The 57,671-nt window shown below is 34.5% G+C and carries 30 protein-coding genes (2 of these 30 only partly in view); 15 read left to right on the top strand and 15 right to left on the bottom strand.

Annotated features, from left to right (window positions below):
• The 4 genes from IJL02_RS07845 to IJL02_RS07860 all read left to right on the top strand — a co-directional run.
• Window positions 1–417, top strand: the 3' portion of a protein-coding gene (locus IJL02_RS07845) for a DUF308 domain-containing protein (protein WP_292814477.1). Its footprint begins 36 nt before the window's first position; 417 of the gene's 453 nt are visible here — the last part of the coding sequence; its start codon lies off the left edge, out of view; it ends in the stop codon at window positions 415–417.
• 123 nt (window positions 418–540) lie between these two features.
• Window positions 541–687, top strand: a complete 147-nt coding sequence (locus IJL02_RS07850; RefSeq protein ID WP_292814480.1) for a hypothetical protein — start codon at window positions 541–543, stop codon at window positions 685–687.
• Between the two features lie 63 nt (window positions 688–750).
• Complete coding sequence (locus IJL02_RS07855; RefSeq protein WP_292814483.1) at window positions 751–2,148, top strand: carbon starvation protein A; 1,398 nt, start codon at window positions 751–753, stop codon at window positions 2,146–2,148.
• A gap of 57 nt (window positions 2,149–2,205) precedes the next feature.
• Window positions 2,206–3,147, top strand: a complete 942-nt coding sequence (locus IJL02_RS07860; RefSeq protein ID WP_292814485.1) for a bile acid:sodium symporter family protein — start codon at window positions 2,206–2,208, stop codon at window positions 3,145–3,147.
• A 219-nt stretch (window positions 3,148–3,366) separates the two neighbouring features.
• Here IJL02_RS07860 and budA read toward each other — a convergent pair whose 3' ends face one another.
• The gene (budA, locus tag IJL02_RS07865) at window positions 3,367–4,170 is read right to left on the bottom strand and encodes an acetolactate decarboxylase (protein ID WP_292814488.1); all 804 of its coding nucleotides are present in this window, start codon (window positions 4,168–4,170) and stop codon (window positions 3,367–3,369) included.
• Window positions 4,171–4,357: 187 nt separating this feature from the next.
• On the opposite strand from budA, the gene IJL02_RS07870 reads away from it, so the two are divergent.
• The 5 genes from IJL02_RS07870 to IJL02_RS07890 all read left to right on the top strand — a co-directional run bounded on the left by IJL02_RS07870 (window position 4,358) and on the right by IJL02_RS07890 (window position 24,419).
• Window positions 4,358–4,738: a hypothetical protein gene (locus IJL02_RS07870; protein WP_292814491.1), complete on the top strand. Its 381-nt coding sequence runs from the start codon at window positions 4,358–4,360 to the stop codon at window positions 4,736–4,738.
• A 93-nt stretch (window positions 4,739–4,831) separates the two neighbouring features.
• Complete coding sequence (locus IJL02_RS07875) at window positions 4,832–6,334, top strand: ABC transporter transmembrane domain-containing protein (RefSeq protein WP_292814494.1); 1,503 nt, start codon at window positions 4,832–4,834, stop codon at window positions 6,332–6,334.
• A 339-nt stretch (window positions 6,335–6,673) separates the two neighbouring features.
• The gene (locus tag IJL02_RS07880; protein WP_292814497.1) at window positions 6,674–22,852 is read left to right on the top strand and encodes an Ig-like domain repeat protein; all 16,179 of its coding nucleotides are present in this window, start codon (window positions 6,674–6,676) and stop codon (window positions 22,850–22,852) included.
• Between the two features lie 467 nt (window positions 22,853–23,319).
• Entirely contained in the window at window positions 23,320–23,754 is a 435-nt protein-coding gene (locus IJL02_RS07885; RefSeq protein ID WP_292813359.1) for a hypothetical protein, read from the top strand.
• 290 nt (window positions 23,755–24,044) lie between these two features.
• On the top strand, window positions 24,045–24,419 hold the full coding sequence (locus IJL02_RS07890) for a hypothetical protein (RefSeq protein ID WP_292814501.1): 375 nt from the start codon (window positions 24,045–24,047) through the stop codon (window positions 24,417–24,419).
• Window positions 24,420–24,660: 241 nt separating this feature from the next.
• Here the strand turns inward: IJL02_RS07890 and dusB are convergent, their stop codons facing one another.
• Entirely contained in the window at window positions 24,661–25,641 is a 981-nt protein-coding gene (gene dusB / locus IJL02_RS07895; protein ID WP_292814505.1) for a tRNA dihydrouridine synthase DusB, read from the bottom strand.
• Window positions 25,642–25,731: 90 nt separating this feature from the next.
• Window positions 25,732–26,580: a DUF1002 domain-containing protein gene (locus IJL02_RS07900; RefSeq protein ID WP_292814508.1), complete on the bottom strand. Its 849-nt coding sequence runs from the start codon at window positions 26,578–26,580 to the stop codon at window positions 25,732–25,734.
• Window positions 26,581–26,882: 302 nt separating this feature from the next.
• On the opposite strand from IJL02_RS07900, the gene IJL02_RS07905 reads away from it, so the two are divergent.
• The 3 genes from IJL02_RS07905 (at window position 26,883) to IJL02_RS07915 (ending at window position 40,931) form a co-directional block, all read left to right on the top strand.
• A complete protein-coding gene (locus tag IJL02_RS07905) occupies window positions 26,883–31,646 on the top strand; it encodes a cobaltochelatase subunit CobN (RefSeq protein ID WP_394357495.1) in 4,764 nt (1,587 codons plus the stop codon).
• A 175-nt stretch (window positions 31,647–31,821) separates the two neighbouring features.
• Window positions 31,822–36,450, top strand: coding sequence for a right-handed parallel beta-helix repeat-containing protein (locus IJL02_RS07910; protein WP_292814517.1), 4,629 nt, complete (start codon window positions 31,822–31,824; stop codon window positions 36,448–36,450).
• A 161-nt stretch (window positions 36,451–36,611) separates the two neighbouring features.
• Window positions 36,612–40,931, top strand: coding sequence for a carboxypeptidase regulatory-like domain-containing protein (locus tag IJL02_RS07915; protein ID WP_292814520.1), 4,320 nt, complete (start codon window positions 36,612–36,614; stop codon window positions 40,929–40,931).
• A gap of 259 nt (window positions 40,932–41,190) precedes the next feature.
• Here the strand turns inward: IJL02_RS07915 and dnaJ are convergent, their stop codons facing one another.
• The 3 genes from dnaJ to IJL02_RS07930 all read right to left on the bottom strand — a co-directional run bounded on the left by dnaJ (window position 41,191) and on the right by IJL02_RS07930 (window position 44,946).
• Window positions 41,191–42,333 (bottom strand): molecular chaperone DnaJ, encoded by a 1,143-nt coding sequence (gene dnaJ / locus IJL02_RS07920; protein ID WP_292814524.1) that lies wholly within the window; start codon window positions 42,331–42,333, stop codon window positions 41,191–41,193.
• Between the two features lie 135 nt (window positions 42,334–42,468).
• A complete protein-coding gene (gene dnaK, locus IJL02_RS07925) occupies window positions 42,469–44,346 on the bottom strand; it encodes a molecular chaperone DnaK (protein ID WP_292814529.1) in 1,878 nt (625 codons plus the stop codon).
• A 45-nt stretch (window positions 44,347–44,391) separates the two neighbouring features.
• Entirely contained in the window at window positions 44,392–44,946 is a 555-nt protein-coding gene (locus IJL02_RS07930) for a nucleotide exchange factor GrpE (protein ID WP_292814532.1), read from the bottom strand.
• Between the two features lie 468 nt (window positions 44,947–45,414).
• Here IJL02_RS07930 and IJL02_RS07935 point away from each other — a divergent pair, with 468 nt between their 5' ends.
• On the top strand, window positions 45,415–45,981 hold the full coding sequence (locus tag IJL02_RS07935) for an ArsR family transcriptional regulator (RefSeq protein WP_292814535.1): 567 nt from the start codon (window positions 45,415–45,417) through the stop codon (window positions 45,979–45,981).
• A 49-nt stretch (window positions 45,982–46,030) separates the two neighbouring features.
• Here IJL02_RS07935 and hypF read toward each other — a convergent pair whose 3' ends face one another.
• On the bottom strand, window positions 46,031–48,271 hold the full coding sequence (gene hypF, locus IJL02_RS07940) for a carbamoyltransferase HypF (RefSeq protein WP_292814537.1): 2,241 nt from the start codon (window positions 48,269–48,271) through the stop codon (window positions 46,031–46,033).
• 53 nt (window positions 48,272–48,324) lie between these two features.
• Here hypF and larB point away from each other — a divergent pair, with 53 nt between their 5' ends.
• Together larB and IJL02_RS07950 are read left to right on the top strand one after the other, a co-directional pair.
• Window positions 48,325–49,086, top strand: coding sequence for a nickel pincer cofactor biosynthesis protein LarB (gene larB / locus IJL02_RS07945; RefSeq protein ID WP_292814541.1), 762 nt, complete (start codon window positions 48,325–48,327; stop codon window positions 49,084–49,086).
• Entirely contained in the window at window positions 49,079–49,648 is a 570-nt protein-coding gene (locus IJL02_RS07950; RefSeq protein WP_292814544.1) for an N-acetyltransferase, read from the top strand. Before larB ends, IJL02_RS07950 begins: the two co-directional genes overlap by 8 nt.
• Here the strand turns inward: IJL02_RS07950 and IJL02_RS07955 are convergent.
• From IJL02_RS07955 to IJL02_RS07990, 8 genes are all read right to left on the bottom strand, one after another.
• A complete protein-coding gene (locus IJL02_RS07955) occupies window positions 49,638–52,217 on the bottom strand; it encodes a CDP-glycerol glycerophosphotransferase family protein (RefSeq protein ID WP_292814548.1) in 2,580 nt (859 codons plus the stop codon). The two genes, IJL02_RS07950 and IJL02_RS07955, sit on opposite strands and share 11 nt — an antisense overlap.
• 1 nt (window position 52,218) lies before the next feature.
• Window positions 52,219–52,731: a hypothetical protein gene (locus IJL02_RS07960; protein WP_292814553.1), complete on the bottom strand. Its 513-nt coding sequence runs from the start codon at window positions 52,729–52,731 to the stop codon at window positions 52,219–52,221.
• A gap of 8 nt (window positions 52,732–52,739) precedes the next feature.
• Window positions 52,740–54,215, bottom strand: coding sequence for an ABC transporter ATP-binding protein (locus IJL02_RS07965; protein ID WP_292814556.1), 1,476 nt, complete (start codon window positions 54,213–54,215; stop codon window positions 52,740–52,742).
• Window positions 54,216–54,228: 13 nt separating this feature from the next.
• Window positions 54,229–54,996: an ABC transporter permease gene (locus IJL02_RS07970; RefSeq protein WP_292814559.1), complete on the bottom strand. Its 768-nt coding sequence runs from the start codon at window positions 54,994–54,996 to the stop codon at window positions 54,229–54,231.
• Between the two features lie 21 nt (window positions 54,997–55,017).
• Entirely contained in the window at window positions 55,018–55,308 is a 291-nt protein-coding gene (hisE, locus tag IJL02_RS07975; protein WP_292814563.1) for a phosphoribosyl-ATP diphosphatase, read from the bottom strand.
• On the bottom strand, window positions 55,309–56,115 hold the full coding sequence (locus IJL02_RS07980; RefSeq protein WP_292814570.1) for a CBS domain-containing protein: 807 nt from the start codon (window positions 56,113–56,115) through the stop codon (window positions 55,309–55,311).
• Between the two features lie 10 nt (window positions 56,116–56,125).
• Window positions 56,126–57,484 (bottom strand): Asp-tRNA(Asn)/Glu-tRNA(Gln) amidotransferase subunit GatB, encoded by a 1,359-nt coding sequence (gene gatB / locus IJL02_RS07985; protein ID WP_292814573.1) that lies wholly within the window; start codon window positions 57,482–57,484, stop codon window positions 56,126–56,128.
• 125 nt (window positions 57,485–57,609) lie between these two features.
• Window positions 57,610–57,671: the final stretch of a radical SAM protein gene (locus tag IJL02_RS07990; RefSeq protein WP_292814576.1), read on the bottom strand. It continues 919 nt past the right edge of the window; only the last 62 of its 981 coding nucleotides appear in the window; the start codon falls outside the window, past its right edge — the gene reads right to left on this strand; the stop codon is at window positions 57,610–57,612.

The raw sequence follows: 57,671 nt of genomic DNA on the forward strand, positions 1-57,671 counted from the left end.
CTTTTAGGATTAATTTTTATAATTTGTCCTATTTTCAGTACTGCATTTCTGTCCATTCTTATTGGATTGAGTTTAATATTTTTGGGTATAGCTGTAATTCTATCCGGATTTTCAGCATTAAATATTGTTATTGGAATTTTAGCAGTCCTGGTGGGGCTGGTATTCGTATTTAACATTGCTGCATTGTCATTCATTTTCGGATTACAATTCTATGTCATTGGTATTATACTGATTTTAGCAGGTATTGTTGGTCTTATTTCAGATTCACAAATATCAAAAATCGCTTCTATATTCATTATAATTTTAGGTATAATATCCTTTGCTCTTGGAGGACTTTCAATCGGTCAACCACTTTTCGCTGCAATCCTTATCGGTGTAGCTTTAATAGTCCAAGGTGTAAGATTATATCTCGAATAAAAGCTTAATAAGCAATCTTTCGATTGCTTATTTTTATTTTTTTTTTTTTTTTTAAAAGTTTTGATTTAATCATTTATAAAAGACGAAATTTTCGAATAGAACAATTGTCGGAGGTTATAAAACATGATGGACATGATGATAATGAATGTAATTAGGATATTAATAATAGTTCTAATAATATATGCTGTTTTAAAAGGATTGAAAACATTATTAAAAATAGGAATAATTATATTTGTTATTTCTATAATATTGGGATTATTAGGATTTTAAAGTCAAAAATAGGGATAGCAATAGTATCTGGAAAAGATAAAATCAAAAATCAAAGGTATTATTATGTATAGCTTTATTATTTGTGTTTTGGCATTGGTTGGTTCGTACTTTGTTTATGGAAAATTCATTGAAAGAATTTCAGGCGTTGATGAAACTCAACAAACTCCTGCATTCAGACTGCAGGATGGTGTTGATTATATGCCAATGTCTAGAATAAAGAATTTTTTAGTTCATTTTTTAAATATTGCCGGTTTGGGACCTATTTTTGGAGCAATACAAGGAGCATTATTCGGTCCGGCAGCATTCGTATGGATTGTAGCGGGTACAATTTTCATTGGTGGAGTTCATGACTTCTTTTCTGGATTCATGTCCGTGCGAAATGAAGGATTTACTATGCCCAGCATCATTTCAAAATATTTGGGAGGTAAAGTCCAAAAGTTCATGGCGGTTCTTATTATCATTACAGGCATTTTTGTTTCAGCCACCTTTGCAAAAGGAGCTGCAGGTTTGCTCACGAACCTAACCAATATCGATATACTTATCTGGACAACACTAATATTCATTTACTTTTTGATTGCAACAGTATTTCCGGTTGATAAAATCATTGGAAAAATATATCCTGTTTTCGGAGCATTACTGCTAATCATGGCAGTGCTTATGATTGGAGCGTTGATCTTAAATCCGTCATACTCCATTCCGGAATTCACAACACAAGGTCTGTATTTAACTGACAAAAGCATTTTCCCATATCTCTTTATTACAATTGCCTGCGGTGCCGTTTCAGGTTTCCATGCATCCCAATCCCCGATTGTAGCAAGATGCATTGAAAATGAGAATGATGCAAGACCTGTATTTTATGGAGCTATGGTTTTGGAGGGTTTGGTTGCTCTTGTTTGGGCTGCAGTTGCAATGGCATTTTTCCACGGACAGCCTCAACTTGCAGTAATCTATGGTGCAACACCATCAGTAGGAGTCTATGAAATGGCAAAAACATTAGTGGGGCCTGTCGGTTTGGTTTTAACCATTATTGGAGTTGTCATCTGTCCGATTACATCCGGTGATACTGCACTTAGAAGTTCAAGAATAACAATTGCCGATGAACTTCATCTAAACCATGAAAAGTGGATTTCAAGACTGAAAATTGCTGTGCCGTTGTTTTTAGTGGCATTCGGATTAACTTTTGTTGATTTTAGTCTGATTTGGAGATATTTTGCCGTGTCCCAATTAATTGTTGCTACAGTTGTATTATATGTTGCAAGCGCTTATCTTAACAATAATGACAAACCCTATATTGTCGCATTGATTCCGGCAATCCTGTGCACATTAATCACATTCGGATATATCTTGCAGGCTCCGGAATGTTTGGGATTGCCTTCAATGGCTGCCAATGCGATTTCGGTTATTGCAACAGTTATTGTTTCAATAATATTTCTTAAAAAGTCAAAGAAGTCAATTCAATAATTTTCTCCTTTGATTTTTTCAACATGTTTTTAAGGTCCAAAATCAAAAAATTAGAATATGAAAGGGATTTTTGAATTCATCGAAAAATATTTTTTCATAGTGATATTGTTGGGGGTAGCTATTTCTCTAGTCTATCCAAATTCATTTAAATGGGTTTTAAGCGAATATAACGGCATCAACATTATCAATCTGCTTTTAAGCATAGTTCTTTTTACAATGGGAACCACACTGAAAGCGGATGACTTCATTAATGTAATCAGAAATCCTAAGGCAATTGGAGTTGGAATTTCAGCACAATATATCATAATGCCCCTTATGGCATTTGCTCTTGCAAGAGCGTTTTGCCTCGATACTGCTTTGACCGCCGGACTCATTCTTGTTGGAACCGTGCCTGGAGGAACGGCATCTGACGTCATTACTTTCATTGCAAAGGGAGATGTGGCACTGTCGGTTTCTTTAACTGCAGTTTCCACTGTGATTTCACCCTTGCTGACTCCAATTATCACGTTATTGTTAATCGGCAATCAGATTCATTTCAATCCGATTGACATGTTCATTTCAATTGTTCAGATAGTCATTGTTCCAATCATGTTGGGGTTGATTCTGAATTACAAATTCCCTAATTTTTGTGAAAAATTAAAAGATTACCTGCCTACTGTATCCTCCATTGTGATTTGTTTAATCGTTGCAGGAGTAATCGGCGCCAACAAACAGGCTATTTTAACTTCATCTACTGTAATACTCATTGTCATTGTCCTGCAGTATTTCCTTTCAATGTTAATTGGATTTGGAATCGGACGCCTTGCGGGATTGGATAAAAAACAGATAATTACAGTGGCTATTGAAATTGCATTTCAAAATTCAGGCTTGTCAACCAGCCTTGCAAAAACCCATTTTCCAAACTTGTCCCAGGCAACAGTTCCCGGAGCGATTTATTCTGTCTGGCAGAATTTTGCAGGCTCAATTCTTGCCTATGCATTCAGGAAATATCAATCCTGACTATATTTTTTAAATTTCATGATTTAGACAATAATATATGTTGGAACAGGCATTGTTTTTGAAAAATACAATTAAATAATTAAATTGATAAAAAAACACAAATATTAGCATATTCTTATTGAAAATAACTTTGGATTACTGCATGATTCAAAAAAAGGATATGGATAGTTTAGTTCAAGTTATTTTTAATAAATAAAAAAAGGGAATAACTCAAAAGAGTTATTCTACACTGCTGATTTTATTTGTCATGTCTTCGGTGAAATTCATTTTTACAAATGTGTCATCTGTTGGAAGTATCATGTTGAATTCGTGGATTTCATCAATCTGGCCTGATCCGCTGAAATTATTGAATCCCAGGACGTGGCCTCCTGTTGCCTTATCATCAGACAGGAAATGAAGATGCCATCCGTGCATGTTCAACTCATTCATGTACTCTGGGAAATATACTGCAACAAGTGTTCCGGTCTGGTCAGTATGGTTGAATACCTTTTGGTCTACTTTTGCAACTTCAGTGAATTCCTTATATGGTTTTTCCTGTTTTTCAACGCTTCTAACGGTAATGTTTGAAAAATCACCTTTGATTTTGATTACATACATGTTGTTTACGCCATATTTTTCAATTTCCTTGTCCAATTGACCTGTTAAGTCATCGAAATTCTTGGCAGTTAAATTGGTTATTTTTCCATCTTCATCAAATTTGGTGATTGTGGCGAATGGTATGGTTTCATTATCCGGCATGACATTAATGCTTCCGTCAGCGGCTGCCTGATAGACTACACCGTCCAAAACTATCATCTCACCGTTTACTCCTTCAAATGTTCCAAGACCGATGTCTCCATGTGATTTAAAATCTCCTACTGTGATTACTCCATTATATTCTCCATGCATGAAAGCCTGCATTAAAGAGACCTGATACATGGAATCATCATCATTATTGTTTAGAAGCAATGAATTCTGAGCGCTGACTGCTGAAACAGCAAGCAGACCCACTACAATTAATGCAAACACGATTTTTTTATTCATTTGATTCCCTCCTTATTGATTATTAAATTTAAATTTAATGGTTATTAAATGATGTAGAGAACGAATGTTCTGTTTGTGAAAATCAATATGAAGAACAAATGTTCGATTATATTTTGAAAATAGTAACTACATTTCATTTCATGATTTAGGGAATAATATATATTATTTTAAAAACTAAATTATATTCATGAGAAAGTTTTTGAAGGTTTCACTGAAATTCCAATGGAAAACAATATTGGTTATTTTCGCTTTGATAGTCATTCAGACATTCTTTCAAATGGAAATAATTGACTTGTTCAGTGCGGCTTTGACCGGAGTTAAAGAACAGAAAATCGATTTGCTTATCAAATCAGGATCATACATGCTGATGTATACGGTCATTTCAGTGATTGCCATTTATGTCATTTCCTATCTCTCAACAAGAGTGGCTTCAAATGCTGCATATACTGTCCGTGAGAAAATATTTCATATACTGATGAACTTGCCTGGTGAGGAACTCAAGCAATTTAAAATTTCAGGGCTGGTTACACGGTCAACCAGGGGGATGTCCTCAGAACAGGGTTTATAGTGATAATACTCACACAATTAATGCTCGTTCCAGTTACACTCGTAGCAATTATTTGAAATAGCACTGATTGATACGACTTATGCTATATTCTTCTTGGCATTTGTTGGAGTTCTTGGCCTGCTTCTGATTTGGAGAATGAAACAAATTGTGAAAATATTTTTCAGGGCCAAAAAGACATACGGAAAACTGAACCTGATGTTTTTATCCAAAATCAGTGATATTGCTGGCAGGATTCCATTCAATAAACAGGAATATGAAGCCGAATTTGAAGAGGCATGTGAGAATTCCTATGATAAGAATGTCACCTATATTTTAAGCCAATATTATCTCGGGCCAGTATTGTTATGGGGTTTATATGCCATTGTTCTAATTACATTTGCAATGGTTAATTCCGGATACACCATTGGTTTTGAAACCGACAGTGTAGTTGATTCATTCGTTATTCTTATATATGTTGCCTACTTCGTCAGCACATTAACTTTTCTTCCGGCATTAATTGACAGGTGGCCACGTGCATATGCTACTTCCGTGCGTTTGGAGGAAGTCCTGAACCTGGAAGATAAAGTCATAAAATCCAAAAGCACTGATAATCCAAAAAGAATAGAAATTGTAGAGGAAGATGTATCCTGGCAGGATAAGGGCATTTGGGCTGAAAGAAGGGAAATATCTCAAAAATTCACTCTAATATTAAAGGATGACAGGATCAAAGTAATAATGTCAATGATTTTGCTCACGATATCCACATTGTGCATGGTTTATGCCCCTGAAGTTGCAGGGAATACGGTTAATTTATTGAGTTCCAATGTGAATTCATTCAACGATGCTGGCGTCTACTTTAACCTTGCCTTGCTTTTGGCATTATATTCTGCAGGGTATCTGTTAAAATTAACTCCAAAGAGAATCATGGGGATTACTGGTGAAAAAGTGGCCTATAATTTAAGAATGAAATTATTTGACGGGATTGATGTTGTCGAGTCAGGTTTCATTCAGGAAAACTCAAAGGGCCTCATCATGTCCAGATTAAACAACGACGTGATGAACATCAGGGAGTTTGTCTCCTCCCGATTTTCTGAAATTTATGCGCAAATCCTATCGATAGTCCTTGTAATAGTGTTGATGATGATGACAGACTTTAGATTGAGCTTAATTTATCTGGTGATATTGCCAATTTATGTCACTTCCTTTTCTTTATGCGATTATAAATCTAAAGACTATTATGATGGTCATCAAAAGCATTTGGGCCGATTGATGAGCTATTTTGAAAGAGGTCTTGCAAATCGTGATTCATTCCATGAAAAAGGGTTTAAAAAAATCAACCAAACTGTAATTGACTATTATGCCAAATCCAGAAACATTACTAATATTATGGAGCCTGTTACAACCCTTTTGACAAATGTAAGTAATATAACTGTCTATATGGCGGGAATTTACTTTTTGTCAGTTGGTGAAATACAGCTGGGAACCCTATTGGCGGTTATCATGTATGGACAGTTACTGACTAAGCCTATTAAAAAACTAAGTACATCTATGGCTTCTATTGAAACTGCATTTTCAAGTATCAAAAGGATATTTGCGATTATTGACTATCGCAAATAGGAATGGCGGATTTTCAGTCATGTTAATGCATAAAGGTAACTTTTAAACCTTTATTTATTTTTTTTTTAATTCAGATAACTTTAAAACTTCAATAAGAAAAAATTGTATACTTTTTTTGCAAATTCCATTTTTGCTCTTGTTTTTTTTTTGCTTTAACCATTGTTTTATGAATTCATTCAAATCATCAATTAAAAAATAATGCATTATATTTATTAATAATCAAAAATAAAACAATATATTAAGTATTGTACTTATTGACAATATTTATATATGTATTATTGTACAGAACGAATGTTCTGTTTGATTACTTGATTTTTAGACAATATGAGGTAATTAAAAATGACGAAAAAAAGGATGGTAATATTACTGATGCTACTCCTTGTAATGATTATGAGTATCGGTGCAATTTCAGCGGCTGATGCTAATGAAACCTTGCAAGGAGAAGTTAGTGATACAAATATCGCTTTGACAGATGAAGTTGGTGATACAAATATCGCAACAACTTCTTCTGATTTGAAACAAGAGGTCAATGACACTTCACCTGCGGTTGAAAGTGTCAATGATGTTGATGAAATTAATGTAGATGATAGTCGAAATGAAAATCATAAGGTGGGAGTTGCATCCTCTGCTTCAGATGATGTGCTTTCCGCTACAAATGATGATTTGCTTAAACACAGTAGTAAAAATTTTTACTATGATGGTACTGGTGAATGGTATTATGATTTGGAAGATGCCTGGTCTGCAGCTGAAGGTAATAATGGAGGAACAATAAAGGTTTGGGCAGGTTATTATAAATACTCTGATGATGATGATGATTTTGAGTATAAAGTTAATACAGCAGTAACTATAACACTCCAGCCATACGGCAACGGCCCAGTAACTTTTGATGGAAGTGAAAGTGGTTGGTTCCTTCGTGTAACTAATAATAATGTAAAGGTCACAATCAATGACATTACCTTTAAAAATTTGAAGGGAAGAGATGGTGGTGCTATTGAAGTTGAAGATTCAGCACAATTGACCCTGAACGGATGTATATTTGAGTCAAATCATGCTTCTTCCGATGGAGTTAGTTATGGATTGGGTGGTGCCATAGTTGTGGATGAAGGTACACTTGTAGCCAACAACTGCAGGTTCATAAACAATAAGGCTGACAGATACGGTGGAGCCATCTGTATTGAAGATGGAGGTTCAGTTACACTTAACAGCTGTTATTTCGAAGGAAATAAAAAAGGCTCTGATGCAAACGACTTTGATGATTATGATATAGATAGTGATAAAAGTGCAGATTGGAGTTTTGAAAATTGTCTATTTATAGGACAGGGTTCCCTTGAAATTGAAGTAGACGCTCCTGCTAAATCAGTGGAAATAACTCCTGACGTTGAAGATGAGGGTGTAAATTTAGTGGTTTTATATAAAGACGGTTCCTATTATACTGAAAAACCTTGGGCTAGTTTCCATTCTGTAGAATTCACTGATCTTGAAAAAGGAACATATACTGTTTACATGATGAAAGATCATGAAAAAAGATACATATATTCTGGAACTGAATTTACTATTATAGAACCTTATTTTGTTTTAGACGATAAGGACGTATTTGAAACTTTAAGTGCTGCGGTTAATGCTATTCCTAATGGTGGAAGTGGAGTAATTACTGTTGAAGCCGGAACTTACACCGATTCTTCTAATTTTAACGTACAGATTAGAAATAAAGTAGTAACAATTATGCCTAAAATTATTTCTGAATATGATGATACTGTCATTTTTGAAGGTAATTCTCAAAATTATCTGTTGGACGTAGGTGCTAATGCCCAACTTATCCTAGAAGATATAACTATAACCGGTAAATTTTCAAATGCAGCATTAATATTCACTAGCAATTTGGAGTCTTCAATTACAGATTGTGAATTTAATAATATTAAAAATTCTCAAAACCAACCTGGAACTCCAATTGATGCCCAAAATTCAAAACTGGCACTAAATGATACAACTTTTGATTTAAACGGCCACATTATCTTAAAAAACACTATTGCAACTATAGAGGAATGTACTTTCACCAACAATACTGGTGAACAGGGAGGAGCAATTAATGCAAATCCTTCTTCCGATTTAACTATTACAAGCTCCGAATTTACCCGTAATGATGCAACAACTGAAGGTGGTGCAATATATGCAACTAATCTTAAAATTGAGGACAGTACATTCATGCTAAACACAGCTGAAACTGGAGGAGCTATCTATATAACTGACAGCAGCGACAGCCTCGTTAATATTACCTCCTGTGTTTTTGATTCCAATATTGCAACTGATTACAGAAACATATATTCCAAATCATCTACAAGGAAATTTAATTTAGATTTTAATGAATATGATTTGAATTTATCAATGAAGAAAAAAGATGCTTCCTATGGTAGTGAGTATATTCTTAATGGTGCTTTTGACTGGGGTTCAAATTTAAATAATACTTTTACTCTTTTATCAGGAACCATAGATGATGAGAATGTTTTCGGAGATTTGCTTACTGTTGAAGATAACAAATTTAATATAAATCTTGGAGTGCTGAGTGGTGGAACACATGAATTAGCCATGGAAGGAATGTATACTCAGGGAGACAGTAATGACCATTTCTATACTCACGTATATTATTCTGATTTAAATGGAAACGAATTCTATCTAACAAACCCTGCATATCTAAAAGTAGTTATTTCAAAAGCTAAAATATTATTGAATCTTGAAGTAAAAGACGTATTAATTCCTGAAATACCTGTTTTAAATCTTTATGCTAATTGGGATAATAATTACACAATTTTCATCGGAAATAAATATTATAAGCTTGAAGTTGTAAACGGTAAAGGCAGTATGCAGCTGACCGGTCTTGATTTAGGTAATTATTCAGTTGTTGCTATGCGTGATGCTGATGAAAACTTTGATCTTGCCATGAATTTTACTACTTTTTCAGTAAGTAAAACCTACAGCAACTTCCTCGTTGTAAGTACAAATGTGGAATATGATACTTTAGCACAGGCTGTAGCCAATTCCGGCAATGAAGATACAATATATGTTAAAAACGGCACATATAAAGACACAAAAGTAGTAATATCCAATAAGACTTTAGATATTATTGCACTGGAAACTGTGGTCTTTGATGCTCAGGGCAGCGATGCGAATTTCATAATCGTAAACAAAAATGCTGAAGTCTATATTTATGGTATAGCATTCAGAGGAATTCACAACAGAAATACAAATTATGGAGCTATAGTCAATCACGGATATCTTTCCCTGGATTCCTGTAATTTTACAGACAATAAGATTACAAAAACATCATTTGCTGGAAATGGTGGAGCAGCTATATTCAGTGACGGAGAATCACTGGAAATTGACAACTGTAATTTCATAAACAATGTCGCTCCTTTAAAAGTAAGTACTGCAGCAGTCACATCATTGGGTTATGAGGATATTTCAATCACAGATTCCAAATTCATAAACAACACTGCACGTGAAGGAGGAGCAGTTCACTTTAAAAACATAGCTCAATTTGAATCAGCAATCTATTCATGTGATTTTGAACAGAATACTGCTGTTAAAGGATCTGCAATATATGTCGGAAACAATTCAAGATATGCATCTGTAAGTCTATCTAATTTCGTTAAAAACAACATCAAAAATAGTTTAGGAGAAAAAGCCCAACTTGAAGGTGGAGTAATATATGTCAATGCAAACACTACCGAGGTAACAATTGACATAGGATTATCCAACTTTGAAAACAACGCCAACAAGGATGTCGACGGAGGAGTCTTATGTCTTGACGGAAGTTCAAATGCATTCATTGAAGGCTGTGCCTTCAATAACAATAGCGGTAAGTTGGGTTCTGCAATTTTAATCAAAAACCCTAATAATGAAAAACTCACATTACTTATAGATAGCAGTTCATTTACAGATAACCATGCAACAACTGGAGCTGTTGCAACCTCTCCTAAAGTTATAGCACTCATTGAAGAGTGTATTTTTATAAATAACACAGGAGAAAACAGGCATGTTTACAGCAACGGATTTACCGTGGCTCATGATACTGTTTTTGAAGTTAGCGATGCTAACTTAAAAGCGTCAACTGTTTCATATGGTAATAACTCAATAATCAAAGGTACAGCAAATCCTGGTGTCAATATCTACACATTAGCAAACTTAACCATTGATGGTGAAAATGTCACTGCAGAAATTAAAAACAATGCATTTACCTATAATGCAGGTGTATTGAATCATGGAAAACATACCGCTGTTTTAAACAATATTGTAGATATGAACAATAATACCTACTTGATGGACAGCATAAGCATAACTTTCAAAGTTAACCGTATAGGCATTGAATTAAATGTTTCTGTTGACAATATTACCTATGGTGAAACCCTGAAAGTCGTTGAAACATTGCCTTCCACTGCTTCAGGTAGAATAAGTTATCAATTGAATGGAAAAGAATACACAAAAGATGAACTCGAATCATTGAAATTAGATGCAGGAAAATATACCCTAGTAGCTACCTACAATAATGAAGATTACGCACCTTCATCTTCCACTGTCAATTTTGAAGTATATAAAGCTAATCCGACCATATCTGTAGAGGATGTGGAAGTAGAAGATAATGGTACCGTTATTGTAAACATAAAAACAAATGTTCCATCAATCTATACAATAGAAATTGGAGATTACAAAACTGATAAATATGTTAACGGTAGCAGAGCTGTTGAAATAGATGAAATATTTGAACCTGGAACCTACACAATCAAAGTCACTTCACAGGAACGTGTAAACTACAAATCAAATTCCACTGAGGCTACTTTGAAAGTCACTAAAAATATTCCGGTAGTCACATTAAATGCATCCAATAAAGTCACATCTCCAAATGAGGCTATTGTCGGTGTTTCAGCTCCGGAAAATGCAGTAGGAAATATCACCTACACAATAACAGATTCAAATAAAAACATTGTTAAAACCCTAACCCAATCCTGCAGAGACGATTTAATCGTTTCCGATTTGGATGACGGAGACTATGAAATCAATGCAGTATTTGAAGGTGATGATTTATACTATTCAACCAGCAATATCAAAATGGCTCCATTATCCATTATGAGGTCCGCAAGTAATGTAAATATTCTCAGCGAGGATGAAGATGACTATGATGATGAATATAACTATCCATTCATATACCAGGAAGATGAAGATTCAGATTATGAATATTATGAAACCCTGGAAGAAGCAATAGATGCGGCTTCATTAATGGGAGGAATCATTACAGTTAGAGGAGGAACCTATTGTTACGAAGATGGAAACGCCGGTATTGATATTGAAGGAGAAGCAGAAATAACAATCAGAGCTTTTGCAGGCGAAGAGGTTATTTTTGACTGTCAACATGAAAGTGACTTCCTGTATTTAACATATGATACTGAAGTAGAGATAATTGAGGCAGCTCCACCTATTCCTATTATATATACCACAGAAGGACCTACCATTACACTTGAAAACATTACCGTAATCAACGGATATGCCAACAGTGATGGTGGAGTTATCGAAATGGATGCAGGTACTTTAACATTGCTGAACTGTAATTTCTACAATAACGAAGCTGAATATGGTGGAGTAATATATATCGGTTCAGTTACTTCAGATCAGGATGCAGATGTCATTGCATATAACACTACATTTATAAACAATATTGCAAGATCTGAAGGTGGAGCAATCTATATTTCAGAAGGTCTTGAACAGTTCGTATCAGCTTCATTTTACGCATGTACATTTTTAGACAACTACCAAGGTGAAGATGATGAGAGAACTATGAATTACTTTGCTGGTGATGCTGCTGATGAAATAGTTAAGAAAGCTTGTATATTTAACGCTAAGGATACAGTAAATTGGTCAATGGATAAAATCAACCAGACAATAACTGTTATCGGTACATCTACTGATGTCTTCGATTCAATCGTTTTACTGTACTTCGATTATATACCATTATACTCAATTTACAATAACGGTTCCCAGACATTTAATGTCACTTTCGAGGATGTGATGGGCGGAAACTACACCATAGGTGTAATGAATGACCATGACCTCAATACATATATCTTTAAAGATGCATCATTTGAAATGATAGTGCCAAACTTCATCATATCCGCAGATGAGGTATATGAAAACTTAACTGACGCTATTGGCAATGTTACAGATAATGGTATTATTTATGCAAATGCAAATTATCATATTGATGAGAATATGGAAATTGACATTAGCAAATCTTTCACACTTACCAATTTCAGAGACCGCGTGGTTGTTTTCGATGGAAACAGCACAAACTGGTTCTTTACAGTGGCTGAAGGATGTAATGTTGTAATTGAAAACATTGAGTTTGTTGATGGAGGCATAAAAGATCATGCATCAATTGAAAATTACGGCAGTTTAACACTTAAAAACTGTTCTTTCACAGGTTTTGAAACCGAGACAATCATATACAATTCAGGTTCCTTAAATATAACAGACGGTGTATTTTCACTTAATTCCATTAATAATGCTATTGTTTTAAATAATGGAAAATTATTCATCGACGGAGCTGAATTCTCAAGCAATGTCATAAATACAAATTCTGTTGTGTACAACAATGGAAATGCAGAAATTGTTGCTTCCAATTTCACAGAAAACATCAATAACGGAAATGGTGGTGCAATATATAACAAAAATTCATTAACCATTAAAGACACAGTTTTCAATGAAAATGAAGGTATAAATGGCGGAGCTGTTTATAATGAAGGAACATTAGAAGTCTTAAACTCTACTTTTGAAGATAACACTGCAAACGGATATGGTGGTGCAATTTTCAATGACGGTGAAGCAAACATAGCTAATTCATCATTTAGCGGAAGTTTCAGTGCAAAGGACGGAGGTGCCATTTACAATAATAATATGCTGATTGTGAATAATTCCACATTAGTTGCAAATACCGCAACAGGCAATGGTGGGGCAATCTACAACAACAAAACATTGAAACTTACAGAATCCTTCTTTGGAATTAACTTCGCTTATGAGTTTGCAAACATTTACAATGCAGGCGATGTTCAAGAATTTAGTAATAACACATTCGATTTCTATGATGTGATATTATACGTACCGGATGGAGAATACGGCATTCCTACAACAATTACAGGTACACTTGACCCTCAATTCAACATGGACCTTCAATTAACATTACCTGGATTTGTTAACTATAAAGACGCTGATGTCACAATTACAGACGGCATATTTGAATATAATACCGGTGTTTTACCAAAAGGCGCTTATGACGTTATATTAAATGAAGTCATTTATGATAAAAACGGCAACGTTTATTATGGTGAATCAATAAGGGACAGGCTTATCGTAAATAAAGCGAATGTCTACATAAATCTGACCGTAGAGGACATTATCCTTAAGAATGCAGATAAAGGTACACCTGTTTTAAAAATCAACGCAAGTAAAAACGGAACATTCCAACTTCTCTTCAATAATAAGCTTACAAGTTTCACTATTGCTGACACTACAGCTGAAATAACATTGGACAGTGTTGGAGAAGGAAACTACAGCGTAATGGTTGTCCGTGAAGGTGATGAAAACTATAACGATGCAGCAAACGGAACCACATTCACAGTCAGTGAATATATGGGCAATTTCATTGTCAACAGTACTGGTGGAAAATTCGATACATTGGTTGAAGCTATCCGTAATTCTGCAGCTGAAGACATTATTTATGTAATGGAAGGAAGTTACAGTAATCTAGGTAATCTCGGAGTGAGTATTTTAGGTAAAAAATTAAGCATAATTTCACTTGGAGAGGTTATTTTTGATGCAAATTCAACAATATTAATGTTTATAGCAGTTAATGAAGGCTCTGATGTTACCATATGTGATGCAATATTCACTGGATTTGATAATAGGTATAAAGAGACAGTCTTTTTGAATAGAGGTAATTTGACTTTTGACGGATGTACCTTTGTCAAAAATAATTTAGTTAACGACACTCATGCAGGGACTAATTCAGAACCATTTAAAGGATTAATATACAGTGAAGGAAATTTAAGTATTGTTAACTCTGAATTTTATGACAATAAAATATACCACACTTACCTCGTCAATAGTAAATCTGACATTATTATTAATGAATCAACATTTGAAAACAATACAATCGACAGTTGGGGCCGCCTCATTAATATAACTAATGCGAATTCAGCAAAAGTCATATCAACTGAATTTGTTGAAAACACATTAGGATCAGGTGAAGTCATTTCTGTTGAGAGATGTAATGATGTTCTCATCAATGCTGAATTTTACGATAATACTAAAGGATGGGGTATCTTTGCAAGGAATAATTCTAACCTGAATATTGAAAATTCAATATTTACAGGAAATTCATTTAGTCGTATAATCGAAACAAGGAACAATGTTCAAAATAGTATTTCAGGATGTACATTCAGTAACAATACTGTTAATTATATTGTTTTAAGTGAAGACAAAAATCTGTCCGTTTCAGAATCCTCATTTTTAGCCAACACACTTTCAGACAACCCACGTTCAGGCGAAAGTGCATTATTCATTGGATCAAATGTGAATGCTAGTGTCAACGAATGTGTGTTTGCAGACAATAAGGGAGGCGATTGCAGAAACATCTATAGTGAGAACCCTAATGTGAACATTACCAATACAACCTTTGATACTGCAAACGTTGATTATGCTGTTAGTGATATTGACTACGGACAAACTGAAATAATTAATGGTACTATTGACATAGGTACAAACTTCGGCTTCACTGTCAATTTAAACATTAACAACAAAGTCTATCCGGTCAAAGTAACTAACAATAACTTCACCTACACTTTAAGCAATCTAACAGGTGGAGACTATGATGTGGTATTAAATGCACAAAACAGAGATTCAAACACATTTGTATTTAATCAAATAACCAAAACATTCACTGTCAATCGTATAGATCCTGGATTAAAAGTTACAATATCAAATATTACTCAGGGTGAAAAATTAGAAGTTAATGCAACACTCATCAATAATGCTACCGATAAGATTCTCTATCAATTGGATGGAAAATGGTATAACAAGACTCAGCTTGAAAATCTCACATTGACCCATGGTAACTATTTAGTTGCAGCATCATATGGTGGAAATAAAAACTACTATCCAGTCGGTATACCAGTTTATGTGGAAGTTTACAAAACCACTCCAAACATAACTGTAAGTGATGCTGAAGCTAACTATGGTGAAGATATTGAAATTAATGTAAAAGTCGACGTTGCTGATTATTATACCGTGTTTATAAACGACAGCTACGATGATGCAGTTTCTTTGTATATTGACGGCAGCGGAACATTTACAGTTCCAAGTAAAAACTTCAAACCTGGTAAATATGAAATCAAAGTTTATAAAATTGAAACTGATGACTATAATGAAGCATACGGCTATGCTAATTTAACAGTTAATGAAAATATCGGAATTTTCAACATATCTAACGATACTATTTATTATGGTGAAAATGCAACTGTTAGTGTGAAAGTTCCAGAAAATGCATATGGAAACATTACCTACACTGTATATGATTCCAATATGAATCCTGTTTACACTATCACACAGTCCTGTCTCGAAGAACTTGTTGTTCCTAATTTGTATGTCGTAGACAATGTTGGAAAATATCTGGTCACAGGTACTTATGAAGGTGATTCCTACTACACCAATAAATCCATAGTCTATTCCGGCATAATACTCGTCATGCCTAAAGCTGTTGAATTAAACATTACTGTATCCAATATAACCTACGGTGAAAAAGCAGTAGTTACTGTTGGTGCAGATGCTGACGGCGAATATCTCGTTTATGTAGGTAATGAAACTTATAAAGTTACTGTTGTAAACGGTAGCGGAAACATTTCCGTTTCTGATTTAATCGTCGGAAGTTATACTGTTAATGCAACTGCAATTGACGGAAATTATTCCGCATTTGAAGAAGCAGTATTTGAAGTAACAAGTAAACAGATTTCCGTTGTTGTTTCTGTTGAGGATATTACTTATGGTGATAATGCTACTGTTGTTGTTCAGTCTGATGTTGACGGTGAATACATTGTAAGTATTAGAGGTGAAAACTATACTGTATCTGTTAATGATGGAGAAGGAGTTAAATATATTCCTGATTTAAATGTTGGTAAGAATATTTTTGTTTCTGTAACTGTTGTTGACGGTAACTACAGCGCATATAATACCACAACATTCAATGTAAATAAACAGGACACTCCAATTGAATTGGATATCGTAACCGGAGAAAACAATGTGACAATGACTGTTACTGTTGATGAAGCAGCAACCGGTCTTGTCAAATTCCAAGTAACTGGTGAAGAGGAATACACTCTCTATGTCGATGTAATTGATGGTCAAGCAGTTCTTGAAGATATTCTTGATACCGGCGATTACAGAGTTATCGTAACCTATATGGGTGATAACAGATTTAATACCAACATTACTTCTGAAGAGTTCACTCTCAAAGGTCACATTAAGAAAGATACTCCTATTACTGCTGATTCTAAAGTGAATGGATACAGAGTTACATTAACTGTTAAAGTTGATGAAAACGCTACAGGATTTGTAAGATTGACCGTTGGAGGTACTGTTGCTAATATTGAAGTAGTTGACGGTGTTGCAACATTAACAACTAGCCTGATGCCAAACAGTTACACTGTTGATGTAACTTACCTTGGTGATGACAACTACAATACCAACAGCACTATAGAGACATTTACTGTTACAGAAATTTCCAAGGAAAATACCACAATTGATCTTAACATTGATGTTTATGAAGACACTGCTCTGGTTATGGTTGATATAAATGAAGCTGCAACCGGACTGGTAAAATTCTATATGGTAGGTAAAGAAAGCGGTGAAGAATATACTATGTACATGGACGTTATAGACGGTCATGTAGAAACCTTTACCAACAGCATCGAACCTGGAAACTACACCGTAGTTGCAACATACATGGGTGATTCAGTATTCAACACCAACACTACATCCCAAGACGTTGAAATCCTCGGACATGTAATGAAGGACACTCCAATTGATGTAACTGTTGAAACCAATGCAAATAGAGTTACATTAACTGTTAAAGTTGATGAAAACGCTACAGGATTTGTTGAAGTCAAATCTGGTCTCAGCGTATCCAATATTGCATTAGAAAATGGTGAATCTACATTAACAACTGTATTGCCTTACGGAAGCTACACCTTAGATGTAACTTACCTTGGTGATTACAACTACAATAAAAACTCCACCAAAGCAGAATTCACACTTGTTGAGCCTAAAAAAGAAAACACACCTATCGCTTTGGATATCGTGACTGATGAGTACTATGTCGGAATGACAGCTACTGTTAGTGATAAGGCAACTGGTCTTGTCAAATTCCAAGTATCAGGTGCGGAAGAATATGTGGTATACTCTGATGTAATTAATGGAGTAGCTATTCTTGAAGACACTCTTATAATTGGTGATTACTCAGTAGTTGCAACCTATATGGGAGACAGCAGGTTTAACACCAACATTACTTATGGTGATTTCACTATCAAAGGCCACATTAAGAAGGACACTCCTATTAGTGCTAGTGCTGATGTGCTTGGAAACAGGGTCACTTTAACTGTTAAAGTTGATGATAACGCTACCGGATTTGTAAAACTGACTGTTGGAGGTACTGTGACTAATATTGAAGTGGTAGATGGTGTTGCAACATTAACAACTGTACTGGTTCCAAACAGTTACTTTGTTGATGTAACTTACCTTGGTGATGATGACTACAATATGAACAGCACCAAAGTGACATTTACCGTAACAGAGGCTTCCAAGAAAAATACTAATATCAATCTTGACATTATAACTGGTGAAGACAATGCTCTGATTATGGTTGATTTGAATAAAGCCACAACTGGATTGGTTAAACTCTATATGCTTTGGAAAGAAACCGGTGAAGAGTATACTATGTATATGGATGTTATTGATGGTCATGTGGAAACATTCACTAACAGCATTGAACCTGGAAACTACACTATAGTTGCAACATACATGGGCGATTCAGCATTCAACACCAACACTACATCTCAGGATGTTGAAATCTTTGGACATGTGCTGAAAGATACTCCAATCACAGCAAGTGTTGTTTCAAGTGGAACCAGAGTTGCATTGACTGTTAAAGTTGATGATGAAGCTACTGGATTTGTTGAACTTAAATTTGGTGATAATGTATTTAACATTGCATTAGAAGATGGTATCGGAACACTTACAACTTCATTGCCTTACGGAAGCTACAGTCTGGATATAACTTATCTTGGTGATGAGAATTACAATATGAACTCCACTACATGTGATTTCACAATTGTAGAGCCTGCTAAGGAAAGCACTCCAATCTCCTTGGATATTGTGACTGATGAGTACTATGTTGGAATGACAGCTACTGTTAGTGATGTTGCAACCGGTCTTATCAAATTCCAAGTAATTGGTAGCACAGGAGAATACACGCTCTATGCGGACGTAATTGATGGTAAAGCTATTCTTGAAGATACTCTTCCAATTGGCGATTACAGAGTAATTGCAACCTATATGGGAGACAACAGGTTTAATACCAACATTACTTCTGGTGAGTTCACTATTAGTGGTCATATTAAGAAGGATACTCCTATTAGTGCTCGTGCTGTTGTGAATGGAAACAGAGTTACTTTAACTGTTAAAGTTGATGATGACGCTACAGGATTTGTAAAACTGGCTATTGGTGGTACTGTTACAAATATTGAAATAGTTGATGGTGTCGCAACACTGACAACTGTATTGGTTCCAAACAGTTACTTAGTTGATGTTACTTATCTTGGTGATGACGACTTCAATATGAACAATACTAGAGTGACATTTACTGTAACTGATGTTGCTAAAAAAGATACTCCTATTGATCTTAACGTTACAGCTGGTGAAGACACTATCTGGATTACAGTTGATTTGGATAAAGATGCAACTGGATTAGTTAAACTCTATATGGTTTGGAAAGAAACAGGCGAAAACATTACTGCATACATGGATGTTATAGATGGTCATGTAGAAACATTAACTAACAGCCTTTTACCTGGAAACTATTCTGTTGTTGCAACATACATGGGTGATTCACTATTCAATACCAACACTACATTCAAGGACGTTGAAATAATTGGACATGTGATGAAAGATACTCCAATCACAGCAGATGTTGTTGCAAATGGAAACAGAGTTACTTTAACTGTTAAAGTTGATGAAAACGCTACTGGATTTGTTGAACTTCTATTTGGTGATAATGTATTTAACATTGCATTAAAAGATGGAATTGGAAAACTTACAACTTCATTGCCTTATGGAAGCTACAGTCTGGATATAACTTATCTTGGTGATGAGAACTACAATATGAACTCCACTACATGTGACTTCACAATTGTAGAGCCTGCTAAGGAAAACACTCCAATCTCCATGGATATTGTGACTTATGAAGATGAGGTGTGGATGACTGTTAGTGTTGATGATGCTGCAACCGGTCTTGTTAAATTCCAAGTAACTGGTCCAGAAGAATTTACACTATATGTGGATGTAATTGATGGTAAAGCACTTGTTGATGAGGTTCTTTTACTCGGTGATTACAATGTAATTGTAACATATATGGGAGACGCTAGGTTTAATACCAATATTACTTATGGTGAGTTCACTATCAAAGGTCACATTAAGAAGGACACTCCAATCTCAGCACATGCTGATGTGCTTGGAAACAGGGTTACTTTAACTGTGAATGTTGATGACGAAGCTACTGGTTTTGTAAAATTGGCCATTAGTGGCACTGTTACTAATATTGAAGTGGTGGACGGTGTCGCAAAACTGACAACTACATTACCTGCAAACAGTTACTATGTTGATGTAACTTACCTTGGTGATAATGACTTCAATATGAACAATACCAGAGTGACATTTACTGTAACTGATGTTGCTAAAAAAGATACTCCTATTGATCTCAACATTGTAACTTATGAAGACGCTGCCTGGATTACAGTTGATTTGGATAAAGCTGCAACAGGATTGGTTAAATTCTACATGGTTTGGGAAGAAACCGGTGAGGAGTCTACTGTGTACATGGATGTTGTAGATGGTCATGTGGAAACCTTTACAAACAGTATTGCACCTGGAAACTATACTGTAGTTGCAACATATATGGGTGATTCAGTATTCAATACCAACACTACTTCTGGGGATGTTGAAATCCTTGGACATGTGCTGATGGATACACCAATTACAGCAAATGTTGTTTCAAACGGAAACAGAGTCACATTGACTGCTAAAGTTGATGAAGATGCTACTGGATTTGTCGAACTCAAATTTGGTGATAATGTATTTAACATTGCAGTAAATGATGGAATTGCAACATTGACCACTTCATTGCCTTACGGAAGCTACAGCTTAGATATTACTTATCTTGGTGATGAGAACTTCAATAAGAACTCCACTAAACTCGAATTCACACTTGTAGAGCCTGCTAAGGAAAACACTCCAATTTCCATGGATATTGTGACTTATGAAGATGAGGTGTGGATGACTGTTAGTGTTGATGATGCTGCTACTGGTCTTGTTAAATTCCAAGTAACTGGTCCAGAAGAATTTGCACTCTATGTGGATGTAATTGATGGTAAAGCGATTGTTGATGAGGTTCTTTTAACTGGTGATTACTCAGTAGTTGCAACATTTATGGGAGACGCTAGGTTTAATACCAATGTTACTTCCGGTGAGTTCACTATTAGTGGTCATATTAAGAAGGATACTCCTATTAGTGCTCGTGCTGACGTGATTGGAAGCAGGGTTACTTTAACTGTGAATGTTGATGAAGATGCTACTGGTTTCGTAAAATTAACCATTAGTGGTACTGTTGTTAATGTTGAAGTTGTGGATGGTGTTGCAAAACTGACAACTACATTGCCTGCAAACAGTTACTTTGCTGATGTAACTTATCTTGGTGATGAAGACTACAATATGAACAGCACTCAAGTGACATTTACCATAACAGAAGTTTCCAAACAAAATACTACTATCGATCTTGACATTGCAGTTTATGAGGACACTGCTCTAGTTATGGTTGATGTTAATAAAGCTGCAACCGGATTGGTTAAACTCTATATGGTCTGGGAAGAAACCGGTGAGACCTATACTATGTATATGGATGTTATAGATGGTCATGTAGAAACATTAACTAACCTCATTGAACCTGGAAACTACACTATAGTTGCAACATACATGGGTGATTCAGTATTCAACACTAACGCTACATCTAAAGATGTTGAAATCATTGGTCATATCAAGAAGGATACTCCAATTGATGCTAATGTTGAAACCAGTGGAAATAATCTTACATTAACTGTTAAAGTTGATGAAAATGCTACTGGATTTGTTGAAGTCAAATATAATGATACTGTATTCAACATTGCATTAAATAATGGAACTGGTGTATTAAATATTGCATTGCCTACCGGAAGTTACAACCTGGATATAACTTATCTCGGTGATGAAAACTTCAATCAGGCTAATACATCACAATCATTCAACATAGGTAAAAAATCTAGTGAATTTAAAGACATTACCGTAAGCGATAATGGAACTGTTGTTGTCGTTTTGGTTGATGGTGATGGAAAAGGCATTGCAAATGTAAATGTTTCATACACAATCAATGGTGAATTGAAAACAACAACCACCAATGATAAAGGTGAAATTGTAATTAATGCAACTTCAAACAGTATTGTTGTAATTGATTATGCAGGTGACGATCAAACCTTGCCGGCAAATGTGGTTATTTCATTAAAAGATTTAACTCCGGTAAGACGTGCAACTTCAATCATAGCAGATGATTATACTACATATGCTATTGATTATTATGTTGGTGAAAGAGGAGGATACTATAAAGTTAAATTGGTTGATGATTCCGGTAACTTATTGGCTAACAAAGCAGTAAAAATCGGATTCAACGGTAGGGTATACAATACTACTACTGACAGTGAAGGTATTGCTAAACTGCAAATCAACTTAATTAAAGCTGGAACCTACACATTCGCTGTAGCATTCTTGGGAGATGAAAACTTCAACGCTTCATTTAGAGTAAATTCAATTACTGTAAATCTTAAGAAAACTTCCATAAGTGCTGCTGCTAAATCCTTCAAAGCATCTGCAAAAACAAAATCCTACACAGTAACCTTAAAAACAGACAAAGGATCATCCATTGATGGTAAAACATACATGGCATCCGGTAAAACTGTTAAACTTACTGTAAACGGAAAAACATATACTGCAAAAACCAATGCTAAAGGTCAGGCTACCTTCAAACTTAACATCAACAAGAAGGGTGTCTACAATGCTTCTGTAAACTTCGCAGGTGACAGTACCTACAAGTCTTGCAAAGCAACCACAAAAATAACAATTAACTAGAAGGGATTAAATTCTCTTCTACCTTTTTCTTTTTTTAGTAATTTATTCTTCAAAATCGTTTAATTAAACTGCTATTTTATAAGTTAAACAGTATTTTTATTAATTGGATATTATAGTAAACATATCCGATGATTGAGTTTATTCGTTTTAACTCGGACAGTATATATTAATTAGTTCTTATTTTGTTAATATCCGTTTTTTAATTTTAAATGTTGTGCTGTTGATTTGTTTATAATCTTTTAAATTCCATTTTTCTTTTTTAAATTTCTTATTTTTTTATTATTCATTATATTATTCTTTTTTTGATTATTTTAAGATGCAAGTGAGCACTTACATTCGAAAATCTTTATATATGGGCTTGTTTATATATTTACTTGTGCAGAGGGGTGTTAATTTATAAAACTAACTTCTCGCATTTTAAATTTATTGACTTCATAAAAAAATTCGATTATTAATGGGTGATACAAATGGAATTCAAAAGTAAATTATTTGCAATACTAGCAATTTTCTGTGTAATATGTTCTGTATGCGCAGTCAGTGCAACTGACGATACTTCAAATCAGGCAAACGACTATTATTTGGATGCAAGCCATGACGGCCACGACGGTTTAATTATTCCTCCGGATAACACTCACGATGAAGAAATTCACGCTGCTGGTGGAGATCCTTACTTAGATGCAAGCCAAGACGGACACAACGGTACTATTGTGCCTCCTGATACAAACCACAGCGAACAAACAATGACCACATCCGGAAACTTCACCGCTCACGCAGCAAGTGAAAATGTTAATGCAACCAACGCAACAACAACACACACAATGCCGGCTACAGGCAATCCAATATTAGCATTATTCTGCGTATGCGCTATTCTTGGTGGTTATGCTGTAATCAAAAGGAAATAACCACCAATTTTTCCTCCATTTTTTTTATTTATGTATTTAAAAGCATGTGTTTTCATGCTTTTTTTCTCCTCATTTTTCTATAGATTCATATTAGTAATATATAAATGCCTTCGATACCAAAGTTATTTTAATATTATGTGGAGGCAATTTCATGTATAAAAGAAACTTTTTAATTGTGTTGGCAGTTATTTTAGTGATATTTGCAGCTGCTACAACAGTATTTGCACAATCTGATATCAACACATGAATATAATTATGCAAACAAAGCCTTTTTCAATATCAGTGATGATTTGACTGATGAAAAGGAATTTATGCCCTCTCTATTTAACAGTTTTGAAGGCGGAACACATTATACATATTCTAATGAAAGTGTATTCTGTTCACTTTCCATTGAAGGAGAAGATGAACCTGGAGATTTCGAATCTCATCAAAATGACACATCCTATGAAAAGATGGGCAGCAATACAACTTCCCAGGGATATAAAGCATACATTTTTAAAGATGCCACTGAATATGATGTGTTCATTGATTTGAATAATCTGACTGTTGGTTTTAAAGAGGGTTTTGATGCGCAGTATAACTATTTCAAAGCAACATTTAAAACATTGGATGAAGCCCAAATCTTCGTTGACACATTTAAAATTAATGAAACATCAATAATATAATCAGTTGTCTTTGTGCTGATGATATTGTATGAAATATACTGGATCAGGTATTTCAAAAGCTCCAGGACAATGGCCGATATGTATTCAAGCTTTCTGAAAATTCCCGTTGCAGGTGCTACACTGCCTGTTTTGGCATTTTTGGCTTTGGGAGTCTAGGAAAAAATATATTCTTGATAATTGCAACAGTAATTCTGGCGATTGGCCATATCGCAATTCATTTAAGCCATGAAAAAGAAGTCAATTAACGTGCTATTGATTTTCTATACTCTTCAAGCAGTTCATACAATTCTTTTTTGGTATGGATTTTAAATAGCTTCGGCTTTATTTCTCCGCTTCTATATGAATTTTTAAGATAATAGGCGGCATGTGTCCTCATTTTATGCACAGCTACTTTTTCAGGAATTCTGGTTGAAAGCAAATCAACATGCTTTTTAATCATAGTTATCTTTTCATCAAGAGTTACCTTTTGAGGTTCAATTCCATAATCCAGATAGTCAATGCACTGTTTAATTAACCAGGGATTTCCACGAACTGCTCTTCCAAGCATAATTGCATCACAGCCTGTTTCATCAATCATTTTTGATGCATCATGACATGTCCAGATGTCTCCATTTCCAATTACTGGTATTGACACTGCGTCCTTAACATCTTTGATTAGTGACCAGTCTGCCGGAATGTCGTAGCGATCTTCTCGAGTACGTGGATGAACGGTAATCGCTGATGCGCCGGCATCTTCAATAATTCCTGCAACTTCAATTGCATTGATGTTTTTTCTATCCCATCCGCTTCTTATTTTAACTGTAACTGGCACATCAACACTATCAACAACTGTTTTCACGATGTCTTCAATTTTTTCAGGGCTTTTTAAAAGTGCACTTCCCGAATTGCTTTTAACAGCCACTTTGGTAACCGGACAACCCATGTTGATGTCAATAATGTCCGGGTTCATGGTTTTTGCGATATATTCGGATGCAATTTTAAATGATTCTGCTTCAGCACCGAATATCTGCTGTGAAATTGGCCTTTCCTCTTCGGTCATGTATAGCATTTCCTTGGTTTTCCAGTTGTCATACATCAGTGATTTTGCCGAAACCATTTCAGTTTCAATAAGTCCGCAACCCATTGATTTGGCTATTCTTCTAAAAGCAGAGTCGCATATTCCTGCCATCGGTGCTAAAACGACCTGGTTGTCTATTTCGACATTGCCGATTTTCCATTTCATATTATCGGATATTATTTTTTTAAAAATAGGTTAAATAATTTTTTGCAGTTAAAAATAAGATTGGTTTAAAAAATAAAATATGTGGACTATTTAGTTAAATAGCCCATCAAACAATCCTTTTGCTGAATCAGTGGTATTAGTGCCATTTAAGACATCAGACATCTGTGATTCGTAATTGTTGATATCACCTTGCACGTTTTGTATTTGTTCAATAGTTGTTGCAAGATTTTCAATGTCACTGTTTGTAATGTTAATATTATTGATGACAGTGTAATTTTGGATTATATTTACAATAGTTTGGTGGTCTGTAACGTTTTCCTCTTTAACTGTCTCTTTTACATCATCAACCATATCGGATAATTTTTCACTACTTACATTTGAATTTTTAACAATTTCTGCTTGTGTATAAATTTCGTTATTGGCTGCTTCTTTTACAGTGTCTGGAATTTCAACGTTTGTTGCAACTTCATATGAATTCATAATTCCAGCTAAAGCAGATTCACCGGTTGCAGTCACTGGACTTGTAACGTAAACGTGTCCTTTAGTGATTCCCGCTGATTTTAAAGCTGATAAATACATGTCTCCGGTAATGGTGGTGATTTTTGATTTGTCCACACTTACTTCAAGGTTATCATTATCATTCAAATCAACAAGCGCTGATGAAAATATCTGATTGGATCCGTAAGTTTTACCAGTTATTGTACTTGCAATTTTATTTACTTCACTTGCAGTGATTACTTTTGAGTTAGCATTTCCCAAATCGGCATGTGCTTGGTTTTTGAAAAATGTGTCAACAGTATTCTTATAAGCTGAATTTGCATATGTGGTCTCGCCGTAGGTAACTACGACAGGATCAACTTGGCCTGAAAATCCGATAGGGATAATCATTCCAACTACAATTATAGATAAAATTACTATACCTATTGTACTTTTGCGCATATTATCACCTCTAATATAATAGCACACTTTATTTATTTAATGTAGTATTTAAATCTATCCTTTGTGCTTAATTTAATTTTAATATTAAAAAACTATAATTTGTTTAGTAAGTTTTATATGTTTTCAAATTAAATTTACAAATGTAGTAAAGATTATTGCTATATTTATAAAAAAGTGTAAAGGGAGGTGAAAATACGGTAAAATTAACTAATAAAGTGATATTTGCATTAATTATTTCTATATTGCTTCTATTTTCTGTAAGCTGCGTTTTTGCAGGAGATAACGAAACAGTATCTGAGGTTATGAGTGTTTCCAATAACTTGGCGACGAGTAATGACGTTGCTAATGTTAATGAAATGCTTAACTCTCCATCAGATGAAGGGGTATTAACAGCAAGCAATGTAATTAATGTTCATGTTACGGATTCTTATAATGAAACTAGCAACAAATGGGACGAAGACGGATTTAACCTGGCTGGAGCCACAGTTAAAGTCTATAATTCAAAAAACAAACTGATTTCAACATTGACTACGGATAAGTCAGGTAATGTTGTAATTAAGAATTTAGGTTCTGACAAATACAGATTAGAGATTAGCTATTCTACATACGAGCCTATAACCCTTAAAGACATAGACTTCACTAAACAGAGCGGTTCAGTCAAAATTGACGATGTCATGTTTGTTCCGGATATATTATTATTGGTGGATTACAACTCCCACAATGAAAAAGTCGATGTGCTTATGAATATGTCGAAAAGAGTGGCTTATATCAGTACAACTGATTTTGATAAATCCAGAGCATGGTTAGTCGAATATGCAAATTTTATGCATATTGATATGTTTTCAGAGTCAGCATACAGCGTTTTAACAGGTCAGTATTTAAAGGAACTTCTTTCAAAATCTCCGGCTAATGCCAACTATAATGTAGCGTATACGTTCAGTGTTTTCTCACAGCAAATCCTGAATAACACCGGTTTGCACGTTGTCGGAGCTTCAGCAAAGAACAATACTTATGACACTATTGAAAACACTTATATTGGTTCTTATTTCCAGGCTCGTGACATAGAGGAATCCGATATTCTGCAAAGCAACATGAAAAACTATCTTGCTTATGTCAAATATTTAATCAATCCTTTAAAATATGATGATCCTACTCTTGATGAGAATAACGCTCCGTTAATGTCTCCGGAATGCGGATTTTACCATCCGGATTTAGGCATGTATACATTGGTGCCTGAAGGAAAATTAATCAATAGCTGGATTCGTGAAAATCCGGGTTACACCCATAGCTCAGACGGTAGTCTAAATTGGATGACCGAGAATTATGTCGTTTGGTTAATGGATGTTTTAGATCCTACAGAACTTTTTAAGAAGTTTGAAAAGGATTATATTGATAAATTCCATCCTGATAAACCATTTATAGCTATCGCTTCATATTATGGTGGTGAAGAAGTTTCAGATGCATTAATCAGAGGTTATGAAGCTAATGGCAGACCTGCTTTCAACGTGTTTAAAACAGGAACTCAGCCTCCTATGTCTTCAATCTTGAATAAGATTAACAATATTTCAACTGTAGGAATTTCTGCTGTAAACTCATTATGCAGCTGGTCTTTGGACTATGCAAATGGTACTGCAGAGCCTGATTTGACTGATATTGATTTGCATGTATTGAAAGGAATCGTTGAGATTTCAGAATACAGTTACAACAGTGAATTGGGTCCTCAAGTCGAATGGACATATATGGTTACTTATCCTAGTTTTGAAGGTGTATTCGGTCAAGTCGCTTTATCATGGGTTGACCGCTTAGGAAAATCCCATGTGATTCAGGACGGTGTGGATAAGATGGTTCAGCTGAACTGTAAATGGGCTGATTTGCATGATTTAGAAAACTCTGATAAGAAAGTTGCAGTAATGCTTTATAACTATCCGCCGGGTAAGGCCGAAATCGGCGCTTCATATTTGGACGTGTTTACAAGCGCTTATGAACTGCTGCTTCAGCTATATGTTCAGGGATATGATATCGGCGGTTCTATAGAGTATTCCAATTATTATAATAATACGTATGAATGGTTAATCAAATCAAATGAAGGTCATAAAATCAACAAAACCCTTACAAAGCTTATTTCAGTATATAATTTAACTCAAATAATCTTTGATATGAACAATAAAGGTTCATGGGCTTCAGGATTGCTTGAAAAATACGTTGAAGAGAATTGGGATGAACTGATGGCTCATCATCAATTGATTTCACTTGAAGAGTTTGAGCATTTGACCTCAGATATCAGGGATGAATTATACGATAAGCTTATTGGGTATTGGGGAGACAATTTAGGCCCTGCAATGGTTTATAAGAATAAATACATTGTAATTCCGGGTGTATGGTTCGGTAATGTGTTCATTACTTTCCAGCCAAGTAGAGGTTGGGAAGAGGTTCAGGATTACCACAGCCTGATTATTCCGCCACATCAGCAGTATGTTGCATTTTACAAATGGATGGAAAAATCAGCCAAAATTAATGCTATTGTGAGTATGGGTACTCACGGTACTTTGGAATGGCTGCCTGGTATTAACCTTGGGGCATTCCCTGGCGATTGGACCTTTGAATTGTCATTGATTCCAACTGTATATCCTTATATTGTATCAAACCCTGGTGAAGCAATGGTTGCAAGAGATAGAAGTTCTGCACTGTTAATTACTCACATGACTCCAGCTATGGTTTCATCTGAGTTATATGGTAATTACACTACTTTAAAAAATTACATCAATTACTATAAGGAACAACTGGCAGTTAATGTTACATCAAATGCAGAATCCTATAAAAATAAGATTTTGAATTTGGCTCCGGCATTAGGTTTTAGAAATATATCCGGCAACGAATCATTCTCAGACTATATTGATGAGCTGCACCATTACCTGGATGCAATGGAAGATGATTTCAATACTTTCGGTCTTCACACTTTAGGTAAGATATTGACAGGTTATGAGCTGGCTGAAGAAGTAATCACTATTGTGACTTCCCAGACTAAGATTTATGACCAGTTGGTGGAATTCTTATACCCTAAACTGGCGGGAAAAAGTTTCTATAAGGAACTGCAAGGCGATTTTAAATATTCTAAAGAAGTGGATGCCGTCAAGGCCTACTTTAAAGATTATGCTTATCGTCTTGTCAACGGAACTTCCGTTAAGGATTTAAATAAGCAATTAGGTATCAAAGAGGGGTCTGCGTTATACAATTCAACCCTATACTGTGAAGATGTCATTGCCAATATTGAAAGGAACAATGAATGGAATGCGATTCTGCTTTCTTTAAGCGGACGCTATGTGAAATCAGGATTATTCGCTGATCCGTCCTATGGTGATTCAATACCTACAGGATACGACGGTTATGCTTCTGATCCTACAAGAATGCCTTCTCATGCGGCTTATGAATCTGCTGTAAATATAGTTAACATGCTTCTGGCTAATTACTATGAACAGCACGGCAAATGGCCGGAATTGACTTCTTTAATCTTATGGGGTACTGAGATTTCCAGAACTGAAGGAATCGGTGTTGCCGAGTTCATGTACCTGTTAGGCTGTAAACCTGTATGGGCTGACAACGGTAAGGTACTTGGAGTTGAGCAAATCCCATTAAAAGATTTGAATGTGACTTTAAATAACGGTTCTGTTGTTAATAGACCAAGAATTGATGTATTTGCAAGTATGGTTACAAACAATAAGGATTGGATTACCTGGATGCTGACTTCAGTCAAGTTGGCAGTTAACGCTACAGGCGAAGATGCAACAAACAATTACGTTAAAAAGCATTACGCTGAAAATCCTACTTTAGACAGATTGTTCGGTCTTCCGGGCAATGTGCTGGAAGGAACCGGTATGTCTAATCTTATTCCGAACACTGCTGATTGGGATATTTCATCTGTAAATGAGTATGCTATGGATATCTACTTAAGTAAAGTGTCTTATTCATGGACTCTTGATGAAAAGGGAAATGTTGTTGTAACCAACCAGAAAGAGAATTACAAATATTTGCTTGATAAGGTAGATGTCATTACTCAAAACTTTGACAGTTCATGGAGATTATTCGATTCCGATGATTATTATGATTGGTTTGGCGGATTATACAATGCTGCAAATGTATTGAAAAAGCAATCAGGTAAAGAAAGACCAGATACTGCATTTTTCGATATTAGGAACAAAAATAACTATATTTCAAGAACTTATAAAGAGGAAATTGATTTTGAAGTTAGAAGCATATTGTTAAATCCTCAATATATCAATGCATTGGTCAATTCTCCTGCAGGAATGAATGCTTATGCATCCAGATTCCAAAACTTCTATGCGAGTACAGTCATTGGTGGTGAAAAACTGAATAAAGAACTTGGTAATCAGTTGGCTGACACCATTATGGGAATCAATTCCGGTGTCACTAATGCACAATTGGCTGCAGGTTCCCAATCTTCAACCGCCTGGATGATTTACATGGCTCAGCAAGGAATTTGGGAAGGAGATGCTAAAACAGTTCAGAAATTAGTGGATTCATATATGCAAAGCGTAATCAATTATGGTGTTGCATGTTGTCACCACACCTGTAAAAACCTTGCTTGGAATGCGGAAATCATTCAATTGAGTTCCTTAACTCCTGCTCAAAAGCAAAAATTCGCTGAAATTCTTGCTCAGGCAACAAATACTGATCCTTTATATCAGGACCAGTCCAATAACGGCAATCAAGGTCAGTCCAGTAACGGAAATCAGAATGCTAATACGCTATCAAACAATACTTCTCAAAAACAGTCAGAAGGATCCAGTTCAGGAGGCAGAACTGCATTTGGTTTGGACCCTTCACAAAGCGGTAATGCTAAAGATGCTTCAGATTCACAAAGTTCCCAGGATTCTTCCGGACAATCCGGTGCTAAATCCTATGAGATTTCAGAGAAATCCGCATCAAAATCTGCAAGCTCTACAGAATCCAGCATGCCAATATTTGTTATTATTGCAGTAATTGTACTGATTGCGATATTTTTAGCAGGTTACTGGCGTAATAATGAAGACGATTATGATGATTATTAAATTAATCATCAGCTTTTTTTATTTTTTATAATTATTTTCAAATTAAATTTAGTTTTTTAGTAATTTTTAAATAATATATCTTTTCATAAATTAACATTATAATAGAAAATTTTTAAAGTAAAATTTAATAAAATTTTCAGGTAAATTAATAAAAGAATTGTGATGAGGTATAATAATGATTAAAAAAATTAATATTTTTTTAGTGTTATTGCTGGTATTAATTTCCATAAGTGCAGTTAGTGCTGCTGATGGAAATATAACTGAATTAACCAGTAATAAAGATATTCAGGATACTATGGAAGTATCTGTTGATAAAGATATTAGTTATGGCTCTTCCAATTTAGAGGATTTGGCCTCAATTGAAAACACTTCTGTGATTAAGTCTTCCTCTCATACAATAACTGAAAGCAATTACAATCAATATTTCAGTTCTTATGATGGAAAATTGGTATCTTCAAGCGTAAATCCAGGAGATACAATTGTATTGCAGGGAACTTTCACAGATAAATCATTTGTTTTTGAAAAGCAAGTCAACATTGTTGGTGATTCAACATCTTTGAAAAATTCAATGATTACATTGTTGACCGGGGCTTCAGGAAGTTCTATAGCTAATCTGAATATTGCAAATACAAAGGATACAACCTACGGTATATTTTTAAATAGCGCTAATAACTGTTCAATTAAGGATTGTACAATAAAAAATACCGGAATGTCTTCATATTGTATTTGTGTTGCTAATGGAGCAAATTATAATAATATTACTGGAAATGATTTGACAACCTATGGTATTACATATGGTCATGGCAGTTTTACAAGATCCACTCCAACATTAATTCTAAGCGGTTCTCACTATAACTACATAGCTAATAACCACGTTGAAGCTGACGATGCAAATGGAATTTATTTATCCAGCTATTCTGGCGGACCGTTAAAAGGTGGAAACTCAAATTATAATACAATTTTCAATAATACTGTCCACTATAACGTATTGCCTACATCATGGGCTTACGGTATTCAGGTCATGGGTAAAAATAATATAATTGACCGCAACACAGTCATTGGTGGTTATAGGGGTGTTTCTACTGCAGATAGTGGAAATACTATAATTAATAATTATATTATTAACATTACTGGAGCAGATTATAATCATCCTGGTGTTGAAACTGGTGGTGAATATGGTATTGTAGCTTCATATAATTCCTATGTGGCTAACAATACAATTATTGGTTCTAAAATCATTTCTACAGGTGCTGGAATTACAGCTATTGACAATTCAATTGTGGAAAACAACTGGGTTAATGTAACCTTGAAAGGTAGAGGTATTGTTGGTGGAGGAAATAACGTAATTATTAGGAATAATGTTATTTTCACTGTATCTGGTTCAGGAATTTATCAAAGCGGTGAAGATTCTGGTTTGATTATCGATAACAATAATATCACTTCCGATTCTGGTGTGGGTATTTTAATTGAAAAATTAAGTTCAAAAAGAATGCCTAAAAATGTCACAGTTACTAATAACGTCATTTCAACTAGTAATAAATATGCAATTGATGTAGCTGGAGTTCAGGCTGATACTTCCAATATTGATTATAAATCAAATAGTATTATTGGAAACGGTTTAGTTAACTCTCCTGCAGGTGTAATAGACACATCCAAACCGATTTATATATTTAAGGGAACTACTCATACAATCACTCCTGAGAATATCCGTAAATACATTAATGAGAATGGCGGTTTAACTTCAGAGATTAGTGATGATGATATTTTAAACTTTGCAGGTGTGTTCAGCAATGAAGTAATATATGTTACAAAAGCAGTCAGAATTACCGGTAAAAATCCAATATTTTATAATTCCACTTTCAAGGTAACTTCCGGCGGAGTATTAATTGAAAACTTGACTATTATCAACAAAGCGGCTGAAAGAGTAAATGCCTGGGGTATTTTCATAAATCAGGCATCTGGTGTTAAAGTCACAAATAATAAAATCAGTGTAAGTGATCCAAAAGCGGCTTATGCAGTTTATGTTTTACAATCAACTGATATTGATGTGTCAAACAATGAATTGACTTCTCAAGGAGATTATTTAACTTTCACATTACTTTCCTATGCCTGTGAAGATTGTTCCTTTGAAAATAATGTGATAAAAACAATCGGTACTGGCCAGCCATACAGGTTCTCACCTGAAAAATGCATTGACGGTAATGAATTAGTAATCAATGGCAGGTCATACTGTTTGGATGGTAATGAGTTAGTTATTGACGGTAAATCATACTGTATTGACGGCAATGAATTAGTTATTGACGGTCAGTCTTACTGTTTGGATGGTAACGAGTTCGTCATAGATGGAACTGCCTACTGTATTGACGGTAATGAATTTGTCATTGACGGTACAAGCTACTGCCTGGACGGCAATGAACTGACTATTGATGGGGTTTCATACCAGTTTAAAGATAACAAACTGACAATCAACGGAACTACCTACTGTTTGGATGGTAATGAAGTGACCATTGGTGGAAATACTTACTGTCTGGATGGTAATGAAGTAACTATTGATGGTAAGGCATACTGTTTGGACGGCAATGAACTTGTTATTGACGGTGTTCACTATCAGTTCAACAACAAAAAGTTAACAGTCAATGGCACTAGCTACTGTTTGGATGGTAATGAAGTGACCATTGGTGGAAATACTTACTGTTTGGATGGCAATGAGCTTGTAATTGATGGTAAATCCTATTGTTTGGATGGTAATGAGTTGGTTATTGACGGTACTCGCTACTGTGTAGACGGTAATGAATACTGTATGGATGGTGCACATGTTGTTTCTGAAATTTATCAAACTTACGGAATCTTATTGTTATACTCATCAAATAATTTAATTTATGGAAATGATGTGAATGTCACCTCAAAACTCGAATCCCAGCAAGCAACCAAAGGAAACAATTCCTCTCAAAATTCCATTGTAGGTATTGACATATACTTTAACAGCCATAACAACACTGTTTCATACAACGATGTTTACCTAAAAGCTAATGATAATTACATTTATGGAATGGGCGTTTTAGGTTATTACACCGGACACAGTGCTCCTGTAGGTCAGGGTGCCACCAACAATGCATTCGTTGGAAATCAGATAACCATTGATGGAGTTTACTGTGTTGAAGGTATCATTATAGGTGATGAATCCGAAGATACATTTGTAGAAGATAACGTGTTGAATTTAAAATCAGATGCTGTAGTTTATGGAATTTATTTCGAAATGTCTCATAAATCCACTGTTAAAAACAACGAGCTCAATTTAAATTCACAGGCAATCTACGGTATTGAAGGATACGGTTCCAACAATAACACTGTATTGGACAATACTGTTGATGCCAACGCTAAAGACGTCTATGGTGTAATTTTCTTAAATGGAAACGACAACATCATTACAGGCAATAAAATTAATGCTAACGGCAATGGTGAAGCTATTGATACTGCAATCCTGGATTCTATTAAACCTGGCAATGCGGGAATTATTCTGATGGCTAATTCTACCGGTAATTACATTGCAGATAACGAAGTAAAATCAACTAAAGGTTATGCAATTTCTTTAGATGATGAAGCGATTAACAATGTCATTGCTGATAACTATCTGAACTCAGAAAAAGGCGTTGCTAATAAAGCTGTCAGTAATGCTAAAAACAACAATGTTTCAGACAATTATATCTATATTGCAGATGCTACTGCTGAAGATGTTTCAGTTAAATATAGAGGAACCGGTGAATTCAAACTGGTCACAGATAAAAAAATGGATGGTGCTATTGTCAAATTCTATGATCTTGATGGTAAATATCTGGTTCAGTCAACAGTGTCAAATGGCCTAGCTGTTGCAAAATATAAATTTGATGCATCATATACTCCTTCCCAATATCTGTTTACAGCCAAAATATTCAAGGAAGATTACAAGGCATCTTCTTTCGATATTAATGTTTTCGTATCTAAAAGCAACATGAAAATTAATGTCGCTGCTGTAAGCATTGGACAGGGGGATAAAGGAAATGTTGTTGCAAAAGTTTTAGATGAATTTGGAAATCCAATCAGTGGCGTATCAGTGACATTCAAACGTATAAATTCAGCAGGAAGAGCTGTAACTATGGGCAGCGCAAAAACCAACAGCAATGGTGTTGCCACACTCTCATATTCCGTTGGAGCATCATTAAATAAGGGAACATACTCCATGACTGCTGAGGTGGCAAATCAGGATAACTATAATGGTGCAAAAATCACTTCCAAATTAACTGTCAAAGAAAAGATATCATTTGTCGGTGCTAAAAACTATAATGTTTATTATGGTAACACAGTAACTTACAAAATACAGATTAAGGATGCAAATACCAAAAAACCGCTTTCAGGAAAATCAGTTACCTTTAAAATCAACGGTAAATCCAAAACAGTTAAAACAAATAAAAACGGATATGCTTCTTATTCTGTTAAATTGGCTGCAGGATCATACACCATTACAGCTTCATGCAATGGTTATTCCTCATCTAAAAAGATTACTTTCAAACCTACTTTGACAGCTAAGGATATTTCCAAGAAAAAATCCAAAACTACAAAATTCACCGTTAAGCTAGTGGATAAAAATGGTAAGATATTGAAAAACAAGAAGATTACCTTCAAGTTCAAAAATAAAAAATATACTGCCAAAACCAATAATAAAGGTATTGCTACATTATCTCTTAATAATATAGCAGTCGGCAAATACCCAATTACATCTAGTTACGGTGGATGCACTATTAAAAATACAATTACAATAAAAAAATAAAGGTTTAACCTTTATTTTACTTTTTTTTAAATTTTAGTTGAATTATATTTAAATATCTTTAAATTTAAAATATAATCAATAGTCATTTTTTATTTTTAAGTTTTATTAGACTATTATAGATTTAATAATATTAATGAGGTGAAAATATTAAAACTAAAACTTTGGTTATTTCATTAATCATGGTCTGTTTGGTAATGTTGTCTGTCGGTTCAGCTTTTGCGGCAGATGATAGTGCTGATGTAATCGCTGTTGATGATGAAATAGCTGTTGATGGGGGAGAACTTGCTGTAGAGCAAGACACTCAATTAAGTGCCTCAGAATCTGATGTTGTAACACCTGATACTTTTTACAATTATTTTGATAAAGACGGGTTATTATTAAAAAACGTTACTTCTAAAGAACTGATTTTTGAAGGTACTTTTGAAAATTATAATTTTAAATATTTAGATATTGACAGCACAATAACCTTAACAGGTAAAAATGCTACATTAAATGGTCTTTCTTTATTTATTACTGCTGATAATGTGACAGTTTCAGGCTTTGAAATAACTCAAGCCAATTCAACTGATGCTATTTTAGTCAGCGGTTCTGATGTAACCATTGCAAACAATACTGTTAATTTCGTTGATAGTCGTGCTCCTGAAGGTGTTGCGATTTATGCAGTCAATTCAAATAATTTAAAGCTTTTGAATAATGTTGTTTTCTATGGCGGAAGCACAGATGGAACATATAAAAACAATGGAATTTTCATTACAAACTCAAGCAATGCCAGAATTAAAGGCAATAAGTTCGAGTTCCAGTTAGTTTCTGCTGCTGTGTATTGGGAGCAAATTCCTGCAGGTTCAGGCAATTGGGTAAGCACTGTTGTAAGTGAAGGTATTGTTGTAGATTCTTCTGAAGGAGTCGCACTGGAAGACAATTACATTGATGTTTGGTATCTTGGAGTTGCAGGATGGTATGACACCATTTATGCTATCGACTTTAAAAACTCCGATAATGCAATGATTACAAACAATAATATTACAGTTAAAGGTCACACTTACACTTATGGTTTGATTATTACAGGTGATAACTTCACTATTGAAAATAACACCATTAAAGTAGAATCCGATAATAATTATGCTAACGGTATTGATATTGAAGGTCCTTCAACTGGTATTGTATACGATAACGATATTGATGTTAAAGGTGTCCAATCCGCTTATGCGATTTACTCAGGTATGAACGGTCAAAACGTTTCAGCTGGATATGTTTATAATGTCATTTCCGCTGAAGCTTACAATGTATTCGGTTTCTCTTTAGGTGATGTATATGCTAGACTCGCTAATAACTCTATCAATCTTGTAGGTAATTATACAACAGGTATTGCTTATAATGGAAATTATATGGTGGCAGATGGTAATGTAATTGGTTTAGTATCTTCTGAAAAAGGTAATGAAACAGTTTCTGAAAGTTTTGGTGTTGAAACTGTTGGTATTAAAGCTACCAACCCTAATGGTTTAGTATTCCTTGAAGGAAATTATATTATCGGTCAGGGTAAAGGTATTTCTTTAACTGGCGGAACTGCTACAATAAGTGAGAACAATATTACAGTCAACGCCAATAAGGATGCTGATGCATATGCTATTTATGCTAAAGACTTAGGTCCTCAATTGTACGTTGTTAACAATGTAATTGAATACGTTGGCGCTACAGAAGGTACTGGAATTAATAATGCAATTTATATTTCTAACTGTGAAAGACCTATGATTTATGTAAATAAAATTGTCTTGTCTTTAGTTTCATCTTATGTTCCTTGGTTTGAAATTCCGGCTGGTTCAGGTAATTGGGTAAGTTTCCCAATCAGTGAAGGTATTGTAATTGATTCATGTTATTATCCTGTAATGATGGGCAATACAATAAACTTGACATATAATAATGTTGTAGGCTCTTATGATACAATTTATGCAATCAGTGTTAAAAATTCTAATCTCACTACAATTCAGCTAAATGACATCACTGCAAAAGGTCACACCTATATTTATGGAATTCAGGCAAGCGGTGACAATCTCAATATATATCTTAACAATATTACTGTAGAATCAGATAATTATTATGCTAACGGTATTGATATTGAAGGTCCGGCTAGCGCTACAGTATTCGGCAATTATATTGATGTTAAAGGTGTCCAATCCGCTTATGCAATTTACTCCGGTATGAACGGTCAGAATGTTTCATCAGCATATATTTCAAATGGCATTCGTGCTGAAGCATACAACGTATTCGGTTTCTCTTTAGGTGAAATTATGACTTCAATATCAGATAACCTCATTGATCTTGCAGGTAATTACACCACAGCTATTGCATTTAACGGAACCATGTTGATTGCTCAAAATAATACAATTAACCTAAATTCATCTGAAAAAGGTAATGATAGTGTTTGGGAAAGCTTTGGTGTTGAAAGTGTAGGTATTAAAGCTCTTAATGGTAATGCCACCATAGTAGATAACTCTATCACTGGTCAGGGTAAAGGTATTTTATTAACCGGTAATAGTGCTTTAGTACAAAATAACACAATCGATATCACTGATATGGACGGTCTTGACTCATACGCTATTTATGCTGAAGATTTATCCGCATTAAATATCACAGAAAACGATGTTAAATATACTGGAAACACTATTGGATCAGGTATTAACAATGTGCTTTACGTTTCCAATAGTTTAGGAGCTTACATTGCAAACAATAAATTCAATGCATCCCTGGTTTCCTGCTATGTTCCTTGGTTTGAAGTTCCTGCAGGTTCAGGTAATTGGGTAAGTTTCCCGGTCAGTGAAGGTATTGTAGTAGAAGAATCTGAAGGAGTTCAACTTGAAAACAACGTAATTGATGTTGCATATAATGGCGTTTCAGGAAGTTATGATACTATTTACGCTGTTGACTTTAAAAACTCTGACTATGCAATGATTTCTGCTAACAACATCACTGCAAATGGTCACACCTATATTTACGGAATTATCATTTCCGGTGAAAAATTCACTATTGAAAATAACACAATCGATGTTGCATCCGATAATTATTATGCTAACGGTATTGATATTGAAGGTCCTGCAAGCGGTGTAGTAGACAACAACGGTTTATTTATTAAAGGTAATATGTCCGCTTATGCTATTTACTCAGGTATGAACGGTCAAAACACAACTGTTATGTATATTGATAACGTTATCTTTGCTGATGCTTACAATGTATTCGGTTTCTCTTTAGGTGATGTTGAAAGTGAGGTATTATCAAATATTCTTTTACTTACAGGTAATTACACTACAGGTATTGCATTTAGAGGATCTAACCTAACAGTTAATGATACTTTAATCACTGCAGTTGGTTCTGATGTAGGAAATGAAGCAATCTGGGAAGGATTTGGTGTTGAAAATATTGGTATTAAAGTTGTCAATGGAACTTCCACAATTACAAACAACATAGTAGTTACTTCAGGTAAAGTTCCTATTAATGTATTTGACCATAAAGCATCAGTACATGACAACATGTTAAACGGTACCAGATTTATCGGTGACGAAGGTGTTAAAAACGCAGCTAATGCGGAAGTTTACAACAACACTCCAACAATCGGAGATAAAAACGCTTCCACAGTTACTGTTACTGAAGTTGACGGTGACTGCAACATTACCGGTATTGTAAAAGACGCTCAGGGTAAAGCTATTAAAGAAGCAGAAGTTCAATATTCACTTGATGGTGTTGTTGCAGGAACTGCAACCACTGATGAAAACGGTGTTTTCACAGCAACCGGTTTAAACAACGGTAAAATTGAAATCACATATCTCGGTGACAGTTTCACAGCTAATTCCACTGCTGCTATAACTTTAGTGGATGTAAAACATGAAAGAATTGAAACTTCTATCAAAGCTCAAGACTACAATACTAAAGCTATTGATTATTATGCTGGTGAACGTGGAGGATACTTTGAAGTGACCTTGGTTGACGGTTCAGGCAAAGCTCTTGTAAACAAATCTGTTAAAATTGGATTCAACGGTAAAGTATATAACACTACCACTGATGAAAAAGGTGTAGCCAAATTGCAAATCAACTTAGGTAATGCAGGTACATACACTTTCGCTGTTGCATTCTTAGGTGATGATGACTACAAAGGTTCATTCGTTGTACAAAAAATTACCGTAACCAAGAAAACAACCAGTATTTCAGCTTCTGCTAAATCATACAAGGCATCTGCAAAAACCAAATCATACACAGTAACCTTAAAAACAGAAAAAGGTTCATCCATCGACGGTAAAACTTACCTCAGAAATGGTAAAACTATTAAGCTTACTGTAAACGGTAAAACTTACACAGCAAAAACCAACTCTAAAGGTCAAGCTACCTTCAATTTAAACATTAATAAGAAAGGTACTTACAATGCTGCTGTAAACTTTGCAGGTGACAATGGTTACCAAGCATCAAAAGCAAACACAAAAATAACTATTAACTAGGGAGATTTAATCTCTCTAACTTTTTCTTTTTTTAGTAAATTCTTTAAATCATCTTCGAACATGTAGATGTCACAATTAATTTGTTTCATTTTAAAAAATAGTGATGTTTATTTTCAAGTATTGATTAATTATTATCACTTAATATTGTCTTAACTAAAATTTAATTAATCGATATTTTAAGTATTCGCAATGGTTTTGTTGTAGTGTTTTGTGAAAATAATTTTAAAAAAATAAGAAAAATAAATTAGCATTAGCTAACTTATTTCATTGCATCTTTAACTCTGTCAAAGATTCCTTTTTCAACATGTTTGATTTCGTCTCCGCTAATTTCAGCAAATTCGTTGAGCAGTTTTTTCTGTTTGGAGTTTAGCTTTTTAGGAACTACTACACTAACTGTAACATACATATTTCCTCTGCCTGCATGTCTAACGGAGTTCATACCTTGTCCTCTCAGTTTAAATACAGTTCCGCTCTGTGTTCCTGGGGTTATTTTAAACTCAACTTCTTTTCCTTCAATTGTTGGAATGCTAATCAAATCACCCAAAGCCGCTTGAGGGAAACTGATTTGCTGTTCGAGATAAATGTGGTCTCCTTCACGGGTGAATTTTCTATGTCCTTTGATGTGGACGGTTACAATTAAATCGCCTTCAAGTCCAGGTCCTTCTCCACAGTTACCTTCACCTGATACTCTAAGGTGATTTCCTTCATCAACACCTTCAGGAATTTCAATCTTAATGGTTTTTGTTTTTCTTTTACTTCCTTTTCCATGACAGTCCGGACATGGTTCGGTAATGATTTTACCGGTTCCGCCACATTCTCTACATGGCCTTACATTTACCATTTGGCCTAGGAAAGTGTTGCTGACCTCTTTAACCTGTCCGGTTCCGTCACATTTTGGACATGTTTGCGGATCGACTCCAGGTTTGGATTTGGATCCGTTACATGTTGGGCATAATTCACTTCTGGTAATCTTGATTTCTTTATCGCATCCTTGGAATGCTTCCTCAAGTGAAATTGGAACTTCGGTGTATATGTCTGAACCTCTTTGAGGGCCTGTTCTTCCACGGCTGCGACTTCCTCCACCAAAACCGAACATATCGAATATGTTTCCAATATCGAAACCCTGGAAAATATCTTCAAAGTTTACGTTTTGATAGAAATCTTCTGCAGTAAATCCATCCATTCCGGCATGACCGAATTGGTCATATCTTTGACGTTTTTCATCATCAGACAAGACGGCATAAGCTTCACTTACCTCTTTAAATTTTTCTTCAGCGCCTTCTTCATCACAAACGTCAGGATGGTATTTTCTGGCTAATTTACGATAAGCTTTTTTAATTGTCTTTTCATCCGCAGATTTATCCACTCCAAGAACTTCATAATAATCTCGCTTGTCTGCCATTCGTTCACCTTAAAAAAATAAATTTAAAAAAATAGATAGAAAAAATAATAGTTTTATCTATTGTTAGTTTATCGTTTGATTCTGATTCTGATTTAATATATTTCCCAACAATGTAATAAAACTATATTATTTAATCTAGTCTTTTACTTCATAGTCTGCATCAATTGTGTCATCATCGTTGTTGTCTTGAGCACCTGCATTAGGGTCAGCTCCAGCTTGTTGTTGTTGAGCTTGTGCCTCAGCTTGTGCTTGTTGGTATATTTTTGCACCAATCTCTTGAACTACATTTGATAGTTCATCAGACTTTTCTTTAATGGCAGCAACATCATCGCCAGCTATAAGTTCTCTTAATTCAGCTACAAGACCTTCGACTTTTGTTTTTTCTTCTTCAGATACTTGATCTTTGAGTTCGTCTAAGGTTTTTTCTGAAGTGTAAATTAATGAGTCTGCGTTGTTTCTGATTTCGATTTCTTCTTGTCTTTTTGCATCTGCTTCGGCGTTCATTTCTGCTTCTTTGATTTTTTGTTCAATTTCTTCATCAGACAATTTGGTTGAAGAGGTAATTGTAATAGCCTGTTCTTTACCTGTTCCTTTGTCTTTAGCAGTTACGTTAATAATACCGTTAGCGTCAATATCGAAAGTTACTTCAATTTGCGGAACACCTCTTGGTGCAGGTGGGATTCCGACAAGTTGGAAACGTCCAAGTGAAGTGTTGTCTGCAGCCATTTTCCTTTCTCCTTGCAATACATTGATGTCTACAGATGGCTGATTATCTGCAGCAGTGGAGAATACTTGGCTTTTCTTGGTAGGAATAGTAGTGTTTCTTTCAATTAATGTGGTTGATACTCCACCTAAGGTTTCAATACCTAATGATAATGGAGTTACATCTAAAAGAACGATGTCTTTAATTTCACCGGCTAATACTCCTCCTTGAATAGCTGCACCCATTGATACACATTCCATTGGGTCGATACCACGTTCAACAGGTTTTCCAATGAATTTTTCTACAAATTGTTGTACGATTGGCATTCTGGTAGGTCCACCAACTAAGATGATTTTATCAATATCGCTTTTGTTCATTTTAGCATCATCTAATGCTTGTTGCATTGGTTTTCCTGATTTTTCTACAATGGAATCAACTAACTCTTCTAATTTTGCTCTTGTAAGAGAAATAATTAAGTTTTTAGGAGTTCCGTCTGTTCCCATTGCAATAAATGGTAAGTTTACTTCAGTGGTTGTGGTGGTGGATAATTCGATTTTTGCTTTTTCTGCAGCTTCTCTTAATCTTTGTACTGCCTGGTCATTATCCATTAAGTCAATACCTTCTTGTGCTTTGAATTCATCAGCTAAGTATTTGATTAATACGTTGTCCATGTCTGTACCACCAAGTTGGGTATCTCCGCTTGTGGATCTTACTTCAAATACTCCTCCACCGAATTCCATGATTGTTACGTCTAAGGTACCTCCACCTAAATCGTAAACCATAATGTTCATGTCTTCTTCATCAGCTTTATCAAGACCGTATGCAAGGCTTGCTGCGGTCGGTTCGTTTACAAGTCTTACTACATCAAGACCTGCAATAGTTCCAGCATCTTTGGTTGCTGTTCTTTGGTTGTCGTCAAAGTAAGCAGGTACGGTAATTACCGCTTTTTGAATAGGTTCTCCGAGGAAGGTTTCAGCATCTTTTTTAATTTTTTGCAAGATGAATGCAGAGATTTCCTGTGGGGAATATTGTTTTCCGTTTACAGTTACTTTGTGGTCAGTACCCATACTTCTTTTGATAGCACTAATAGTGTTTTCAGGGTTGGTAACTGCTTGTCTTCTTGCAGGTTCTCCAACTAACATTTGTCCTTCTTCAGTAAAAGCAACATAACTTGGGAAGGATTTACCGTATTGGCTTGCTCCTTCTGCAGATGGGATTGTAGTTGGTTTTCCTCCTACAAGCACTGATGCTGCTGAGTTACTTGTACCTAAATCAATTCCAATAATTTTTTCTTTTTTAGTATCAGACATAATTATCACCAATTTTTTTTATTATATAATTAAATAAACGTAATATTATTTTTTACAAACAATAACTTTTGAGTATTTAAGAACTTTATCTTTATACATATACCCTTTCATCAGTTCGTCTATAACATATCCATTTTCAACATCATCTGATTTTTGAACCATTAATGCTTCATGCTTGTTCAAATCAAATTTTTCACCTTTTGCAGGAATTTCTTCAACGCCCTGTTTTGTCAAAATGTCTTTGAACTTGTTATATGTAAGTTCTATTCCTTCTCTTAAATTGTCATCATTTTCAATTTCTAAAGCTCTACCGAAGTCTTCATAACAATCTAAAAACTCTTTTATAATATTTTCATTAGCGAATTTTATGATTTCTTTATTTTGTTTGTCAGTAATCTTTTTGAAATTTTCAAAATCCGCCTGAAGTCTTTGGGAAAGTGAAATATATTCCTGAGTTTCAGCTTCTTGTTTTTTGAGATCTTCTTTGAGTTTTGCAATTTCTTCATCTTTAAGAGCTAACTCATCAATAGGTTCTTCTTCGGTTTTTTCTTGAAGATCTTCTTCGTTAACTTCAGTTTCACTCTTTTTTTCGTCAGTCATATGGACACCTTTTTTAGGTTTTTTTTGAAAAACTGTTGTAATAACTCTTAATCGAGAATCATACTTTAAGTCCCTTAATATTTGGTTTTTGGGAATTTATGGACATATAGGAAAATGGTTCATCATATTAGAGTTATTACTTTAAGTTTTTCTAAACCAAATATTAAAGTAACAAAAAGTTATCTTTCTCTTACTATATTATAGTAACAAAAAGTTATATAAAGGTTTCGATATTTTTGATTATTGTAACTGAATGTTATTCTAATGTAAATCAGTTTATTTTATTAATATGATGTTATAAATTTTTATTTTTTCAATTTTAACAAGCAGAATTACTAATATGATTTTAAAAATAATATTTATTTTTATATTTGAAATTAAATGGATTTAATTTAATTTTCACATTTTCTTACATGTTGTAACAAAAACATATGGATTTATATATAATTTTTAATATAATGTATAATCATGAATAATAGTAACGACATTCCAAAAAATAAAAGAAATGTCAATTCTTCTAATGGCCACATAGAAATTAGAGGAAACTATAACGACCACTTAGGAGAGATTGATAAAGAAGATATACTCGATGTAATGGGTTGTAAAACCAGAAGGGATATTATAAACCTCTTAAGAGAAGAACCTATGTTTGTCAGTGAAATCTCAAACGAGCTTGACATTGGTCAAAAGGCAATCATAGAGCATTTGCGTGCTATGGAAGAAATAGGTATCCTGAACTCTTCTTATAAAAAAATCTTAAGGGGCCGTCCGCGTAAATATTATGATTTGCAAAATGAGGTTAATATCCATATTACCATTAATAGAAATACATTCGACGTTAACCTTTCAGAGGACATGTTAAATACTCTTCAGCTCCCTTCAGGTGACGAATGGTCTAAATTACTGGACATCGAAAAGAGAATTGATGCCGGCCAGCTTGAAGCTATTGATGAGCTTAAAAATCAGATTAGATTATACGGTAATCTTAAAGAAAGAGCAGAATATATTCTCGAGAGAACTTTAAATAATAGATAAATAACTATTTGTGGTCATTAATTCAATGGTTTATTTTTTAAACCATTTTTTATCTTTTTTTAGCGATAATTGCCTGTCCGAGGGAAACTGATCCGTCTCCTGCGCAGGTGTTTAAGTGCTGAATGAAATTGTATCCGTTTTTTTCAACATGGTTTTTAACAGCATTTGTGATGGCTTCATTATAAAAACACCCTCCGGTAGCGCCGATATCTGAAATGTTCTTTTTATCAGCCGCTTTAATTGCAAGTTCTGCCAAACCTTTTGAAACTGCATTTTGACCTGCATAAGCAACATTCGCCTTTTTTTCTCCATTTTGATATAACCTTACAACTTCTTTTAAAATTTCGGTTGTATTTAATGTATCATTTTCAATGATGTATGGGATTTCCAGCTCTTTGGTTGCATAATATGCACATGATTCGAGTTTCATGGAACATTCTCCTTCATAAGTTCTCTCATGACATACTTCAAGCGCCACAGCCATGGAATCCAGGACTCTGCCCGTACTTGTTGTTTTACCAACATTCAAACCGGATTTGAGCTGTTTGAAAATCATCTGAATTTCTTTTTCGCCATATTTGAAATATTTGGAATAATTTTTAATCAGCTCCTCATCATTCAGGATGCTTGCAAGCATTCTTGCGGGGTATCTTGTTGCCACATCTCCTCCCGGCATCAGTTGAGGCTGCAAATTAGCAAGCCTTTCAAAACTGTTAATGTTTGTGTAAAGAATTTCTCCTCCCCAACTTGTAGAGTCACTTCCATATCCCACTCCGTCAGCGGTAATTGCTATCATTTCATCAATTGAGTGGTCATTTGCAAGTGCAACAGTGTGGGCATGGTGGTGTTGGATAGGCATTACTTCAGCACCATATTTCTCGGCTAATTCATGGGCCAGTCTTGTTGTAAAAAAATGAGGATGCATATCACAGGCAATCACGTCAAATTCATTGATTTTAGTGATTCTTTCCATATTTTCAATGGCCTGGCGTAGAAAGTCTAATGTTTTGGGCTTATTTGTATTTCCAATGTGCTGGGACGGATATACGATATTGTCTTTGGCAATTGAAAATGTCACATCAAGTTCCGGACCCAATGCAAGTACATCGCAATCATTAACTTCATAGTTAATTGTATAGGGTTCTGGTGTGTATCCCCGTGATCTTCGGATAAATGACAGTTCGTTATTTCTAAAGCGGATAACGGAGTCATCACATCTGTTTAAAATTGCCCGATTGTGCACAAGAGAATAATCATTAACGCCATTGATTATTTCTTCGTTTTCAATCATCATAGGCTCTCCAGGTATATTTGCAGATGTCATTACATAAGTGTCAATGTCTCCTTCATCAAACAGCAAATAATGCATTGGTGAATAAGGAAGCATCACACCAATATTGTGCAGTCCCGGAGATAAACTTTCAGGAAACGGATAATTGTCATTTTTCTTTAAAATAACGATTGGTCTTTTATTTGAAGTGATTGTTTCAATTTCCTTTTTTGAAATCTGCGCATAATTTTGAACGGATTTCAAATCTTTACTCATTACTGCAAAGGCCTGATTCGGACGGTTCAGACGTTTTCTCAATTCGCAAATGGCCTCATCATTATATGCATCAACGACTAAATGGGTTCCACCAATTCCTTTAATGGCTAAAATCTTACCTTCTTTTAATATGTCCGCACCCATTTTGATGGGATTTTCGCAGGTTACCTTAGTTTTACCTTCATAAAATGCCATTTGAGGCCCGCAGTCAGGACAGCAAATAGCTTCGCCGTGATATCTTCTGTCAAGCGGTTGTCTGTATTCGCCAAGGCAGTCATCACACAGCGGGAATTCATCCATTGATGTTCTGATTCTGTCATAGGGAACACTTTCAATAACTGTAAATCTTGGTCCGCAGTCCGTACATGCATTAAAGGCATATTTGTATCGCCTATCATTTGGATTTCTTATTTCATCCAAACATTTATCGCAAATGGCAATATCCGGTGGAATCACACTAATTCCTGAATATGTGTCTCCACTTTCCAGGATTTCAAAATCAGCATAATTTTTACAGTCAATATTCTCCACATTCATGGAATCTATTTTAGCTATCGGCGGCAGTTCTTTAGGTAATCTTTCAATAAATAAGTCAGTATTTTCACCCTCAATTATGATTTCAACTACATTTCCAAGGTTTCTGACATATCCTTTTATGTTTAATTCAGATGCAAGTCGGTATACATAAGGTCTAAAACCTACTCCCTGAACTATTCCTTGGGTTAAAATCTTTTGGGCTTTCATAGATATATTATTTAAGTTAAATTTTATATAAAATTTTATCCTATATTATTAATATGAAAGAAATTCTTGAAAGACTGGTCAGTGGAGAGCTGAATATTGATGAGGCGGAAACTCTCTTAAAAGCGGATTCAATTCTTGAATTTGATGAAATTGCCAAATTCGACAATAAACGCTGTGAGCGCACAGGTTTTCCGGAGGCGATTTTTTCTCCAAGCAAAGACTATGAAGATTTGTTAGTGATTGTTAAAAAGTATTTGGAAAATAATGATGAAGATTTAATAATTACCAAATTATCACAAAAGAGATATGAAAAGATTTTAGCCGATTTTGGCGAAAATTCATTAATTTTCGACTATAATAAAAGAGCTCAAATTTTAGTTATCAGAAAGGAAGAAAAAATAAAAGAAAAAATTGCAAAAGTTGGCATTATCACTGCCGGAACTTCAGATATTAATATTGCTGAAGAGGCAAAGGTAATTGTTGAGGAAGGGGGATGTGAAGCCATAACTTCCTATGATATTGGTGTTGCTGGAATCCACAGGCTGTTTCCGCAGATTGCGCATATGGTAAAAGAGGGAGTCAGAGTTTTTATTGTATGTGCTGGAATGGAGGGAGCTCTTCCTTCAGTCGTTGCAGGACTTGTTGACGTTCCGGTCATTGGAGTTCCGACATCTGTAGGTTATGGTGTTGGTGAAGGGGGCCGTGTAGCTCTTGATGCCATGCTTCAGTCATGTGCTCCTGGAATTGCTGTTGTCAATATTGATAATGGATTCGGAGCGGGTGTTTTTGCATTAACTATTGTCAATAGTGATTAATTTGATTTATGAAACTTTCAATCCTGAAATGCATGATGTCTTACATGTTGCTAAACTGGTTTATGATGTTGATTATAGGACATTCGATTTATTTTTCAAATCAGATAAGCAGGCCATAAGTTCAATTTCAAGCTATTTGCTAAAAAAGAATATTAATGAAAATTTTAAGGTTATTTTGGATGATGATAAACATATCATTGGATATGTAAGCATTTATCTGCATGACGATAAGCATGAATTTCATTTTAAATCTTTAAAATTGGTCCTTGTTGATATTCTGGATTATTTTGTATTGTGCGATATAAAAAAAGATGACTTGTATCTTGCTGAAATCGCCATTGATGAGTCTCAAAGAGGTCAGGGACTGGGCAGAAAAGTTATATTGGATGTAATTGATTATGCCAAATCCAAAAATTTCTCAAGAGTGATTCTTGATGCGGATTTCAGAAATGAAGGCGCAAAGAAACTGTATGAATCTTTAGGTTTTAAAGAGTTTAATAAAAAAAGAGTTAAAATTGCCGGTTTTGAAAGGGGAATGTATAATATGGAGTTTATTCTCTAGGCTGAAGTTTTTTAATGGCGTCATGTACCCTTTTACAGTTGTTCTTATCGGTAAAAATGAAATAGTCTTCTACATTTTTCACATGTTTTTCTTTCATTTTACAGTCATTTTCAATATATTCTCCAACCAGTTCCACCAGTTCATCTTCATTTGAGCATACTTCTCCAAAACCCATTGTTTCGAAATTAAAATAACTTTCATCCAAATTAAAATGATAATCTTCACCATATTGATAATATAAAACAGGTTTTTTAAGGTATGCGAAATCAAATGCCACTGATGAGTAATCGGTTATTAAAAGAGCTCCTGTTTTAAAGAGATCCTGATAACTGCCTCTTTCATAATCTATTCGGATATATTCGTTTTCATCAAATAGGCTAATGAAATTGTATACATGTGGGTGAGGTCTGAAGATTATTGTATAGTTGTTCTCTTTTAATTTTTCAATAAGTTTCTTGTTATTAATAAGGGAGTTATATGCCTTAAGATAACTGGAATTACTTATGGTGTATTTATTTTCATTATTAAGGTATCTTCTCCATGTAGGCATTAATAATATTGTTCTTGTTTTTTCATCTCTTAGATTGTCGAATCTCGGAAATCCTAAAAGCTGGATGATATCTTCATCATAATTGTAATAATATTTAAACAGGGAATCATATTCCTTTTTGGATGCAGTCAATAGGAAATCCAGGTTTTTGTCAAACTTATTCAGCCAGCTGGAAATGTTGTTGAGTGTTATTCCGTGCTGCAGGAATATTGTGCTTGATTTCAAAATGCCTGCAAAATTGGGGTAATGTCCCCAGAACGCATAAATATAGTTATTGTCCGGATGTGATGTGATAATCTTTTCTGCAAATAATCCTAAAATTCTGTGCTTTATTGAGTGATAGCTAATAACCGGTCCGATTTCTTTCATTTTTTCATAATCTTTGGAATTTTTATCAATAACGAAATATTTTTTGATATCTTCATCATTTTGCTTTACTGAATATCTGAAAAGATGCATTCCGTTATCATCAGCTAGTGTGGGGAAATCCATGTAAAACCATATGCGTTTATTTTTTAGGAATGGATATAATGCAAAATATATTGCTCTTATAGGGATTGCTGTTTCAAATCCTGGTGATTTATTTTTTAACATTTTTCCAAGGGCTTTAAGCTCTTTTTTAATCCATCTGATTTTTGTTTTTTTAGTTATATTGATTTGATCATTTTTTAGTGAGCTTAGGTATTTTTTGGTTTTTGCATATCCCACTACTTTTGAAAAGTTACACGGCCTTGAAAAGTCAATATGCAAATCTCCATAGATGGCTGATTTGAATTTGAGGTTATAGTTTTTATTTTCATTCAATTTTAATCTGAATTCGAAAGTTGTGTTAATGAGATATCTTTCATTGAGATAATATTTTTCTCTTTGCGGGAAATCAATTATTTTGGTTTCGATTTTTTCATCGTTTACATATACCTCTATTTTTTCATCAAAGTCAATGGAGTTTATATTTGCCATAATATACAATTCATCATTGATAATTTCATATATGTCAATAAAAACTGTATCCAATTTTAATGATTTAGTTAATTTAAAGAAATCTTCTCTTTTATAGGAATAGTCGTTTTTTAGGAAAACAAGAAAAGTTTTTATTTTTTCATCAATGTGGATTTTGTTGTAGATGTTTCTGTCATCAATGTATTTTAAAATATCTCTCATTTCACTGCTTAATCTTTTTATCTCCTGCGGAGTTAGCTTTTCGTTGATGGATTCATTCAGTATAATCTCATTGAAATAATATAAAATTGTATTCTGTATGAAATCTGGAATCTGAGTATATTTCTCAACACCCCGTTCAATAAGATTCCTTAAATAATATCTCACTTTATCCCCGTCAACTTCTTTTGAGTTGGATATTATGTTTAATAGGGCACTTTTTTCCATTATTCGATTATTGTAATATCTGCATTCGCTGCAAATTCCCAAATTTGAATTGTCAATAAGCAGATTGTTTAAAAAATAGATTTCTTCTGAAAGTTTAATCTGATGAGAAAATTTTGCATGTTTGATTAAATCTCTTTTAAAAAAACAGGGATTGGTCTGCACCTGGATAAATTCCGGAAATTCTATCAGACTCACTACTCTTGTTTTTTCATATTTCAAATCAAAATAAGGGTAGGAATTATCGGATTTCAAAAATGTAGTTGGAATTGAGACAATTTCCACATTATTATTTTCCTGAAAGAAATCTGAAACATTCTTCAATGTATTTCTGGAAAGATAATCGTCTCCATCTAAAAATTGTATATAGTCTCCACGGGCATATTCAAGCCCCAGGTTTCTGCTGGATCCGTTACCTTCATGTTTTTTTGAGATGTAGGTGATATTTTCAGGATATTTTGATGCAAAGCTTTCACAAATCTCGCCGGTATTATCTCTGCTGCCGTCATTGATGAGGATTATTTCAGTATTATCTTTAAATGTTAATGTTTGTTTTATAATAGATTTAATGCATTTTTCAATTCCTTCTTCGGAATTATATGCCGCAATTATGATTGAAAATTTGAATTCACTCATATTAATCCTGTTTTTGCTTATAATTAGGAGCTAATGAATCAATAATAAATTTCACGTTATCTTTTATTGTATCGTTCTTGAGGAAATTTGTGCTTTCGATTGAAAACGTATGATTGTATTTGGTGAAATAGGACACCTGGTTTATTGTATTGTTATCATAAGATTCGTAAGAGATGCTTGGTATTGAATCATCATCTATTTTAAGGCTAAACTTATCTATGTTGCTAAAAGATCCGTTGTTTTCAAGGGAGTCTGTCTTTTCGTCCACACTCTGTTTGATTAAATCTCCCTTACCTAAATCCACAATAGTAATGTATTCTTTTGTATTCCTGTTGATTAATTGGGCATATTGTCCGCCGGTATTGTCAATGTTGAATGAATCGGGTATTGTAATCAGATACGCATTCACTTTAACAGTTGCTTTTCCTATTGTGGTTGATGAATCGGCAACTAAATATAAGCATGAAATTCCGATAATAAATATAATTAAAATATAAATCCATCTTTTATCCATTTTAAAACCTATTTTTTCTTTTTCTTTTCTTTTTTATAGTCGCTTTTCGCACCTTTGACGTATGCGGCACATACTTCTTCAGCTTCACCATACATCTTTATTTTTCCATTTTCAAGCCAAATGCATCTGTCACAGATTCTTTTGATTTGAGGCAGGGAATGTGAAACCAGCAACACTGTAACTCCATCTTTCATCATTGAATCGATTTTTTCAGCACTTTTCTTCTTGAATTTAATGTCTCCCACAGCAAGGATTTCATCAATGATTAAGATATCCGGATTAATCTGTGTAGCTATTGAGAAACCTAATTTTGTCCTCATACCTGAAGAATAATTTTTAATTGGATAATTAATAAACTCGCCAAGTTCTGAAAATTCAACGATTTCATCATATTTTTCTTTGATGACATCTTCGCTGATGCTTAACAAAGCTCCATTTAAATAAATATTATTTTTACCTGTGTAATTTTTATCAAAACCGGCACCAAGCTCCAGCAATGGTGCAATTTTTCCGTAGGTGGTTATTGATCCTGATGTAGGTTCATAGATTCCGGCCATAATTTTTAATAAAGTACTTTTTCCAGCACCGTTGAACCCGAGAATACCTAACTTGTCCCCTTTATAAACCTTAAATGAAATATCATCAATGACTCTTATTTTTTCCTGTTCCTCTTTATTTCTTTTGATGGTTCTGATAATAAATTCCTTTAATGTGTCAATTTTATCTTTAGTAACTTTGAATTCCATTGTCAGATTTTCAACATCGATGATGACTTCCTTGTCTATATCCCTGATGGCCATCTGCAATTGGGATTTTGCCCTGCAGCAGTCATATTTGTCGCTTCCTTCAAATTCGGATATGACCTCATATTTTCCGGGACCGAGATTTTCGATATCCAATCTTGCAAATCCCGCATCATCGGTTATTAGCTCGTGAGTTTCATCATTTAAAGTGATTTTCACTTTTTCATTAGGGATTGCATTATATTTGTAGTCTCTTAGTTTAGCGTAAAACTGCCCCTCATTGTGAATATACATTTTCATGTTTGGAGCATTAAGTGAGCAATGTCTTAAATTAGGCTTACTATCTTTTTTGTTTTTAGGTTTTCTGGCGGCTTTTCGAACATTCAGTTCACTTTCAATGACCTGTGAGTACTCTCCGTTAGGGAACTGAATTTTAATAGTATGTTTTTTTGGAGGTAAATCAATACGCCATCTTACAAGTCCGTTTTCAAGTGATACGAATTCATACTCTTCACCGGAAATCTTGGCATGTATGGTTTCATTTGCGATAGGTTCATTATTCTCGTCATGAACTTCCATGTAGAAATAATTCTCGTCACCGTCGTAAACGGTTTTACCCGGTGCAAGTATTGTCATGTTCTTGTATTTCGGCTCAATTTTTACAATAGGTTTTTCTTCTGATTCAATTTGAGCATATTCTTGTTTATTAAAAATATTCTTCAATTTTTCTATCAAACTCATAATAAAACCTATCTTATAATTCTAAAGCTAATTTTTTATTATATATATTAAACAATATTATTCCGATGCCTAATGTTGTAAATGCGAATACTGCCAAGTAAGCCACTGTAGACATATTCGGTATTAATCCATAAACGACACATTCTCTAAATGATGTGATTGCACAGTATATCGGGTTTAATGTAAACAGTTTCTGCACGGTAACCGGTACGATTTCCATCGGATAAAACAGTGCGGAAGCATACATTAATATCAATGCGAAAACACCGTATAAATGTTCAACGTCTGTGAAATAGGTGTTGCTGACTGCTAGGATTAATCCCACTCCAAATATTAACACTATCAAAAAGAACAGTGGAATAACTGCAAATATTGTTGTTAGGTGGAATTGAGCACCTGTAACAAACATTACTCCAAATAAGATTATAAATGAAATTAAAAAGTTAATAAATTCATAACAGATTTTACTAACTGTAAACATGTATTTCGGAACGTAAATCTTTTTAAGAATGGAAGAATTTCCTTTAACGGAGGTCATTGCTCCCTGTGTTGCTGATTTGTAGAAATCATAAATTACTCTTCCGGACAGGAAGTAAACGGGGTAATTGTCAATTTGACGACCGAAGAGCATTGAAAAAATAGCTGTAAACACTATCATTATCAATAACGGATTAAGAAAACTCCAAGCTATTCCTAAAACTGAATCTTTATATTTTGAAGTCAAATCCCTTTTGACTAATTGCTTTAATAAAAATTTTTTCTCAGCATATGTGTCAAACATGTTTTTACCGCTTTATTCTAATTATTTTCTTCTTTTGGCAAATTCCTCAAATATTTCATCGATTTCTATTCCTTTATAGACCAATATGAGTAATGTGTGGAAAATCAAATCGACTGATTCATAAACGAGATTTTCATCATTTTTTGCTGCAATGAGAACTTCACCGGCTTCTTCAGCAATCTTTTCTAGAATCTTATCTTCAGCTTTTTTATCGCTGTCCTGCATAATATTTGAAGTGTATGAATCAATCGGATTGTCCCGTCTTGATTTTAATACTTCATATACTTCTCTTATGATTTTATCATCAGTCATCTAATTGCCACCTTTTGACTCTTGGTCCTGTAAACTTTCAGTAAGTGCAATTAAAGGATGTTTATCATCATCAATGATTTCAATGTCATCAAATGTGTATATTCCTGCTTTATCGGCGGTTTTTTCCATTCCCAATCTGATGTCTTGGCCCAAATCAATGACATATGAATCAACAGTTTCATAGCCTCTCTGCGCTGATGCAACTGCTCTGTGATGTCCGTCAACTAAAATCCATCTGTCTCCGGTTTTAACCACAATTGCCGGTTCGGCCAGTCCTTTTTCTAATTCGTAAGCTCTGCCTTCCAGTTCATCGGCATAAACTCTGTCCTGGGTTGGTCTTAGTTTATCGGTTTCAACAGCAATGTGTTTTAAAGTAGTTTTGATGCCGTATAATTGTTCTAAAGTTCTTTTGAAGTATTCTACTTTATTTGGTGTTGATCTTTCAATATGTGACCTTACCATATCTGTGTTGGTAATAATTCCGACTAACTCTCCTTCTCCGTTTACAACAGGCATGCGTGAAATTCCTCGTCTGAACATTACTCTTGATGCATCATTAATGGATAGATCCTGATTAGCAACAACCAATTTGGTGGTCATGATTCCGTCAACTGTTTCTGTCCATGGTTTAGCTACGATATCGAATGCAGTTACCATTCCCACTAATTTATTGTCTTTAACAACAGGATAACTGTTGTGGTGGCTCTCTTTCATTAAATTGATGATTTCATCAGTTTTTGTATTGGGAGATACACTGATAACATTTTTTGTCATGTAATATTTTACATAGGATTTCTTTTCAGCCATTGTTCAACCTCTATTCGATATTTTCTTTTAGGAGTTTAACAGTTTCTCCAGGATCTGCTTTTCCTCTGGTCAATCTCATGACTTGTCCTACCAAAAAGTTTATTGAAGCTTTTTGACCATTTAAGTAGTCATCTACAGCTTTAGGATTTTCATCGATAGCCTGTTTTACAGCAGCTAAAATTTCATCATCTTTAACAACGCCCAATAATCCCATTTCTTCTGCAATGGCTTTTGGTGATTTTTCATTGTTCGGCATCTGTTCGATGATTCTCTGACCTGCCTTAACAGTAATCTCTTTGTTTTGAATCATGTTGAATAATTCAATCAAATCATTTGCTTTAATTTCACTGTCGGCAAAGTCTAATTTGTTATATGATAAAACTCTTTTTAGCTCGTCTCTCATCCATTTACCTGCAAAAATAGGATCAATTTCTTTTACAACTTCTTCATAAGCAATAGCTAAATCAATTTCTGAAGTTAAAACTTTTGCAGTTTCATCATCAACTTTGTATTCGCTGACAAATCTTTTCACTTTGTTGTGAGGAGCTTCAGGCATCACGTCCAAAACTTTTTCGATTGTTTCATCTAAAATTTCCATTGGTGGTAAGTCAGGATCGGTAATGAATCTGTAATCATCAGCATCTTCTTTAAATCTCATGTGTTTGGTGGATCCGGTTTTACCATTGTCGATATATGCACGTGTCTCCTGTTTGATAACTCCGCCTCTTTTAACAGTATTTTTCTGTCTGATGAGTTCGAAATTCAAAGCTTTGTATGCACTTTTAATGGAGTTGATGTTTTTCATCTCTACTCTGTTTCCACCGTTGATGGATATATTTACATCTGCTCTCATTGTTCCTTCACCACGAGCGGCTCCACTATACTGTAAAACACGGATTAACTCTTTTAAGAAGTTTCTTGCTTCTTCCGGAGATTTGATATCCGGTTCGGTAACAATTTCAACAAGTGGAATTCCTGAACGGTTGAAGTTGACAATACCTAAATCTGGTTTGTATTGGCCAGGGTCTTCTTCAACGTGGATTTCTCTAATTCTGATTCCGTTTAATTCCCCTTGGATTCCGATAGGTACGGAGGTTCTCTGATAGCCTGAAGGCAAATCCGGATAATCATAGTGTTTTCTCATAAAGTATGTAACACCTTGGTCAATTTCACAGTTTAACATTAATGCAATCATTAAAGCATTTTCCAATGCTTTTTCGTTTGTAGGATGTGGTTTAGCACCCGGCTGGTTTAAACAAACTGGACAGATGTTTGTATTTGCCGGTGCGTCCTGATAATTTGTAGGACAATCACAGAATAATTTTGATTCGGTTTCTAATTGTACGTGGATTTCAAGTCCACACATCATATCGACATCGTCACTAATAGTAATTCCTCCAATTGGATAATTTTTATATTATAATAATATTTATTTTATGTAATTTATAAAGATTTTCGAAAAGTAGGTGATTTAATTATAAAATGGTGTTTGGTTTAATATTTATTTTTCAGTGATTCTTTAACATAACGTTTAATAAACTTGTCCAAATCTGGTG

The organism is Methanobrevibacter sp. (genome assembly GCF_017427765.1).
Classification (GTDB): Archaea; Methanobacteriota; Methanobacteria; order Methanobacteriales; family Methanobacteriaceae; genus Methanocatella.

Bases quoted from the DNA above. Each gene is read 5' to 3' on its own strand.
- IJL02_RS07850 (WP_292814480.1), top strand. From the start codon at position 541: ATGATGGACATGATGATAATGAATGTAATTAGGATATTAATAATAGTT.
- IJL02_RS07855 (WP_292814483.1), top strand. From the start codon at position 751: ATGTATAGCTTTATTATTTGTGTTTTGGCATTGGTTGGTTCGTACTTT.
- IJL02_RS07860 (WP_292814485.1), top strand. From the start codon at position 2,206: ATGAAAGGGATTTTTGAATTCATCGAAAAATATTTTTTCATAGTGATA.
- budA (WP_292814488.1), bottom strand. From the start codon at position 4,170: ATGAATAAAAAAATCGTGTTTGCATTAATTGTAGTGGGTCTGCTTGCT.
- IJL02_RS07870 (WP_292814491.1), top strand. From the start codon at position 4,358: ATGAGAAAGTTTTTGAAGGTTTCACTGAAATTCCAATGGAAAACAATA.
- IJL02_RS07880 (WP_292814497.1), top strand. From the start codon at position 6,674: ATGACGAAAAAAAGGATGGTAATATTACTGATGCTACTCCTTGTAATG.
- IJL02_RS07885 (WP_292813359.1), top strand. From the start codon at position 23,320: ATGGAATTCAAAAGTAAATTATTTGCAATACTAGCAATTTTCTGTGTA.
- dusB (WP_292814505.1), bottom strand. From the start codon at position 25,641: ATGAAATGGAAAATCGGCAATGTCGAAATAGACAACCAGGTCGTTTTA.
- IJL02_RS07900 (WP_292814508.1), bottom strand. From the start codon at position 26,580: ATGCGCAAAAGTACAATAGGTATAGTAATTTTATCTATAATTGTAGTT.
- IJL02_RS07905 (WP_394357495.1), top strand. From the start codon at position 26,883: ATGAGTGTTTCCAATAACTTGGCGACGAGTAATGACGTTGCTAATGTT.
- IJL02_RS07910 (WP_292814517.1), top strand. From the start codon at position 31,822: ATGATTAAAAAAATTAATATTTTTTTAGTGTTATTGCTGGTATTAATT.
- dnaJ (WP_292814524.1), bottom strand. From the start codon at position 42,333: ATGGCAGACAAGCGAGATTATTATGAAGTTCTTGGAGTGGATAAATCT.
- dnaK (WP_292814529.1), bottom strand. From the start codon at position 44,346: ATGTCTGATACTAAAAAAGAAAAAATTATTGGAATTGATTTAGGTACA.
- IJL02_RS07930 (WP_292814532.1), bottom strand. From the start codon at position 44,946: ATGACTGACGAAAAAAAGAGTGAAACTGAAGTTAACGAAGAAGATCTT.
- IJL02_RS07935 (WP_292814535.1), top strand. From the start codon at position 45,415: ATGAATAATAGTAACGACATTCCAAAAAATAAAAGAAATGTCAATTCT.
- hypF (WP_292814537.1), bottom strand. From the start codon at position 48,271: ATGAAAGCCCAAAAGATTTTAACCCAAGGAATAGTTCAGGGAGTAGGT.
- larB (WP_292814541.1), top strand. From the start codon at position 48,325: ATGAAAGAAATTCTTGAAAGACTGGTCAGTGGAGAGCTGAATATTGAT.
- IJL02_RS07955 (WP_292814548.1), bottom strand. From the start codon at position 52,217: ATGAGTGAATTCAAATTTTCAATCATAATTGCGGCATATAATTCCGAA.
- IJL02_RS07960 (WP_292814553.1), bottom strand. From the start codon at position 52,731: ATGGATAAAAGATGGATTTATATTTTAATTATATTTATTATCGGAATT.
- IJL02_RS07965 (WP_292814556.1), bottom strand. From the start codon at position 54,215: ATGAGTTTGATAGAAAAATTGAAGAATATTTTTAATAAACAAGAATAT.
- IJL02_RS07970 (WP_292814559.1), bottom strand. From the start codon at position 54,996: ATGTTTGACACATATGCTGAGAAAAAATTTTTATTAAAGCAATTAGTC.
- hisE (WP_292814563.1), bottom strand. From the start codon at position 55,308: ATGACTGATGATAAAATCATAAGAGAAGTATATGAAGTATTAAAATCA.
- IJL02_RS07980 (WP_292814570.1), bottom strand. From the start codon at position 56,115: ATGGCTGAAAAGAAATCCTATGTAAAATATTACATGACAAAAAATGTT.
- gatB (WP_292814573.1), bottom strand. From the start codon at position 57,484: ATGATGTGTGGACTTGAAATCCACGTACAATTAGAAACCGAATCAAAA.